General features: G+C 42.9%; 58 protein-coding genes and 1 pseudogene (2 of these 59 running past the window's edge). 35 read left to right on the top strand and 24 right to left on the bottom strand.

The features are described from left to right. From PYW33_RS10030 to PYW33_RS09990, 9 genes are all read left to right on the top strand, one after another. Window positions 1-497, top strand: the final stretch of a protein-coding gene (locus PYW33_RS10030; RefSeq protein ID WP_004646487.1) for a S1C family serine protease. It extends 685 nt beyond the left edge of the window; only the last 497 of its 1,182 coding nucleotides appear in the window; its start codon lies off the left edge, out of view; its stop codon occupies window positions 495-497. A gap of 137 nt (window positions 498-634) precedes the next feature. After that, window positions 635-892 carry a hypothetical protein gene (locus PYW33_RS10025; RefSeq protein ID WP_004646488.1) on the top strand — a complete coding sequence of 86 codons (258 nt, stop codon included), beginning with the start codon at window positions 635-637 and terminating at the stop codon, window positions 890-892. A gap of 80 nt (window positions 893-972) precedes the next feature. Next, a complete protein-coding gene (rutD, locus tag PYW33_RS10020) occupies window positions 973-1,764 on the top strand; it encodes a pyrimidine utilization protein D (RefSeq protein ID WP_004646489.1) in 792 nt (263 codons plus the stop codon). A gap of 336 nt (window positions 1,765-2,100) precedes the next feature. Further along, the gene (rutA, locus tag PYW33_RS10015; RefSeq protein WP_004646490.1) at window positions 2,101-3,207 is read left to right on the top strand and encodes a pyrimidine utilization protein A; all 1,107 of its coding nucleotides are present in this window, start codon (window positions 2,101-2,103) and stop codon (window positions 3,205-3,207) included. Next, complete coding sequence (gene rutB / locus PYW33_RS10010; RefSeq protein ID WP_004646492.1) at window positions 3,204-3,965, top strand: pyrimidine utilization protein B; 762 nt, start codon at window positions 3,204-3,206, stop codon at window positions 3,963-3,965. Before rutA ends, rutB begins: the two co-directional genes overlap by 4 nt. A 33-nt stretch (window positions 3,966-3,998) precedes the next feature. Continuing rightward, a complete protein-coding gene (gene rutC / locus PYW33_RS10005) occupies window positions 3,999-4,379 on the top strand; it encodes a pyrimidine utilization protein C (RefSeq protein WP_004646493.1) in 381 nt (126 codons plus the stop codon). Between the two features lie 145 nt (window positions 4,380-4,524). Next, window positions 4,525-5,040, top strand: a complete 516-nt coding sequence (gene rutF, locus PYW33_RS10000; RefSeq protein WP_370940775.1) for an NADH-dependent FMN reductase RutF — start codon at window positions 4,525-4,527, stop codon at window positions 5,038-5,040. Between the two features lie 33 nt (window positions 5,041-5,073). After that, window positions 5,074-6,429: a pyrimidine utilization transport protein G gene (rutG, locus tag PYW33_RS09995; protein ID WP_004646496.1), complete on the top strand. Its 1,356-nt coding sequence runs from the start codon at window positions 5,074-5,076 to the stop codon at window positions 6,427-6,429. Window positions 6,430-6,480: 51 nt separating this feature from the next. After that, window positions 6,481-7,320 (top strand): NAD(P)-dependent oxidoreductase, encoded by an 840-nt coding sequence (locus PYW33_RS09990; protein WP_004646497.1) that lies wholly within the window; start codon window positions 6,481-6,483, stop codon window positions 7,318-7,320. 195 nt (window positions 7,321-7,515) lie between these two features. On the opposite strand, the gene PYW33_RS09985 is transcribed toward PYW33_RS09990, so the two are convergent. The 3 genes from PYW33_RS09985 to lipA form a co-directional block, all read right to left on the bottom strand. Further along, on the bottom strand, window positions 7,516-7,902 hold the full coding sequence (locus PYW33_RS09985; protein WP_004646498.1) for a carboxymuconolactone decarboxylase family protein: 387 nt from the start codon (window positions 7,900-7,902) through the stop codon (window positions 7,516-7,518). A 167-nt stretch (window positions 7,903-8,069) separates the two neighbouring features. Further along, window positions 8,070-10,574, bottom strand: a complete 2,505-nt coding sequence (locus PYW33_RS09980; protein ID WP_004646499.1) for an acyl-CoA dehydrogenase — start codon at window positions 10,572-10,574, stop codon at window positions 8,070-8,072. A gap of 356 nt (window positions 10,575-10,930) precedes the next feature. Further along, window positions 10,931-11,944 (bottom strand): lipoyl synthase, encoded by a 1,014-nt coding sequence (lipA, locus tag PYW33_RS09975; protein WP_004646500.1) that lies wholly within the window; start codon window positions 11,942-11,944, stop codon window positions 10,931-10,933. A 213-nt stretch (window positions 11,945-12,157) separates the two neighbouring features. On the opposite strand from lipA, the gene sthA reads away from it, so the two are divergent. Then, window positions 12,158-13,573 carry a Si-specific NAD(P)(+) transhydrogenase gene (gene sthA / locus PYW33_RS09970; protein ID WP_004646501.1) on the top strand — a complete coding sequence of 472 codons (1,416 nt, stop codon included), beginning with the start codon at window positions 12,158-12,160 and terminating at the stop codon, window positions 13,571-13,573. Window positions 13,574-13,669: 96 nt separating this feature from the next. Here sthA and PYW33_RS09965 read toward each other — a convergent pair whose 3' ends face one another. The 5 genes from PYW33_RS09965 to PYW33_RS09945 form a co-directional block, all read right to left on the bottom strand. Next, on the bottom strand, window positions 13,670-13,999 hold the full coding sequence (locus PYW33_RS09965; protein ID WP_004279668.1) for a four-helix bundle copper-binding protein: 330 nt from the start codon (window positions 13,997-13,999) through the stop codon (window positions 13,670-13,672). Between the two features lie 279 nt (window positions 14,000-14,278). Continuing rightward, complete coding sequence (locus PYW33_RS09960) at window positions 14,279-15,244, bottom strand: TauD/TfdA dioxygenase family protein (RefSeq protein WP_004646502.1); 966 nt, start codon at window positions 15,242-15,244, stop codon at window positions 14,279-14,281. A 178-nt stretch (window positions 15,245-15,422) separates the two neighbouring features. Continuing rightward, window positions 15,423-15,557: a hypothetical protein gene (locus tag PYW33_RS09955; protein WP_004646503.1), complete on the bottom strand. Its 135-nt coding sequence runs from the start codon at window positions 15,555-15,557 to the stop codon at window positions 15,423-15,425. Continuing rightward, window positions 15,550-16,764 carry an MFS transporter gene (locus PYW33_RS09950; RefSeq protein WP_004646505.1) on the bottom strand — a complete coding sequence of 405 codons (1,215 nt, stop codon included), beginning with the start codon at window positions 16,762-16,764 and terminating at the stop codon, window positions 15,550-15,552. The genes PYW33_RS09955 and PYW33_RS09950 overlap by 8 nt, the downstream gene beginning before the upstream one ends. Window positions 16,765-16,920: 156 nt before the next feature. Next, window positions 16,921-18,018 carry an OmpW/AlkL family protein gene (locus PYW33_RS09945; RefSeq protein WP_004646506.1) on the bottom strand — a complete coding sequence of 366 codons (1,098 nt, stop codon included), beginning with the start codon at window positions 18,016-18,018 and terminating at the stop codon, window positions 16,921-16,923. 449 nt (window positions 18,019-18,467) lie between these two features. On the opposite strand from PYW33_RS09945, the gene PYW33_RS09940 reads away from it, so the two are divergent. Then, window positions 18,468-18,647, top strand: coding sequence for a hypothetical protein (locus tag PYW33_RS09940; RefSeq protein ID WP_004646507.1), 180 nt, complete (start codon window positions 18,468-18,470; stop codon window positions 18,645-18,647). A 287-nt stretch (window positions 18,648-18,934) separates the two neighbouring features. On the opposite strand, the gene PYW33_RS09935 is transcribed toward PYW33_RS09940, so the two are convergent. Further along, window positions 18,935-19,723, bottom strand: a complete 789-nt coding sequence (locus PYW33_RS09935) for an A1S_2505 family phage non-structural protein (RefSeq protein WP_004646509.1) — start codon at window positions 19,721-19,723, stop codon at window positions 18,935-18,937. Window positions 19,724-20,085: 362 nt separating this feature from the next. On the opposite strand from PYW33_RS09935, the gene uvrB reads away from it, so the two are divergent. The 8 genes from uvrB to PYW33_RS09895 all read left to right on the top strand — a co-directional run bounded on the left by uvrB (window position 20,086) and on the right by PYW33_RS09895 (window position 28,484). Continuing rightward, complete coding sequence (uvrB, locus tag PYW33_RS09930) at window positions 20,086-22,107, top strand: excinuclease ABC subunit UvrB (RefSeq protein WP_004646510.1); 2,022 nt, start codon at window positions 20,086-20,088, stop codon at window positions 22,105-22,107. A gap of 144 nt (window positions 22,108-22,251) precedes the next feature. Next, window positions 22,252-22,839: a lipocalin family protein gene (locus PYW33_RS09925; protein ID WP_004279677.1), complete on the top strand. Its 588-nt coding sequence runs from the start codon at window positions 22,252-22,254 to the stop codon at window positions 22,837-22,839. A gap of 162 nt (window positions 22,840-23,001) precedes the next feature. After that, complete coding sequence (gene rarD, locus PYW33_RS09920; protein ID WP_004646511.1) at window positions 23,002-23,940, top strand: EamA family transporter RarD; 939 nt, start codon at window positions 23,002-23,004, stop codon at window positions 23,938-23,940. Between the two features lie 109 nt (window positions 23,941-24,049). Continuing rightward, window positions 24,050-24,613 carry a hypothetical protein gene (locus PYW33_RS09915; protein ID WP_004646512.1) on the top strand — a complete coding sequence of 188 codons (564 nt, stop codon included), beginning with the start codon at window positions 24,050-24,052 and terminating at the stop codon, window positions 24,611-24,613. After that, window positions 24,520-25,779, top strand: a complete 1,260-nt coding sequence (locus PYW33_RS09910; RefSeq protein WP_228127477.1) for a hypothetical protein — start codon at window positions 24,520-24,522, stop codon at window positions 25,777-25,779. The genes PYW33_RS09915 and PYW33_RS09910 overlap by 94 nt, the downstream gene beginning before the upstream one ends. 276 nt (window positions 25,780-26,055) lie before the next feature. Beyond that, window positions 26,056-27,513: a glyceraldehyde-3-phosphate dehydrogenase gene (locus tag PYW33_RS09905; RefSeq protein ID WP_004279679.1), complete on the top strand. Its 1,458-nt coding sequence runs from the start codon at window positions 26,056-26,058 to the stop codon at window positions 27,511-27,513. Between the two features lie 182 nt (window positions 27,514-27,695). Continuing rightward, window positions 27,696-28,070, top strand: coding sequence for a winged helix-turn-helix transcriptional regulator (locus PYW33_RS09900; protein ID WP_004646514.1), 375 nt, complete (start codon window positions 27,696-27,698; stop codon window positions 28,068-28,070). 30 nt (window positions 28,071-28,100) lie between these two features. Beyond that, window positions 28,101-28,484: a hypothetical protein gene (locus PYW33_RS09895; RefSeq protein WP_004646515.1), complete on the top strand. Its 384-nt coding sequence runs from the start codon at window positions 28,101-28,103 to the stop codon at window positions 28,482-28,484. A 3-nt stretch (window positions 28,485-28,487) separates the two neighbouring features. Here PYW33_RS09895 and PYW33_RS09890 read toward each other — a convergent pair. Beyond that, a pseudogene (locus PYW33_RS09890) lies at window positions 28,488-29,253 on the bottom strand (IS5-like element ISAba31 family transposase). On the opposite strand from PYW33_RS09890, the gene PYW33_RS09885 reads away from it, so the two are divergent. From PYW33_RS09885 to proB, 3 genes are all read left to right on the top strand, one after another. Further along, window positions 29,240-29,536, top strand: coding sequence for a hypothetical protein (locus tag PYW33_RS09885; RefSeq protein ID WP_004646518.1), 297 nt, complete (start codon window positions 29,240-29,242; stop codon window positions 29,534-29,536). The pseudogene PYW33_RS09890 and the gene PYW33_RS09885 overlap by 14 nt on opposite strands. A 167-nt stretch (window positions 29,537-29,703) precedes the next feature. After that, window positions 29,704-30,921 carry an Obg family GTPase CgtA gene (cgtA, locus tag PYW33_RS09880; RefSeq protein WP_004646519.1) on the top strand — a complete coding sequence of 406 codons (1,218 nt, stop codon included), beginning with the start codon at window positions 29,704-29,706 and terminating at the stop codon, window positions 30,919-30,921. Window positions 30,922-30,948: 27 nt separating this feature from the next. Next, entirely contained in the window at window positions 30,949-32,082 is a 1,134-nt protein-coding gene (gene proB / locus PYW33_RS09875) for a glutamate 5-kinase (RefSeq protein ID WP_004279682.1), read from the top strand. A gap of 75 nt (window positions 32,083-32,157) precedes the next feature. Here proB and PYW33_RS09870 read toward each other — a convergent pair whose 3' ends face one another. Both PYW33_RS09870 and PYW33_RS09865 read right to left on the bottom strand, forming a co-directional pair. After that, window positions 32,158-32,754, bottom strand: coding sequence for a phosphatase PAP2 family protein (locus PYW33_RS09870; protein ID WP_004646520.1), 597 nt, complete (start codon window positions 32,752-32,754; stop codon window positions 32,158-32,160). 164 nt (window positions 32,755-32,918) lie between these two features. Then, the gene (locus PYW33_RS09865; RefSeq protein WP_004646521.1) at window positions 32,919-33,623 is read right to left on the bottom strand and encodes an SIMPL domain-containing protein; all 705 of its coding nucleotides are present in this window, start codon (window positions 33,621-33,623) and stop codon (window positions 32,919-32,921) included. A 475-nt stretch (window positions 33,624-34,098) separates the two neighbouring features. Between PYW33_RS09865 and PYW33_RS09860 the strand changes: the two genes are divergently transcribed. From PYW33_RS09860 to PYW33_RS09820, 9 genes are all read left to right on the top strand, one after another. After that, entirely contained in the window at window positions 34,099-35,472 is a 1,374-nt protein-coding gene (locus PYW33_RS09860) for a diaminobutyrate--2-oxoglutarate transaminase (RefSeq protein WP_004646522.1), read from the top strand. 3 nt (window positions 35,473-35,475) lie between these two features. Then, on the top strand, window positions 35,476-37,008 hold the full coding sequence (locus tag PYW33_RS09855) for a pyridoxal phosphate-dependent decarboxylase family protein (RefSeq protein WP_004646523.1): 1,533 nt from the start codon (window positions 35,476-35,478) through the stop codon (window positions 37,006-37,008). Window positions 37,009-37,442: 434 nt separating this feature from the next. Beyond that, complete coding sequence (locus tag PYW33_RS09850) at window positions 37,443-38,474, top strand: substrate-binding domain-containing protein (protein WP_004646524.1); 1,032 nt, start codon at window positions 37,443-37,445, stop codon at window positions 38,472-38,474. Between the two features lie 104 nt (window positions 38,475-38,578). Continuing rightward, entirely contained in the window at window positions 38,579-39,958 is a 1,380-nt protein-coding gene (pstC, locus tag PYW33_RS09845) for a phosphate ABC transporter permease subunit PstC (RefSeq protein ID WP_004646525.1), read from the top strand. Further along, window positions 39,958-41,349: a phosphate ABC transporter permease PstA gene (pstA, locus tag PYW33_RS09840; protein ID WP_004646526.1), complete on the top strand. Its 1,392-nt coding sequence runs from the start codon at window positions 39,958-39,960 to the stop codon at window positions 41,347-41,349. The genes pstC and pstA overlap by 1 nt, the downstream gene beginning before the upstream one ends. A gap of 13 nt (window positions 41,350-41,362) precedes the next feature. Further along, window positions 41,363-42,277, top strand: coding sequence for a phosphate ABC transporter ATP-binding protein PstB (gene pstB / locus PYW33_RS09835; RefSeq protein WP_004279716.1), 915 nt, complete (start codon window positions 41,363-41,365; stop codon window positions 42,275-42,277). A gap of 151 nt (window positions 42,278-42,428) precedes the next feature. Next, on the top strand, window positions 42,429-43,391 hold the full coding sequence (gene sohB / locus PYW33_RS09830) for a protease SohB (protein WP_004646527.1): 963 nt from the start codon (window positions 42,429-42,431) through the stop codon (window positions 43,389-43,391). A gap of 109 nt (window positions 43,392-43,500) precedes the next feature. Further along, entirely contained in the window at window positions 43,501-43,932 is a 432-nt protein-coding gene (locus PYW33_RS09825; protein WP_004279718.1) for a hypothetical protein, read from the top strand. A gap of 57 nt (window positions 43,933-43,989) precedes the next feature. Beyond that, the gene (locus tag PYW33_RS09820; RefSeq protein WP_004646529.1) at window positions 43,990-44,229 is read left to right on the top strand and encodes a hypothetical protein; all 240 of its coding nucleotides are present in this window, start codon (window positions 43,990-43,992) and stop codon (window positions 44,227-44,229) included. 73 nt (window positions 44,230-44,302) lie between these two features. Here the strand turns inward: PYW33_RS09820 and PYW33_RS09815 are convergent, their stop codons facing one another. The 10 genes from PYW33_RS09815 to PYW33_RS09770 form a co-directional block, all read right to left on the bottom strand. Beyond that, on the bottom strand, window positions 44,303-44,944 hold the full coding sequence (locus tag PYW33_RS09815) for a DUF2238 domain-containing protein (protein ID WP_004646530.1): 642 nt from the start codon (window positions 44,942-44,944) through the stop codon (window positions 44,303-44,305). Window positions 44,945-45,033: 89 nt separating this feature from the next. Beyond that, a complete protein-coding gene (gene purB / locus PYW33_RS09810) occupies window positions 45,034-46,422 on the bottom strand; it encodes an adenylosuccinate lyase (RefSeq protein WP_004646531.1) in 1,389 nt (462 codons plus the stop codon). 54 nt (window positions 46,423-46,476) lie between these two features. Further along, a complete protein-coding gene (hflD, locus tag PYW33_RS09805) occupies window positions 46,477-47,208 on the bottom strand; it encodes a high frequency lysogenization protein HflD (protein ID WP_004646532.1) in 732 nt (243 codons plus the stop codon). 7 nt (window positions 47,209-47,215) lie between these two features. Beyond that, a complete protein-coding gene (gene mnmA / locus PYW33_RS09800; RefSeq protein ID WP_004646533.1) occupies window positions 47,216-48,355 on the bottom strand; it encodes a tRNA 2-thiouridine(34) synthase MnmA in 1,140 nt (379 codons plus the stop codon). A 4-nt stretch (window positions 48,356-48,359) separates the two neighbouring features. Beyond that, complete coding sequence (locus PYW33_RS09795; protein WP_004646534.1) at window positions 48,360-48,845, bottom strand: NUDIX hydrolase; 486 nt, start codon at window positions 48,843-48,845, stop codon at window positions 48,360-48,362. A 41-nt stretch (window positions 48,846-48,886) separates the two neighbouring features. Continuing rightward, window positions 48,887-49,459 carry a hypothetical protein gene (locus tag PYW33_RS09790; protein ID WP_004646535.1) on the bottom strand — a complete coding sequence of 191 codons (573 nt, stop codon included), beginning with the start codon at window positions 49,457-49,459 and terminating at the stop codon, window positions 48,887-48,889. 68 nt (window positions 49,460-49,527) lie between these two features. Beyond that, on the bottom strand, window positions 49,528-50,058 hold the full coding sequence (locus tag PYW33_RS09785) for a gamma carbonic anhydrase family protein (protein WP_004646536.1): 531 nt from the start codon (window positions 50,056-50,058) through the stop codon (window positions 49,528-49,530). A gap of 111 nt (window positions 50,059-50,169) precedes the next feature. Next, window positions 50,170-51,318, bottom strand: coding sequence for a D-alanyl-D-alanine carboxypeptidase PBP5/6 (dacC, locus tag PYW33_RS09780; protein WP_004646537.1), 1,149 nt, complete (start codon window positions 51,316-51,318; stop codon window positions 50,170-50,172). A gap of 128 nt (window positions 51,319-51,446) precedes the next feature. Beyond that, a complete protein-coding gene (locus PYW33_RS09775) occupies window positions 51,447-51,827 on the bottom strand; it encodes an MCR_0457 family protein (RefSeq protein ID WP_004646539.1) in 381 nt (126 codons plus the stop codon). A gap of 161 nt (window positions 51,828-51,988) precedes the next feature. Further along, window positions 51,989-52,360 carry an MCR_0457 family protein gene (locus PYW33_RS09770; protein WP_004279733.1) on the bottom strand — a complete coding sequence of 124 codons (372 nt, stop codon included), beginning with the start codon at window positions 52,358-52,360 and terminating at the stop codon, window positions 51,989-51,991. Window positions 52,361-52,471: 111 nt separating this feature from the next. Here PYW33_RS09770 and surE point away from each other — a divergent pair, with 111 nt between their 5' ends. The 3 genes from surE (at window position 52,472) to PYW33_RS09755 (ending at window position 55,206) form a co-directional block, all read left to right on the top strand. Next, window positions 52,472-53,260, top strand: coding sequence for a 5'/3'-nucleotidase SurE (gene surE / locus PYW33_RS09765; protein ID WP_004279734.1), 789 nt, complete (start codon window positions 52,472-52,474; stop codon window positions 53,258-53,260). Window positions 53,261-53,354: 94 nt separating this feature from the next. Beyond that, window positions 53,355-54,185 carry a peptidoglycan DD-metalloendopeptidase family protein gene (locus tag PYW33_RS09760; RefSeq protein ID WP_004646540.1) on the top strand — a complete coding sequence of 277 codons (831 nt, stop codon included), beginning with the start codon at window positions 53,355-53,357 and terminating at the stop codon, window positions 54,183-54,185. 91 nt (window positions 54,186-54,276) lie between these two features. Further along, window positions 54,277-55,206 (top strand): LysR family transcriptional regulator, encoded by a 930-nt coding sequence (locus tag PYW33_RS09755; RefSeq protein ID WP_004279736.1) that lies wholly within the window; start codon window positions 54,277-54,279, stop codon window positions 55,204-55,206. Window positions 55,207-55,265: 59 nt separating this feature from the next. Here PYW33_RS09755 and PYW33_RS09750 read toward each other — a convergent pair whose 3' ends face one another. Continuing rightward, the gene (locus PYW33_RS09750) at window positions 55,266-56,477 is read right to left on the bottom strand and encodes an aspartate aminotransferase family protein (RefSeq protein ID WP_004646541.1); all 1,212 of its coding nucleotides are present in this window, start codon (window positions 56,475-56,477) and stop codon (window positions 55,266-55,268) included. A 160-nt stretch (window positions 56,478-56,637) separates the two neighbouring features. Between PYW33_RS09750 and grxD the strand changes: the two genes are divergently transcribed. Next, window positions 56,638-56,979: a Grx4 family monothiol glutaredoxin gene (gene grxD, locus PYW33_RS09745; RefSeq protein ID WP_004279738.1), complete on the top strand. Its 342-nt coding sequence runs from the start codon at window positions 56,638-56,640 to the stop codon at window positions 56,977-56,979. A gap of 88 nt (window positions 56,980-57,067) precedes the next feature. On the opposite strand, the gene PYW33_RS09740 is transcribed toward grxD, so the two are convergent. Continuing rightward, window positions 57,068-57,671 carry the end of a Lon protease family protein gene (locus PYW33_RS09740; RefSeq protein ID WP_023278679.1) on the bottom strand. Its footprint extends 2,024 nt past the window's final position, so 604 of the gene's 2,628 nt are visible here — the last part of the coding sequence; the start codon falls outside the window, past its right edge; its stop codon occupies window positions 57,068-57,070.

The following is a 57,671-nucleotide window of genomic DNA, read 5'->3' as shown; positions in this document are numbered from 1 at the left end:
TTAACCCAGGTAACTCGGGTGGTGCGCTGATTGATGTCGCCGGTAATTTAATTGGTGTGAATACTGCAATCTTCTCGCAGTCTGGTGGTTCGCTGGGGATTGGTTTTGCCATTCCGGCCAAAATCTGTCAGCAGGTGATGAATGCCATTTTGAAAGATGGCCGTGTGGTTCGTGGCTGGTTAGGGATCAGCTTATTACCTGCAGAGCGTGATGATGTCCTGCAACCCAAAGAAAAAGGTGTGACGGTCGCAGAAGTGCTACCGGATGGACCTGCTGCCAAGGCTGGAATCCAGCGTGGCGATAAGATTATGAAAGTAAATGAGGAAGAGATTAGTTCTGCCTCACATCTGATTAATTTTGTGGCCTTGCAAAAGCCAAACAGTACCATTCAGATTGAAATTGAGCGGGCAGGAAAAACCATGATCCTAGAGGTTGTGGTGACTGAACGTAAGGCACAAGACAGTGCTTCACAATATATTCCTCTGCCAGGCCAATAAGTTTGATTAAAAAAAATCCCTCATGATGAGGGATTTTTTTTATACTTTCTTTCAGCATGTTCTGATACAAAAGTGAAATATTAAGCGTTTTATAAATCATTTAGCTTAGTGAAATAACATTAAAAGAGAAAATAAAAATGAATTTTATGACGGCAGATCAGGCCAAAATTTTATCTAATGTTGCTAACCTGAATATTGAAATGTATAAGCCACGTCTGGCGCAACTGATTGAAGATAATGCCCGGCAAGGCAATACAGCGGTACTGACAGTTTTTCCCAAACATCTGCCTTTGGAAGAAATTCGGGGTCTTTCGGCAGAGCTGACTGAGCTCGGTTATAACGTGCGTTTTGAGGTACAGGAATTTTATTATAGCTTTAATGTCTACTGGCTATAATTTTATCAATTGTTCAAAAATACTTCTATTCAGGCATATATCTTGCTGCGTTCATCTCATAGTTAAAATATGAGAGTGATATGTCTTTATCTATTCATCTTGCAGCACAGGCAGATGCACCTTATATGGTGCTTTCGTCCGGATTGGGCGGACATGCCAGTTTCTGGAATCCTCAAATTAGAGTTTTACAGCAGCATTTTCATGTAGTCACTTATGATCAGGAAGGCTGTCATTCAGATTCTGAGCTATTGCCCACGTCTTATTCGATCGACCATATGGCCGGCCAGATTCTGGATTTATTGATCAATGATGGCATTCGAGAGTTTCATTTCATCGGGCATGCATTGGGCGGACATATCGGCATGCAATTAGCGACCTATCAGGCTGAAAGAAAGTTTAAGCTACTCAGTCTGACCATGTTAAATGCTTGGGGAGAGCTGGATGCTCATACTCAGAAGTGTTTCGAAGCCCGGACTTCGTTATTGCTCAATAGCGGGGCAGAGGCATATGTGAGAGCACAGGCTTTATTTCTTTATCCGCCGCAGTGGATTTCAACCCATATTGATCAGTTAACCGAAGCAGAAAATAAGCAGCTCCTTGACTTTCCACCGATCCAAAATGTTCTGGCACGCCTACAAGCCGTGCAGGCTTTTAAACTGAACACAGAGCATCAGCAAGCATTAAAAGATGTTCCTATACATCTAATTGCCAATCAGGATGATTTTCTGGTGCCTTATCAACGGTCACAGCAATTACAGCAATGCCTGCCGCATAGTCATCTCAGTTTACTCGCTACAGGTGCACATGCTTCCACCGTGACCGAGACAGATCAGGTGAATCAACTGATCCTTTCCTTCCTGATTTCCCCTTAGTTTGAAGATTTTTTTAAAGCCAGACCTCGTGTCTGGTTTTTTATTTTTTCTAATCAATCATTTTTGTAGCATCAGCATGGTTTTTACTTCGAATTGATGCATGAACTGCAAATGCAAAAATTGCTACGAGTGCACTTGAATGAAACAATATGTTCAAAATTGACTCATAGGTAAAAATGGTTATTTTACTAAAAATTCAAAAAATAAAATATTAAGTAATTGATAATTGTAAATTAAATATAGTTGGCACACGCTTTGCAATGTTTATCTTGTAAATAAAATTCCCGAAGTGGAATCAGAATTTTGAATAAGTGTTAAAAATAATGAGGTGTGAAAATGAAAATAGGTGTCTTCTGTCCAATCGGAAATAATGGCTGGTTACTCTCTGAAAATGCACCGCAGTACATGCCGACTTTTGAGTTAAACAAACAAATCGTACAGCGTGCTGAGCACTATGGTTTCGATTTCGCACTTTCTATGATCAAGCTGCGTGGCTTTGGTGGCAAGACTGAATTTTGGGAACATAACCTGGAAACGTTTACCCTGATGGCAGGTCTTGCGGCTGTCACCAGCAAAATTAAAATTTTCGCAACTGCCGCAACTCTGGTGATGCCACCTGCAATTGTCGCGCGCATGGCATCAACCATTGATTCGATTTCAAATGGCCGTTTTGGTCTGAATGTCGTAACTGGCTGGCAGCCACCTGAATATACCCAAATGGGTATGTGGCCAGGTAATGACTATTTTGGCAAACGCTATGAATATCTGTCTGAATATGTACAAATTCTGCGTGAACTTTGGGCGACTGGTAAATCAGACTTTAAAGGCGAACATTTCCAGATGGAAGATTGCCGTGTTAGCCCACGTCCACAAGCCGACATGAAGATTATCTGTGCAGGTCAATCTGATGCAGGTTTAGAGTTTTCTGCACAATATGCTGACTATAACTTCGTGTTTGGTAAAGGCCTGAATACTCCAACAGCTTATGCAGAAATTAATGACCGCCTCAAAGAAAAAACAGATGTGACTGGCCGTGATGTACAGACTTATGTGCTGTTTATGGTGATTGCTGCAGAAACTGATGAAGAAGCGCAAGCCAAATGGCAGCACTATAACGATGGTGCTGATATGGAAGCGATTAACTGGCTGATGAATCAAGGCGGTAAAGATACCACTTCCGGTGCAGACACCAATATCCGTCAAATGGCTTCTAGCGTATCTCCAGTGAATATCAATATGGGTACGCTGGTGGGTTCTTATGAAAATGTGGCACGAATGTTGGATGAAATTGGTGAGATCAAAGGTACGGAAGGCGTACTACTAACTTTTGATGATTTTATTCAAGGGGTTGAAGACTTTGGTCAAAAAATCCAGCCGCTAATGAAATGCCGTGATCATATTGTCATTGAAGATGAAGCGCCAGTTTTGGAGAAAAGCGCATGAGTGAATCAGTCGTAACAGCCGGTTTTACGGAAAAACTCGGCACAGGAAAAACGCTTAAAGCGGAACCCGAAGCGATTTGTCTTGCACCAGAACAGACAGCCTTGATTGTGATTGATATGCAAAATGCCTATACCTCTCAGGGTGGCTATCTGGATCTGGCGGGCTTTGATGTCTCGAAAACCAAGCCCGTGGTTGAAAATATTAAAAAGGCCGTTGATGCCGCACATGCAGCCGGTATTCAGGTGATTTATTTCAAAAATGGCTGGGATGCAGAATATAAGGAAGCGGGTGGTAAGGACTCTCCAAATTTCCATAAATCCAATGCCTTAAAGACCATGCGTAAACGTCCTGAATTACAGGGGCAATTGTTAGCAAAAGGTGGTTGGGATTTTGAGCTGATTGATGAGTTAAAACCACTGCCACAAGACCTGGTGATCGAAAAGCCACGTTATAGCGGTTTCTTTAATACCGCGCTGGACAGCATGTTGCGTGTAAGAGGAATTCGCAATCTGGTCTTTGTGGGGATTGCCACCAACGTGTGTGTGGAGTCGACACTACGTGATGGCTTCTTCTTAGAATATTTTGGTATCGCACTTGCTGATGCCTGCCATCAGGCCGGTCCAGTCGAAGCGCATGAAGCCAGTCTGTATAACATCAAGACTTTCTTTGGCTGGGTATCAGATACCAAAAATTTTGTAGAGACCTTTCAAAAAGAAAGTGAGTCACTAAAAGAAACTAAATTAGCTGTAAGCGCATAAAGAATTAAAGAACAGAATTAAGGAAAAAATAGTATGCCTAAAGAAATCATTATTCCAGCAGGAACATCGAAACCATTAGCACCGTATGTACCGGCAACCAAGGCAGACAATATCGTGTATGTATCCGGTACATTAGCTTTTGATGAAAATAATAATGTGGTGCATGTCGGTGATGCCGCAGCACAGACCCGTCATATTCTGGAAACTATCAAGCGTGTGATTGAGGAAGCAGGCGGCAGTATGGATGACGTGACCTTTAACCATGTCTTTGTCAAAGACTGGGCAGATTATGCTGCGATTAATGCAGTTTATGCAGAGTATTTCCCGGGAGATAAGCCGGCACGGTATTGCGTACAGACAGGTTTAGTCAAACCTGATGCGCTGGTCGAAATTGCTTCGATTGCCCATGTATAAGTCGATCTACCTGATTCAATCTCATTACTAGATGCCCCAGGTCTGAAACTGAATATTGACTTGGGGGCGGGAGAACAGCATGAATGCCAAACTATCTAAAATCATCACAGAAACAGTTGCAGAAAATAACGCATTAAATAAGGTTTTGGCGACTAACGCATCAGATGACATCTTTACCCAAGTTGATCAGCAGATTTTCCGTCAAGGCATGTCCAATCTCGGGGCTGCAGTCAATGTCATTACCACGCAAGGTGAGGCAGGACAGGCAGGATTTACTGCCTCAGCCGTATGTAGCGTGACGGATGCACCACCAACGTTGCTGGTGTGTCTGAACCGTTCTGCTTCAGTTTATGAAACCTTTAAAAAGAATCAGGTGTTGTGTGTGAATACCCTGGCATCACATCAACAACATCTTTCCAATCTGTTTGGTGGAAAAACACCAATGGCAGAGCGTTTCAGTCAGGGGAACTGGAAAACTTTGGTGACCCAGTCACCTGTACTTGAGGATGCCTTAGTCAGTTTTGACTGCGAGGTGGTCCAATGTTTATCCGTAGGCAGTCATGACGTGCTGTTCTGTGAGGTGAAAGCGATGTGCCAGAGTCAAGGCAATGCGCTGATGTACTTCAACCGTTCTTACTGTGAGCCACACAAAATGTGCTAATTCAATTCAATCCTAATCAAGGAGGGGAAGCCGATGCAAGAAAAAGAAACGTGGTTTCCAAAATTTAAGCCTTACCAAGGCAATCTCGATACCACACCCGTGCAAACAGATGAATATCTGCCTGCTGGGAAAAGTATTATTCTCGGGTTACAGCATGTGTTTGCGATGTTTGGGGCAACCGTGCTGGCGCCACTTTTAATGGGGTTTGATCCCAATCTCACGATTTTTATTACCGGGATTGGCACCATTTTATTTTTCCTGATCACTGGCGGTCGATTGCCAAGTTATCTGGGGTCTAGTTTTGCCTTTATTGGCGCCGTGGTGGCGGTCACAGGCTACTCCGGAGCAGGGGCGAATCCCAATATCGGGCTGGCGCTTGGCGGTACCATTGCTTGCGGTATTGTCTATGCCTTGATTGGTCTGCTGGTCATGAAAACCGGTACCAACTGGATTGAAAAACTGATGCCGCCAGTAGTGACAGGCGTGATTGTGATGATCATTGGTTTGAACCTGGCGCCAGTCGCAATTAAGAGTGTTTCAGCGAACCAGTTTGATTCCTGGATGGCATTAATCACCATTATCTGTATCAGTGTGATTGCTGTGTTTACCCGAGGAATGGTACGCCGTCTGTTGCTGTTATTGGGCTTATTGTCTTCCTATCTGATTTACTTCCTTTTCACAAACGTCATGGGCTTCGGATCTGCGATTGATTTTACCAAAGTCAGTGAAGCAGCATGGTTTGGTTTGCCGAATTTCCAGAGTCCGGTCTTTGAAATGAATGCCATGCTGATGATTGCACCAGTGGCCATTATTCTGGTTGCAGAAAATCTTGGGCACTTTAAAGCGGTATCCGCAATGACTGGTAAAAATCTGTCGCCGTATATGGGACGCGGTTTCTTTGCAGATGGGGTTTGTACTTCATTATCCGCTTCTGTCGGCGGTACCGGGATGACCACTTATGCTGAAAATATCGGTGTGATGGCAGTGACCAAAGTGTACGCCACCACCGTATTTATTTTTGCCGGGATCTTCGCTATTTTGCTGGGACTTTCACCTAAATTTGGTGCGGTGATCAGTACCATTCCAGTAGCTTTATTGGGTGGTGCATCGATTGTGGTCTTCGGGTTGATTACCGTGGCTGGTGCCAAAATCTGGGTGGATAACCATGTTGATTTTACCAAGAACAGTACCCTGATTATTGGTGCGGTGTGTCTGATTATGGGGACAGGTAATTATAGCTTGCAGATTGGTGGTTTCGATTTGGGTGGTATCGGTACTGCGACTTTGGCTGCGATTTTGTTGAACCTGTTCCTAAATCGTGGTGAAGATAAAGAATTGCCTGAACCTGCATCGACCGCAACAGAAGTTGAGGTTAAGCCAGTCGCTTAATATAAGGAGTATTTTTTGAGTCATACAGTTGCATTTTTAGGACTTGGGGCAATGGGCTGGCATATGGCCTCCCATTTGCCAAAACTCGGACATCCGGTTTGGGTCTGGAACCGGACTGAACAGAAAGCGCTAGATCATGCTCAATCTTTCAGGACTCAGGCAGTGGGTATTGAACAGGCGGTTCAGGCAGATTTTATTTTTTCTTGCTTGCCGACCAGTCAGGATGTAGAGAAGCTAATTGCTGCACATCCACCTAAACCGGGTGCAATCTGGATTGACTGTACCAGCGGTGTACCAGAATCGGCCCAAAAACTGGCAAATCGATTGGAGCAACAGGGAAGCTATTACCTGGATGCTCCGGTATCTGGTCAGACTGTTGGGGCAGAAAAAGGCACTTTAACCGTGATGGTGGGAGGAAGTGAATCTGCCTTTACGCAAGCCAAACCGGTCATTGCTGCTTTTGCTGGGTTGATTGAATATGTGGGAGAAAGTGGTTCCGGTTTTGCAGTGAAAGCCATTAACAATACTTTGATGGCTACGCATTTATGGGCGCTGGCTGAAGGCTTAACTGTACTGAAAGGGCAGGGAGTTGACTTAAGCAGTGCGTTGAACTGTATTAATCATTCCAGTGGTAAAAGTAGCATGTCGGAAAATATCATGGCGCAGCGTGTACTGAGCCGTGAGTTTCATAAAACCTTTGCGCTGGATTTATTGCAGAAAGATATTGGTATTGCTTTAGAACTGGCGCAACAGCAGCAACTGGATTTATCAGTGATGTCTTTGGTGCAACAACAGTTTCAGCAGATTGCCAGACCTCAGGCCAGCCAGCTGGATTTTTCCGCTGCGGTACAAGGATTGGAACAACGTACGCAAATTGAATTAAGGGGATAAAGTTTTTATTAAAACCTGTTATTAAGAGAAATAATTAATTTTCAATTAAGTTCATCGCAATAGATTTCTTTATCTAAAATATAAAAATCCGGGGATTTAAAATTCCCGGACTTTTATTTCAATTGCTTTAAATAGCCTAAGCAATTTTAAAACTATCTATCACTTTAATTACCAATCTGCATTCATCTCTTAATTCTACTGATTCGTTTCATATTCCTGAATCACTTCAAGTGCAGCACGAAAGGCTTCCTGGGTTGCTGGTGCGCCGCAGTAAGGCAGGCTATGCAGCAGCACTTCCTGAATTTCCTCAACCGTTGCGCCGTTATTTAAGGCACCTCGCACATGGCCTTTTAGTTCAGTAGGACTTTTTTGAGCTGTAAGGAAGGCAATGGTAATTAAAGAGCGGTATTTACGCGGTAACACACCTTCACGTTGCCAGGTCGAACCCCAGGCATGTTCATTAATCCAGTCCTGTAATGGCTGGGTAAATGGAACGGTATTTTCCTGAGCACGCTTCACAAAGCTTTCACCCATCACTTCAGTACGGACTTTCAAGCCATTTTCATAATCTTGTTGTGACATTGTCTACCCTCAATTTTCTTATAGGGCTAGCTTAGTACTTTCCATCCAAAATACCATCGTGCAATAGTCGTAAAAAAGTGGCTGAAAAGCCACTTGTGAAGCTTCCAGAGTAAAGTAATAAAATGACTTCACTCTGGAATTTATGACACCTTAACTTCAAGTTTTATTTAAGGAGATACTGAGTGTGAAGGATCAGTTTGCACTGAAGTATCCGTTCCTTTGGCATCTTCCTTGATGAGATACGGATTCTCAAGCTCCAATACTTCCTGCAAATGCAGATCAAATACATCGGTCAACATGCTGTCATAACGGCGCGCATTATAGTGCAGCAGTTTTTCTGCTTCCTGATCATTAATAAAGCCTTGTAGCTGTGCATCTGCCACATGCTCTGCAAAGCTTAAACCCTTGAACTGGTCTTTATTTTCTGCTTTTTTAAAGCGATCCCACAGCTGTTCAATGTCCAGCAACATGGTGAAAGTAGATTCCATACGGCCGGTGACATCATGTTCATGAGTATTGTAATAGACATGTTTTTTCAAGACCTGGCGGAAAGCATTGTCTTCCATCATACTGTTCGCTACCTGCTGTTTCAGCTGGTCTGATGGTTTCTGTACCGGACGGCCAAATGGGAAGCATAACAGTTTGACCATGCCTGCTGCTGCACCTGATGGAAAGTTGGCAAACAGGTCAAAAAAAGCTTCTTGCGCTGTATATAGAGATTTTTCTAATGCAAGCTGTGCATGTAAACGCTCATCTTCAGTCTTTTTGCTATGCTCAAAAAATTTGAGAATTGAGGAAGCAATAAACAGATGTGCATGAATATCGGCCAGACGACCCGAAAGCATTTCCTTACGTTTGATATCCCCTGCGAGTAATCCTAGACACATATCCGCAGTTAAAGCAAAGTTGGCACTCAGCCGGTTAATGATCTTGTAATAAGGACGGGTAAAGTCAACAGCACTTTGCGGCGCAGCATTGGAGCCACCTGTAAAGGCATAGGCAAAGGAGCGAGCAGTCCGGTTAAAGGTGTAACCCAAATGCTTAAACAGCAAGTTATCAAAAGGATTTAGAGCCGCTGCCGGATCTTCTGCTTGTAAGAGCTGTAATTCTTCATAAAGATAAGGATGGCAACGCATTGAACCCTGACCGAAAATCATCAGGGAACGACTAAGAATATTGGCGCCTTCAACCGTAATGGAGACTGGAATTGCCTGATAATAAGGCGCCAGAAAGTTACGCGGACCCATCTGAATGGCGCGGCCACCGACCACATCCATACCGTGATTGACCACTTTACGCATGCCTTCTGTCGCATAATATTTGGCAATCGCTGTCATTACGGCAGGCTTGCCGCCCTGATTCAAACCACAGGTGACCAGATAACGGAAAGCCTCCAGCATATAGGTATCACTGGCGATTTCACTGGTGGCTTCCTGAACACCCTCAAACTTACCAACTGAAATTTTGAACTGCTGACGGATGCGAGAGAAAGCGCCGACATTTAAATAAGTCATTTCTGAAGTAGAAGTAGACAGCGCTGGTAGGGAAATGCCACGACCGACTGCCAAACATTCCATCAGCATGCGCCATCCTTTACCGGCATTTTTTACGCCACCAATAATCCAGTCCAGTGGAATAAAGACATCTTTACCTTCCACTGTTCCATTCATGAATGGCGGTCCCGGGTTATGCCGTGGTCCCACTATTACGCCTTCATGACTGGCAGGAAGCAGGGCACAGGTAATGCCATATTCAGTCTGTTCACCCAAAAGATGATCCGGATCATACATTTTAAAGGCCAGACCCACCACTGTCGCAATTGGTGCCAAAGTAATCCAGCGTTTGGAAAAATTCATTCTCAGACCGAGTACTTCCTGACCTTCAAACTGGCCATAGCAGACTACACCGGTATCAGGAATCGCACCAGCATCGGAACCGGCCTCCGGACTGGTCAAACCGAAACAGGGAATTTCTTCGCCTCGCGCCAGACCCGGCAGATAACGGTCTTTCTGTTCTTCGGTACCATAATGCAGTAACAGCTCGCCTGGTCCGAGTGAGTTCGGTACCATACAACTCACGGCTGTGGTCAGAGATCGCGAAGCAATCTTGCTCATCACCCGACTTTGGGCAAAGGAGCTAAAGGCACGACCGCCGTATTCTTTGGGAATAATCAGGCCTAAGAAACCATGTTCCTTAATATATTGCCAGACATGATCAGGCAGCGCTTTCTGCTCATGGATTTCCCATTCATCCAGCATGCTGCACAAGGTCTCAACCTCATTGTCCAGAAAAGCTTGTTCTTCTAGCGATAATTTGGGATAGGGATAACTGTTAAAGGTTTCCCATTTCGGTGCACCCATAAACAGTTCTTTTTCCCACCAGCTGGTTCCGGAGTCCAGTGCTTCACGTTCTGTCGGGCTGATACTCGGCATGGCATTGGCCAGTGCTTTATAGGCCGGTTTAGAAATGAACGACATACGTAAAGGGTCGATCATCACCACAAGGCTAATCAGGATCAGCGGAATGCCGAGAATAAGTGACCATGGGCTAATAAAGGCACAGACTACTGACATGACAATTAGTGCAATTGCACCCGCGCTACGAGAGAGCTGAAAATAGAAAACCGCCCATAAACTAAGTAATAGCAGTAGTACAGCAAATATAAATAGCATTGTTATAGTTCTCCAGATTTATACAACGCTGCCTGTGCCGAGATCTCATAGAATTTTTGTCACAGTTCATTCATTTTTTTTGTCGCTTGAGGATCGGACAGGTTCAGCATTGCACGTGTGAGAATGATCGTTTTCAAGTCTTGCAACGATATTTTTAAATCTTTCATCTATTTATGAGATTGTTTGAAAAATGCTCAGTCTTCAAGTGAGAACGCGCAAAGAAATGTGAAGATAAGTAATGACTTAATCTTATCTAAAATAAAAAATGGGGGTTTAACACTCAGTAAAAATTTAAATTGAAGAAATAAAAAAACCCTCTACAAGAGAGGGCTTTTATTTCATTGGTTTAAACAGGATTAAGCTTCAATGGCCTGAACTGCAATTTTTTTGGCAGGATCCACTTTACGACGCACTGCTGGTACAGGTTCGCCGTAGTATTGGCGGTCGGCAAAGTAGCTTGAACGAACCATTGGTGCTGCCCAGATATTACGGAAGCCCAGTTTTTGACCATGTTCGGTATAACGCCCGAATTCTTCAGGTGTTACGAAGCGGTCAATCGCTGCATGTTCTTTTGAAGGCTGCAAATACTGACCAATGGTTACATAGTCCACGCCATGCGCATGTAAATCATCAAGCAGGGCAAGTACTTCTTCTTCAGTTTCACCAATACCCACCATCAGACCACATTTGGTTGGTACGTCCGGGCAGTATTCTTTAAACATTTTCAGCAGGTTTAAAGAGTGTTGATAGTCAGAACCTGGACGCATGGCTTTATATAAACGCGGTACAGTTTCGATATTGTGGTTAAACACATCTGGCGGACATTCAGTCATGATACGCAGCGCGATATCCATACGGCCACGGAAGTCCGGCACCAGAATTTCGAGTAAGGTATTTGGGCTTAGAGCACGTGCTTCTTTAATACAATCGACAAAATGCTGTGCACCGCCATCCAGTAAATCATCACGGTCTACCGAAGTGATTACCGCATATTTCAAACCCAGGTTGGCAATGGTCTCAGCCATATGACGCGGTTCATCTGCATCCAGTGCATTTGGACGGCCATGAGCCACATCACAGAATGGACAGCGACGGGTACAGATATCACCCATAATCATAAAGGTCGCAGTACCGCCACCAAAACATTCAGGCAGGTTTGGACAGGCGGCTTCTTCGCACACCGTATGTAATTTTTGCTGACGTAATGTAGTTTTAATACGTTGAACTTCTTCAGGTGCCGCCATTTTCACCCGGATCCAGTCCGGCTTGCGTGGCGTTTCAACCGTAGGAACAACTTTTACAGGAATGCGGGCAACTTTTTCCGCACCGCGAAGTTTGACGCCCTGTTCAGGTTTACGGTTTTCAGACATATTCAACTTTTCCACTGTTTTTGAAGGGGGAGATACTCAAAGATAGCGCAGTTATTATAACGGACTTCGTTCTAAATAGGGCAAAAAGGGGTATTCATTTAAAAAATGTTCTTATCAAGCAATATATGTGAGTTAAATACACCAAATCAACAGGATTTACGTCATAATAAGAGTGTAGATTAAAGTGAATTTTTTAATTTTGAGGAGCGTTGAATGCCACGTAAAAAAGAGGTCGTTAGTGGGACTTTCGTTAAATATGATGCGGTAGTTCTAGGTTCGGGCCCTGCGGGCGAAGGCGCGGCAATGAAACTTGCCAAATCTGGTAAGCGTGTTGCAATCGTTGAGATGCGTGAACAGCTGGGTGGTAACTGTACCCATGTCGGTACGATTCCAAGTAAAGCATTGCGTCAAACAGTATCCAGTATTATCCGTTATCAACGTGATCCACTGTTTCAAAAAGTTGGGGACTGGAAGCAGTTCACTATGAAGCAAGTGTTGCGTCATGCACATAAAGTTATTCAACAACAAGTAGATACACATTCACGTTTCTACGACCGCAATAAAATTGATATTTATCATGGTCGTGCCTACATTCAGGATCAAAATACCATTTTTGTATTTAACCCAGATGGCATTAAAGAAACGCTGATGTTTAAGCAACTGGTCATTGCCAGCGGCTCGCGTCCATATCGTCCAGACATTCTTGATTTTAATCATCCACGTGTATTTGATTCAGACAAAATTCTGGATCTGGACTATTCCATCCAGAAAATCATCATTTATGGCGCAGGTGTAATCGGTTGTGAATATGCCTCGATCTTTATTGGTTTGGGACATAAAGTTGACCTGATCAACACCCAACACAAACTTTTAAGCTATCTGGATGATGAAATCTCTGATGCGCTGTCTTATCACTTGCGTGAACAGGGTGTGCTGATTCGTCATAATGAACAGATCGACTTTTTAGAAACATTTGACGACCATGTGGTGATGCACACGCAAAGCGGCAAGAAAATTAAAGCCGACGCGATTTTGTGGTGTAATGGCCGTTCAGGCAATACCGATGGTCTAGGCCTTGAAAATGTCGGCCTGAAACCGAACAGCCGTGGTCAATTGACTGTGAATGATCAATATCAGACTGAAGTAGAAAATATCTACGCTGCCGGTGATGTAATCGGTTGGCCTTCACTAGCCTCTGCTGCCTATGACCAAGGTCGTTGCGCGGGTGCCAATATGAGCGGCGAGAAAGACGTTGCGCCGGTGACTGATATTCCAACCGGGATTTACACCATTCCTGAGATTTCTTCGATTGGTAAGACTGAACAGCAGCTGACTGAAGAAAAGATTCCGTATGAAGTCGGTCAGGCATCATTCCGTCATTTGGCACGTGCACAGATTACCGGAGATACTATGGGCGAATTAAAGATTCTGTTCCATCGTGAAACACTGGAAGTTTTGGGTGTACATTGCTTCGGTAATAATGCCTCTGAAATTATCCATATTGGTCAGGCAGTCATGAACAGCCCGAACAATACCATCAAGTACTTCGTAGAAACCACGTTTAACTATCCGACTATGGCTGAAGCGTATCGTGTAGCCACACTGAATGGTATGAACCGTTTATTCTAAGTGAGATATTTGACTTAGACAGAAAAACCGCAAGTCTTCACTTGCGGTTTTTTTATTGGAAGTGATTAAGTCAGTCAAGTTGATCAAATCGAATTTTTAAGCCGCCATTTTTCGGCATTCTTCAGCACAGCGGCGGCATGCTTCGGCACATTGCTGACAATGTTCATCTTCATGATGACCACATTCTTCTACACAGTAGTCACAGGCTTTCGCACAAAGTTCACATATTTCATGCATGAATGGAGATTGCTTTTGTTCCATACGGGCACACAACTGACAGATATCTGCACAGTCCAGACAGCGCTGGATACACTCCCGCATCATCTCCAGATCTTCTTCTTTAAGACAGGCACTGGCACAGTTGGCACAGGCCAGGGAACAGTTCATACAGGTTTGAACACAATCTGAAAATTGAAGCTGATTCATTGTCGTTTCCTCTTTCCATAGGTTTGTTGCTGATTTTCTAATAAGCTAAGCAGAAAAAGGAAAATACACTAGGTAGATTAGGTGAGGAAAAGTAAACAGCTACTTTGTTTTGTTAGAGATCTACTGGATCATGAGCGATAGTTGGAATTAATTTTTTTATTTGAAAATAAAAAACCATTGAGGCGGTCAAAGTCTCAATGGTGGAAGATCGACATGATGAATCGTAATTTTTGAAGGGTTAAACTAGCTCTACCTTTCTCGTTATTCTCGTTTTTATTATTAAAACGGACGGCTACCCGCCAGACTGATGCGTTTCAATAAACGGCGCTGATCTGCCGGGAATGGACGGCGTGAGTGTAAGGTCACCTGATTATCCCAGAACACGATATCGCCAATTTCCCAGTGATGTTCATAAGCGAATTCAGGTTTCGAAATATGCTCACGTAATTTGGCGATCAGTTGACTGCCAGCCTGATCATCATAATTGACCAGCTCGACTTCGGTATGGGTGTTTAGCCAAAGCGCTTTACGGCCGGATTCAGGATGAGTGCGCACCAGTGGATGTGGATAAGCATGGCTTAAAATCGGTTGATCTTTAAAACGATACAATGGGCTTGAACCATAACCTTGATCATCAGTTTGATCTCTGGTTTTTTGACGGCGCACGAAAGGGTTGTAAGTAATCAGTTGTAGCTGATCGATCTCTACCTTGGTTGCTTCATCGAGTGCATCATAGGCTTTAATGGTGTTGATCCAGCTGGTCTGTCCGCCGTCCTGAGGCAGTTCAATTGCATACAGAAGGGAGCCAAAAGAGGGTAATGGTGTCCATTGATGATCGGCATGTGGAGTTAGTTCACCATGCCCAGTGTAATCTCCCTGACCGACGGCATTGGACACCGGCACGACATCGGGTGGAATGCCGCTATCCGACTGCGCAGCCAGTACCGGTGTATCTGCACCTGGGCGGAAAATGGAACCGAAATAAGTTGAAAACGCCAAGTATTGTAAATCATCCAGACTTTGCTGCTTAAAGATCAAAATCAGATGCTCGGCCAGCGCCTGTTTTAACTTTAAAATGGTTTTGGATGATTGGACTTTACGGGCATCCAAGCCATAGACCACTGCACCTAAGGCCTGACCGGTTTGCGGTACAATCTTGATTTCATCCGGATGTTGAAATTGATCTTGCTGATGCCAGCGTGGAGCATCATGAATCGCTTGTGAAAGTTGGGTTAAGCTGGTCATTATCAAGTCTCAGAATTTTCTTATTGATCAAAATCTAAGAAAATTCCAGACTGAAATAAAATCAAAAGAAATGATAAGTTTATGAATAATCTGTTATTTTTACTATTCAGTTGATTTTGAAACATTTAACTTATTGTGCGATGGATTGCGCATTTTCTGCTGAGGATATTTCGACAGTTTAGTGTGCGCAGAAAGCCTGATTAAAATATTCAAACAGCTGAGGGGTTTGTAACCACAGGCCAATCGACAAAGCCAGTAAAAGCAGGATTGCCACCACAATCGAGAGTTTGAGTTTCAGTAGAGAATCAGTCATGGACGATTTGCTCCTCATTGACCCAGAAATGCACCAGTACGCCAAAAATGCTGAGGACAATTGATAGCATCCACACCGCATTATAATTGCCGCTCAAATCATGGTTGACTCCACCGAGCCAGCCACCGAAAAACGAGCCAACCTGATGGGTAAAGAACACAATGCCACTGAGCATGGTCAGATATTTCACCCCGAACATATTCGCCACAATACCATTGGTCAGCGGAACGGTTGATAACCAGAGTAGTCCCATAATGACACCAAAGGTATAGACTGTCCATGTGCTGAGAGGCAGCATGAGAAAAGCAATAATCGCAATTCCACGCAGGGCATATAATCCCATTAACAGATGCGGTTTGGAATATTTGCCACCAAGCCAGCCGGCCGTATAGGTGCCTACCACATTAAACAAACCCACTAAGGCTAAGAAAATTGTACCAGTTGTGGCATTAAAGCCATGATCAATCAGATAGCCCGGCAGGTGGATGCCAATAAAAACGACCTGAAAACCACAAACAAAAAAGCCCATGGCCAGAAACCAAAAGGGTTTATGATTTTTCACTACCAGCAGAATCTGTTTAAAGCTGAGTGAGACTTTATTGGAGGTAGAGGCTGCGTTGGGATTAACATACATCGGTGCTTTCAGCATCCAGGCCAATGGCACAATCAGTGCAATTAAAATGGCACTGACCACCAGCGCCGCTGACCAGCCGACATTCTGTAATAGTAGCAGGGTCGAAGGCAGCATAATAAACTGACCAAAAGAACCTGCGGCACTGGCAATACCCATCGCCAAACTGCGCTTTTCTGGTGGGGCAGCACGCCCGACCGCAGACAATAACACCGGAAATGAAGTAGCTGACAGGGCTAGACCTAAAATTAAACCGACACTCAGATTTAACAGTAAGCCGGTCGAGCTAACTGCCATCAACAGTAGACCAATTGAATATAAGGCTCCGCCTACAGCTACCACAATCTTGCTGCCATATTTATCGGCAAATGCCCCGGTAATCGGCTGAACTGCACCCCAGATCAGGTTTTGCATGGCAATGGCCAGGCTAAAAACATTATGACCCCAGCCAAATTCTTCGCTCATCGGCACCAGATACAAGCCAAATGCATGACGTACACCCAATGACAGTGCCAGAATGATGGCAGAGCCAATCAGCATAAAAATAAGAGCTTTGGAAAATTGACTGTCAGCCATACGTCATTCATGCCTATAAAGTTGATATGTATAGTATTCGATTCAAGCAATAGAGGCGATTAAATAAATATTGATCAAAAGATAAATTTTTTTTATTAATATATTAAGCCTAAAAAAACGGCCGAAGCCGTTTTAATTAAAAATCGGATATTGAGCTTAGAAACGCATCCCAATCCCGGCATAGGCCAGAATCGGATTGACTTCGATATCGGCTTTAGAGCGAATCAGTTCACCTAGATTTGCATCTGTCACTGTAATTGTCGTGTCATTTTTTAGATGTGCATAAGAGACTGAACCTACAGCAAACCAGGTGTCATTAAAGTCATAGCTAAAGCCGACCGTGGCCACGGGCGCGAAAGCATCGGATGCTTCAAGTTTGACTTTTGGATCGGCCCCTTCATTTGGCGTACCATCTAGAGAAGCACCTGCTTTGTTTCGTTTAATGTTGGCAATCATATGTCCGGCAGCAATCAGGTCCTGCTCGGTACGTGAGTTAATTTCCAGTTCATTGAAATAGGCATACATCACACCTAAGCCGACATAAGGCCGGAATTTATTGATCCCTGTTTTACCAAAGTGATACTGGAATTCAAAGGCAGGTGTCCAGGCGCGGGCAGAGGCGGCCGGCCCATAAGCTTCCAGATCAGTAATGAGAATATCATTTTTTAATTCAATGCCGGGTAAATCAATTCCACCTGGAATTTGTGGAATCAAATCAAGACTTGGAGTCGCAAGCGCAGAGAAAGGAGCATAAATTTTACCACTGCCTTGCAAGTCTACTTTAGGTGGAATGCCGGCTTTCATTTCAAAAGAAATATTATCGGTAAAATAGTAATTGGTCATGATGCCTAAAGTGGTGACATCATCCGCTTCCAGGCCAGTACCAGGATTATTCCAGCTTTCCAGTCCATAAATTTCAGCTCGCCCACTGAGCGCTGCAGGCAGTGTTTCTGTACCAAGTCGATCCAGAATATTAACAAAAACAGAGGAAAGGTTTGGATCCATGTCTGGATCAAGATTATTTTTCACAGAGTCAATTGAGATATCACCTACTTGTGATGTTTCACCTTCTTTGACAGCAGTATTCACTTTAAAGGGCTGGGCCTTGCCTTGCGGCATCACATGCAATGCACCGACCGATACCGAAAAGCGCTTAAAGCCATCTCCATCTTGCAAGCTAAAATAAGGGGAATCTGCATGCGCGACCATAGGTAAAGTGGCTAGGCCTGCCATACATGCCAGCAATGTTTTCATTGATTTGGAACTCCATGTCCAGTTTGTTTATTCGTTTTTCTAGTTAACTAATTATGTGAATTGCCTTAAAAAATTCAGTTATAGAACAACAGGTCAAAAGTTAAGCGATGGTTAATATTGGTAACCGATGTATATTTTTTGTTTATCTCTCTTGAGTTTTAAGAAATGAGTAGTATGTAAAAATCATTACTTTACCCTACTAGCTGAAGTATAAAAGTGAAGAAAATTTACTCTTGAGAGCGTTAAAATTTCAATCCTATGAATTTTTATCATGGAAGATATAGAGAAGAGTTTAGGTAAATTTTAGGCTGCATTGATTCAAGCATTTACCATCACGGGATCATTTTTTATTTTTCAAAAACAAAAGCATATGAATTTATCCAAGATCCTGCTACCCAGTCGACTGAGTTTTTTTGTACAATAGCTGCATATATTATTGAGTGAATCACATGAGCACCCAAACTCCTCCCAAAAAAAAGCCCCTGGTTAATTTACCTTTCCCGATCAAACAGGCAGAGCAAAATGCTGCAGAAGAAGTTCTGGAAGATTTAAGACCAAGACCACAGCGTTATGCTGACCGTACCTGGATGCCACCACGTGGCACTCGCCGTTCAATGGGCAAACGCTAATTGATCAGACTCAAAAAGCTATGATAAATCATGGCTTTTTTTATGGAATTTTTTTAGGGAGTTAGTGATCAATATTTGATTTAATTTTCGAACAAAAAGAAATTAAAACTCAGATTTATCCAAATTTTTTTCAATTTTATTCTTAATAAAGCAAACGAAATATTTAAGCTCTCTAAATGCCGACCAAAATAAAATCCACACCTGGTTGATTTCATATTCGACATTTTAGCCGTCCATAAAAAAAGCCAATTCAAACATTGGCTTTTTTGAAAGATATTTTGATAGCACTAACGAATGCTTTTACGCGCTTTATTTTCCGGTTTCGGTGGCGCAATTTCTCGCTCACCTTGCCAGACATCAATAAAATCTTTCTCGTTAATATTATAAAGTTCTAGGAGTGCTAAAATCACGCCTCCAAACAACATGGCACCTTCTGAATGGCTCTGAAAATCGACCAGCTTGGTATTCAGGTTGTGCAGGATATCTTCAATTTCAAAGACACGTTCCCGCCCATTGCTGTCGGTCGGATAGATCTGGGTATTTAAAATAATTCTCGCCAAGCTTTTTTCATTTTCGGTCAAAGGCAGTTCTTCAATCAACTCATCACTGGCCGGAGTTAAAATGACCGAATCACGGAATATGGTGTGTAAAAAATTTGCGCTTAATTTTGGCAGCGGCTTTTCGACAAAAGGACGGAAAGATTGCGGGAAAATGACATTGCGTGAGATGCCTTTAAACATCGGTGCAATTTCCTCGACCTTATAACCTGCGATCCCACAGCCCAAGGAAGTAATAAAATATTTATTTTTAGGATGATTTTTGGTGTAAATCTTAAAGTCATCAATATAGTGCTGGATTTGTGAGAGCGGCATTTGTTGCAAATGCTCGTTCATGGTGGGAATGGCATAGCTCTGACCCGCCCAGCCACGACCCACGCCCATGACTGCACCAAAATGCTCAAGTGCCGTTCTGGCTGCTCCACCACCGTGTTGTCCAGCCAAGTTGCTGCCAAAAACAAAAACCGTATTTTCCGGAAGGGATTTAACAATACTTTCATCGTGATAGTGGTAAGTCATAATTGTCGATTCTAGGCCATCCTGATCTTCATGTTGCCTTTGAAATGAAAAGGGGTCAAGGCAAAATTGTGCCGGACTAGCCAAACAGATAGAGTATTTCACCCATAAGCCAAAACAGGATACCGAGTACGCCCAAATAAAGCTGCTGGCTGAAAATGATTAGTTTGTTCTGTATTTATTCCCTTTGTAACTGTATATTTTATTAATGATTTTTCAAAGCAGATAGCGATTAAAGCGCTAACAAATAATGAATAGTAATATTGTTTTATTTTACCAAACAGAAACCTAAGCAGGGATTGAGTAATTCCAATTTACCCTCATAATAAATCAAATCTATATCCGCAGCGAAGTCAGCGAAAGCTATGAGTGATAAAAAGCCCTTTGAATTAGTGACCAGTTATCAACCAGCAGGCGATCAGCCACAGGCCATTGCAAAGCTGGTCAAAGGCATTGAACAGGGTTTTCATGATCAGCTTTTACTGGGGGTAACAGGCTCTGGTAAGACCTATACCATGGCCAATGTCATTGCCCAGACCCAGCGTCCGACCATAGTCATGGCACATAACAAAACCTTGGCTGCGCAGCTTTACGGCGAATTTAAAGCGTTTTTCCCGAATAACGCCGTTGAGTATTTTGTCAGTTATTATGATTATTATCAGCCAGAAGCCTATGTTCCATCTTCAGATACTTTTATCGAGAAAGATGCTGCAATTAATGACCATATTGACCAGATGCGCCTTTCCGCGACCCGTTCACTCTTAGAGCGACGTGATGCGATTATTGTCGCATCGGTGTCTGCCATTTATGGTTTGGGTGATCCGAATGCCTATATGAGCATGTTGCTGCATGTGGTGGAAGGCGATCGCATTGGCCGTGATGATATTATTCGCCGTCTGGTCGAGATGCAGTATTCGCGTAACGAACTGGAATTTCTGCGTGGTACTTATCGTATTCGCGGCGAAATTATTGATATTTTCCCGGCAGAATCGGATCAGGATGCGATCCGGATTGAACTGTTTGATGATGAAGTTGACTCCATTCGCTGGTTTGATCCGCTGACCGGGAAAATGGTTCGTAAAGTGCCTCGCGTCACTATTTATCCTAAAAGCCATTATGTTACGCCGAAAGACAATTTATCCCGTGCGATTGAAACCATCCGAGACGAACTCAAAGAGCGACTGGTGTTCTTCCGTGAAAATGACAAGCTGCTGGAAGCCCAGCGCATCGAGCAGCGCACACGCTATGATCTGGAAATGATGCAACAACTGGGTTATACCAACGGCATTGAAAACTATTCACGGCATTTGTCGGGCCGTCCTGCGGGTGAAGCACCACCAACCTTGTTCGATTATATTCCGGATGATGCCTTGCTGATTATTGATGAGTCACATGTGACGGTGCCGCAGATTGGCGCCATGTATAAGGGCGACCGTTCGCGTAAAGAAAATCTGGTGAATTACGGGTTCCGTTTGCCAAGCGCGCTGGATAACCGGCCGATGAAATTTGAGGAATGGGAACGGATTGTGCCGACGACTGTTTATGTCAGCGCAACGCCCGCACGTTACGAGCTGGAAAAATCCCAACAGATTGTCGAGCAGGTGGTACGTCCAACTGGTCTGATTGATCCAGAAATTGAAATCCGTCCAGTTCTGACGCAAGTCGATGATGTGCTTTCAGAAATTAATTTGCGTAAAGATATTAATGAGCGGGTGCTGGTTACAACCTTGACCAAGCGTATGGCTGAAGATTTAACCTCTTATTTGAAAGAATACGGGATTAAGGTCGCTTATTTACACTCGGATATCGATACTGTTGAACGTGTCAAAATCATTCATGAACTGCGTACTGGGGTGCATGATGTACTGGTTGGGATTAACCTGCTACGTGAAGGGCTGGATATGCCGGAAGTGTCACTGGTCGCCATTCTGGATGCGGATAAAGAAGGTTTCCTGCGTTCCGAGCGCTCTCTCATTCAGACCATTGGCCGCGCTGCACGTAACCTGAAAGGTAAGGCGATTCTGTATGCAGACCGAATCACTGATTCGATGCAGAAAGCCATTGATGAGACAGACCGTCGTCGTGCCAAGCAGATTCAGTTTAATGAAGAACATGGCATTACCCCGCGCAGTGCAGTGCGTCAGGTGATCAAGGAAATTGATACCGGTGAAGTATTGGATGATGATTTAATTGAATTGAAAGCCTCGGATCAGGCACGTGCGATCAGTGCAGATGAGCGGCATATCATGGCAGATCCAAAAATGTTTGCGAAACACATTAACAAGCTTGAAAAGGAAATGCTGAAAGCTTCCAAAGAGCTTCAGTTTGAGCAGGCTGCGCGTATGCGTGATGAAATTGTGCGTTTAAAAGCCCAGATGTTTGATTGATTGTTGTTGCATTAAATCTTATTTAAATGACGTAAAATCAATCACAAAGAAAACATAATGTAACAAATTTAGGAATTGGATAAAGCTATTGTATGAACAGAAATTTTTAAATAAATATTTTGTGAACATGCAATAGGTATCTTTATGACAACTCAAAAATTTTCACGTACTGGATTAAAGCTGGCAAAAATTGCGGTGGGTAGTGCGGTTCTTCTTGGTTTGGGCGCCGCTACCATGGCTTATGCGAAAGACGAGCCATTACCGACCATTGAGAAAGTTGAACTGGACCGTTATCTGGGAACATGGTACGAAGTAGCACGCAAACCTTTGTATTTTCAAAACAAGTGTGATCGCGATGTCACAGCGACCTATACTTTAAATGAAAATGGCAATATCGTGGTGGATAACCGCTGCATTAAAAAAGATGGTGGACAAACCCAGTCATTGGGCGAGGCATTTGTGCAAAATCCACCGCAGAATACCAAGTTAAAAGTCAGTTTCTTACCAGACTTTATTCGTTGGATTCCGGTCGCTCGTGGCGATTATTGGGTCTTAAAACTGGATGAAAATTATCAAACTGTTCTGGTCGGTGAGCCAAAACGTAAATATATGTGGATACTCTCACGTGATCCTCAATTGGATAAAAATGTGGTAAATGAATATTTACAATATGCACAGTCTGTCGGTTATGACCTGAGTGATGTAATTCATACTAAACAAACTCAAAGATAAAAAGATCGTCTTAATGGGAACCATGCTATGGCATGGTTTTTTATTTTATGAGTCGAAAGACAATCTAAAATCGAGAGATAACTACATTTTAAATAGATGAAGCATCAAGCTTTCTATTGTACTAATCGTTATAATGCCGGCGAATGAAAGTAGAGTTTAACTATGTATAAAGGCATCGCGTTATCTGTCTTGGCCTCTGTGGTTTTTGGAGTGCTGTATGTATTTACGCCTTTTTTACAGCCTTTAGATAGTGAACAGACTTTTGCTTGGCGTATGCTGGCGACTTTACCATTCCTCACAGCCTTTATGTGGTGGTCGGGTGATCTGAAACATATTAGCAATATCTTTAAGCGGGTGTTGCAACAGCCTTCATTCTTGATCTGGTTGCTGATCAGTTCACTGTTGTGTACCACGCAATTGTGGTTATTTCTATGGGGACCTATCAATGGCCGTGGCCTCGAAGTCTCGCTCGGTTATTTTCTGCTACCTCTGGTGATGGTGCTGGTCGGCTGTGTGCTTTATAAAGAAAAATTGTCATCTTTCCAGATGGTCGCCGTTGCTCTGGCAATGTTGGGGGTAGGGCATGAAATCTGGCGGATCGGTTCAATCGCATGGGAAACGGTCTATGTCGCTTTAGCTTATCCACTTTATTTCTTTATGCGGCGTAAATTCGCGACCGATCATCTTGGTGGATTCTGGTGGGATCTATTTCTGATTTTGCCTGTGGCATTTTATTTGGGCTTTATCTATAGCGATTCTATGTCGCTTATGTTGAGTCATTCTCATTTGATCCTGGCAGTTCTTGGATTAGGCTTTTTAAGTGCGCTCGGTTTGGGTAGCTATATTTTGGCCAGCCGATATTTGCCCTTTGTCATCTTTGGGCTGTTGAGCTATCTAGAGCCGGTACTGCTCGCTTTTGCCTCGATGGCGCTGGGTGAGCGCGTGGAATCAGGTGAGTGGTTGACCTACATCCCAATCTGGCTAGCTGTTTTACTGCTGGTTGTGGAAGGAATATTGCATTTAAAACAGCAGCAGCTGAAAAAAAATGAGCTGGTAAATAAAGCCGCACAGCTAGAAAAAATCAGAAAAAATAATGAATAATGTGGTTTGCATAAGCATTATATTCGTCAGACAATATTGACCTGATTATTTTCAAAATCGTCTACCATTTTGTTTAAAAGAATGTTTTCTATATTTTAAGGGGATAAACATGTCACAGATTGCGATTCCATATCAGTTACGTGCACGTTTATCACAACTGGAACCAAGTCTGGATTTAAATTGGGAGCGAGAGCTTCGTACTATTCTGGCAGAAGTTTCGCCAGAATTAAAAGAAAGTATTGATTTTCAAATTTTAAAGCCCAAGAAAATTCTTTGGGATCAAGAAGTGGATCAATACCGTTATCAGGCTCAACATTCGGTAGAACGCCTTAGCCAAAAATTTCTCAATGACCGGATGCGTTACTATGCCAGTACCTTTGGCCTGTCACTGAAAAGTTTGCAGGGTTTGAATGATAGCTTGCAAATCGCGGACTACTTAGAAAACGTACTTGAACAAATCGATAAAATTGACGTCAATGAAAATTTTCAGATGCAGCGTGAAAAGCTGGAACTGCGTCGTACATTTTTATTAAATGCTGCTGAAATTTTCGCGGCCTCCGCTTACAGCCGGTTGAAGGGGTGCGTCAGCTTACCGAACAGCACATTAAATACTTTATTATTGAAGTTTTTATCAAGCAGCAATTGTTGGGTTATTGGTATAAGCCGCTATTAAAAAAACAGACTGCAGAAATGACGCATCCACTTTTCCGTTATTTCCTGATTAAAGAGCAGCAGATTCGTCATTTTGATATTGTCCGTACCTCGCAATTTCTATTTATCGTTGCGCCGGTGATGGATGTGCAGCAAAACCCGTATTCTATTCGTCGTTTCCTGATTGAAGAAAAAGGTGTACTTGAAGATCAGGTTTATCTGAATATCCTGATTCTGGAGCTGCAGGATGACATGGATGAAGCGGTGGTAGAAACCCTGAAATCGCAAATGCAGCGAATGGTGACTTTACAGAGTCAGATTCATTTGGATGTAATCGACATTGTAAATACACTGGAACAGGTGTCTGAACAGAAGTTATTACCTTTACTGGTTGAGCCCATTCAAGTCGTAGAGAAAAATGCCGATGTGGTGGCACAACGTCACCTGAAGCAGTTTGAAGAAATTATGACGCGTGAATTGCTTTTGCCGATGCGGGATGCCATTCGTGATCATTTGTCGCATCTTGAAGAGTTTGATTATCTGTATCTGCATGTCCATAAAATATTTACAGAAATTCTGGCCTATTACCGCGATTTCAAGTCCCAGCCGGGTTTCATGTTTAATCAGTACATCCAGAATTTTGAATATAAACTGCTGGCTTTTATCCGTTTACTGGAAAAGCGTAAAGCGGAAACCTTTATTCCTACCCACCGTAATGAATGGCAAGTCATGCATCAGCGTTCACAGCAGGCTGTTCTGGATATTCAAAATACGATTTCTGAAAATGTACAGCAATACCGGGATCTGAAAAAATATATTAATACACTGCAGCGGCAAAAAGTGGATGAAGAGAAAAAATCCGTATTTAAAAAGTTATGGCGTAAAAATAATTTCGATGAGGCAATTGATACCGCGCTCAACCAATTACAGCAGTTAAAGCGCAGTATGTTTCTGGAAATTATTCAGGTGCCAAGAACACATGAAAACTGTAGTGTATTTCTGGAATTTGAAAGTTTGCAGCATTTGCAGCAGGTTGATCGCCACTATGCTTTTCCCTCTGGGGATAATGGCCTGACCCGTTTACCTTTGCTTATTCACTTGCCCGAAACCTATGATGATTTCGATGTAGAAAACTTCAATGCCTCCATGAGTCTGGACATGAATTTTTCAGCAGGGAGTAGAATCTAGCCTGAACAGGGCGGGACGCTAAATTTTGAAATTTAGATTTGTTTGAATAAACAACATTTAACAAATTTGTGTCAGGTACTGAAAAATAGTGGTCTTTAGCATTTTCGGATGCAAAATCATTCAGCTAATTACAACTATTTTTGAAATTTATAGTGAATATACGTTAAAAACCACCCGTCTCAACGAGCTTTTGATTCAAACTTGCGGCCAATTCCATTACAATTGTCGGGTTTAGAAATTTATGCTTAGATTTACAATTAATTAGAGGACGTATCTGTGAGCAAAGACACTATTGTTGCCCTCCATGCAGAACACCAAGGTCGCTGGAAAAACCGTGAAGAACTTGCGGAACGTATGATTGCCCTTGTTGGCCAGTTATATCGTGAAAAAAATATTGTAGCTACAGTTTATGGTCGCTCTTTAATTAACCGCTCTGTGATTCAGATTTTGAAAGCACACCGCCGTACTCGCGTACTGGACGTTGAACTTTCTGTAGTTGATACTTTCCCAATTCTTGAAGCATTGGTGAAAGTAGAAAACATCGGTTCTGCTGAAGTTGATCTGGGTAAACTTGCTGTTGAATTTAAAGAAAAAGGCGGCGACATCGATGCATTTGTTGCAGACGCTGTTAAATCGATCGAAGGCAATGCTGCTGCTGTAGAACATAAAGATGTGGTTCTTTATGGTTTCGGTCGTATCGGTCGTATCCTGGCACGTTTGATGATTGGTCAATCAGGTCTGGGTCGTGGTCTTAGCCTGAAAGCAATCGTTGTTCGTAAATCATCTGATGGTGATTTGGAAAAACGTGCTTCTTTACTTCGTCGTGACTCTATTCACGGTCCATTTGCAGGCACAATTTCTGTAGATGAAGAAAACGAAGCAATCATTGCCAACGGTAACTTCATCAAAGTGATTTATGCTTCTAATCCTTCTGAAGTAGATTACACTGCATACGGTATCAACAATGCACTTGTGATCGACAACACGGGTAAATGGCGTGATGCTGAAGGCCTTGCTCAACACCTTAAATGCCCGGGCGCTGCTCGTGTGATTTTGACTGCACCTGGTAAAGGTGACATGAAGAACGTAGTTTACGGTGTAAACCAAGCGGATATCCTTGATGAAGATACGATCATCTCTGCTGCAAGCTGTACGACTAACGCGATTACACCTACACTGAAAGTATTGCATGACAAATACACAGTGTTGAATGGTCATGTTGAAACAGTTCACTCGTTCACGAACGACCAGAACTTGATCGATAACTACCATAAAGCAGACCGTCGTGGTCGTGCTGCAACATTGAACATGGTCATTACTGAAACTGGTGCAGCGAAAGCAGTAGCGAAAGCGCTTCCAGCTCTTCAAGGTAAATTGACAGGTAACTCTGTACGTGTACCTACACCAAACGTATCTCTTGCGATTCTTAACCTGACTTTAGGTCAAGACGTTGATCGTGATGAAGTGAATGAATACATTCGTCAGATTTCAATCGGTTCTAGCCTGCAAGGTCAAATCGGTTATACCAACTCGACTGAAGTGGTATCTTCTGACTTTATCGGTTCACGCACTGCAGGTGTATTCGACGCGCAAGCAACGATCACTTCAGGCAACCGTTTAACTGCTTATGTTTGGTATGATAACGAAGTGGGTTATAGCTGCCAGGTATTGCGTATTGCTGAACAAATGGGCGGTGTAAGCTATCCAAAAGTTCCTGCTGAAACTAATGCATAATTAGTATTTAGCAAAAAAAGAGTCTCATTTGAGGCTCTTTTTTTATGATTTTTATTTACAGCGGATTGTTCCCAATCTAGTAAGAATCAAGAAATCTACTTGCTGGTGAAATATTAATCTGATAACTTACAAAGAGTAAGTATATTAAAATGAGTAAGTAATAAAAATATTGTGAGAATAGTATGACAAATTATGCAATCAGCCCGTTACTGGGGCAGGTTTTATCAACTGAATGTCCATCACGTGAAATATTGGAACACCTTGCCAATAAATGGTCGGTCTTGGTTTTGCGTTGCCTGAGTGAAGGGGTGCATCGTTTCAGTGAACTGAAACAGAGGATTGAAGGGGTAAGTGAAAAAATGTTGTCCCAGACTTTAAAAATGCTGGAGCAGGATGGTTTTATTTTGAGAACGGTTTATCCGGTGGTGCCGCCAAAAGTGGAATATCAATTGACGATTACCGGTTCACAAGCGGCTGAAAAAATCATGTATTTAATTGGCTGGATTGAGAAAAGTCTGCCAGATATTGTAGAGAATAAAGCGCGCGTAGCAAAATAGGGTGAATTGCTTTTGGGGCGGAGCAATGACATGAAAAAGTCAGAAAATCTGGTTGCTACTCTATTAGCAGTGTACGCAATTATTTTAGTTTTATGCATAGCAATATATGCAATCTTTAAACTTTTAGAAGTTGATATTACTTTAGCAACCAATCTCTTGCTTTGGTCAGCAGCGATCTTTGCACCTGTTGCAGTATTGATGACATATAACAGTTGGCGAGAGCAGAAAGGGAGTGAGGTTGTAGCGATCTTAGCTAAAGATATAACCACTAACATATTAGAATTAAGAACACTTAATAATGAAATATTTAGCGGTTTTTGTGTAAGCAATATCAGCTTCGAAAAGAGTCAGAAAAATATTAATGAATTTCATGATTTAAGAATACAAATTAAGAAATCTACTAGGGTCTGTTGACATTTACTGTTCATAATTAACCCTATAAAGGTAGCCATAAAAATATACAGGCTAAAGCAACAGAACTTTGATAATTTCTTTTGAGCTTGTCATATCGAGTAGCTATTCCTCTAAATTGCTTTAATCTACAAAATATATTTTCAACTAAATGCCTGATTTTATATAAATACCAGTCCATATGGTCATTGTTCGATTGGCTATTTGTTTTCTTTGGTATATTCGCTTTAGTCCCTGTTTTCCTGATCTGTTCACGCAGTGGTTCTGAATCATAGCCTTTATCTGCACATACCACTTTTGTCTCTTTTAAATCTAATGTTGATATTAAATCAGGTGCAACTTTAACATCATGTGTGGTTCCATCGGTAATCATGAAATCAATAGGATTGCCATGTGCATCAACAATCAAATGTATTTTTGAGGAGTTTCCTCCTACACTTTTAGAAATAGATTGATTCGCTATGCCGGCAGAATGTTGATGAGCACGTACATGAGAGCCATCAATAAAAATCCACTCCATATCGGGGCATGAGGCTAGTAATTTGAATAATCTAAGTAACTTACCGCTGCTTGACCAACGATTAAAACGTTTGAAAATAGAGTTTGAATGACCAAAACAGCAAGGAATATCTCGCCACGGACAGCCTGTTCTAATTCTATAGAGAATAGCTTCAATAAAATTGCGTAAATTTGAGTTGTGGTGAATGGATAAATTACGCAGAATAACTTTCAACTTTTGCCAGTGTTGATCTGTCAGCATGGTACGAGGCATAGCGAATAGTAAAATTGGGTTTGGCGATTTGATTTTACTACTTCGCTATTTTTTTAAGCTAAAAGTGTCAACACACCCTATTCTTTTAAATGAATATTTGAAAAATGAGAATTTGTATAAAATCACTAAAAGTTTTAATCAGCAGACGCAAGAACGTAATGTTGAATATTGGAATATTTTAAAAAATAATTCTGATGAATATGCTAGAGAAACGATTAGAACATCTCAGATAGAATTTGATCCTATACTAGAGCAACTTATTAATTACACCTTATATAAATAAGTAAAAAATTATATGATTTTTAATTTTTAAAACAAAGCAATCAGGCTTGTTGAATCAAATTCAGAGCAAGGTGAACGATCTTCATTGATTGTGTCATAAATATAGTCGAGAAATTCTTTAAAATATGGCAGAATATGGGGTTTTAAAGTTTTTAGAGGATTGGCAATATGCGCTTTGTTGATGAAGCAGTCATTACCGTAGAGGCTGGCGACGGTGGCAATGGCGTAGCCAGTTTTCGCCGTGAAAAATTCGTGCCATTTGGTGGTCCAGATGGTGGTGATGGTGGTCGTGGCGGCAGCATTTATATTCAGGCTGACGACGACACCAGTACGCTAGTTGATTATCGTTATACACGTAAATATCGTGCAGAACGAGCAAAAAATGGCCGTGGGGCGAACTGTGCTGGTCGTGGCGGTGAAGATACCGTATTAAAAGTTCCGGTAGGAACAACAATTGTAGATGTAGAGTCTGGTGACATTATTGGCGACTTGATCGAAGACGGTCAACGCGTGAAAGTTGCAGCAGGCGGTGATGGTGGTTTAGGTAATACCCACTTTAAATCATCGACCAACCGTTCACCACGTAAATGTACGCATGGTCAAAAAGGTGAATTCCGTGAAATCCGTCTAGAGCTTAAAGTTCTGGCAGATGTCGGCTTGCTGGGTATGCCAAATGCGGGTAAATCAACCTTCATTCGTGCAGTCTCGGCAGCAAAACCAAAAGTTGCAGATTATCCATTTACCACCATGGTGCCAAACCTGGGTGTGGTCGATGCCGATAGTCACCGTTCATTCGTGATGGCGGATATTCCGGGCCTGATCGAAGGCGCATCTGAAGGTGCAGGTCTTGGGATTCGCTTCCTGAAGCACTTGGCGCGTACCCGTATCTTGTTACACATCGTTGACGTACAGCCGATTGATGGCTCAGATCCGGCACATAATGCTAAAGCAATTATGAAAGAGTTAGAAAATTTCTCCCCAACGCTTTCAAAACTGCCGATCGTATTGGTGCTGAACAAAGTCGATCAGTTGGCTGAAGAAACACGTGAAGAATGGTGCACCCATATTCTTGAAGAATTGCAGTGGGAAGGCCCAGTTTTTGAGACTTCTGGCTTAACGGCTGAAGGCACCAAAGACGTGGTTTACTACCTGATGGATCAGATCGAAGAGCAACGTGAACGCGAAGCTGAAGATCAAGAATATGCAGCAGAAATGAAAGCATTCCGTGATCAGCTTGAAGCTGAAACACGTGAACAAACCATCGCTGCAAAAGAAGCGTATCGTGAGATGCGTCGTCAGCAACGTCTTGCCGGTATTCTGGGTGATGACGAAGATGATGAAGATGGCGATGATGATAGTGATGTGGAAGTGTACTACGTACGCTAATCTCTGAGAGAAGAGTCTGAGGACAAGATGATAGAAGTGGTAGATGGGCAACGTCAGCTCAAGGGTTGTAAACGAATCGTTGTTAAAATCGGATCATCTTTACTCACAGCAAACGGACAAGGTTTAGATTTAGATGCTATCTCGCATTGGGCGGGACAAATCGCAGATCTACACAATGCAGGACACGAGATTATTCTGGTGTCTTCCGGTGCTGTGGCTGAAGGTATGGTTCGAATGAAACTTGAGAATCGACCCACCGATCTACCCAGTCTTCAGGCTTGTGCTGCCATCGGTCAGATGGGCCTGATTCATACCTGGTCAAGCGTACTTGAGAAGCATCAGATTCGAACTGCGCAAGTATTGTTAACCCATGATGATCTGGCAGATCGTCGTCGCTACCTCAACTCATGTGATGCCTTGCAGAACCTGATTGATTGGCGCGTGATTCCGGTGATCAATGAAAATGACACGGTTTCGACTGACGAAATTCGCTTTGGTGACAACGACACGCTTGCGGCCATGGTGGCAGGTCAGGTTCATGCAGACCTTCTGATTATCTTAACGGATCAGGAAGGGATGTTTGACTCAGACCCACGGTCTAATCCAGATGCCAAACTGTTCCATACCGTACGTGCGATGGATGAAAGTCTGTTTGATATGGCCGGTGGAGGCGGTAAATTTGGTCGTGGTGGCATGCTGACCAAAGTTCGTGCTGCACGTCTGGCTGCAAAGTCGGGCTGTCCGACCTTAATTGCAAGTGGTGATAGTGATGGTGTTCTATCACGTCTAATGTCTGGCGAATTGTTAGGCACCTTATTTGTCACTGACAAAGACCGGATGACAGCGCATCAGCAATGGTTGGCGGCTCACTTGCAAACCGCAGGTCGTTTGGTGATTGATGATGGTGCAGTAAAAGCCATTAAAGACAATCATCGTAGCTTGTTGCCTGTAGGCGTCAAAGCTGTTGAAGGTCACTTCGAACGTGGTGATGTGGTGGAATGTGTTGATACACAAGGTCACCGGATTGCTGTAGGGCGTGTCAATTTCAGTTCGCGTTCAGCAGATATCGTTCGTGGTCTGGCATCAGATAAAGTGCATCAGGTGTTAGGTGAAGCGCGTTCGCTGGAAATGATTCATCGCAATCATATGGCGATTTATTGAGTTATTCAGATTCAAGTTTAGAGATTCAAAAAGTCCCGCTTTCGAGCGGGATTTTTTATGACATTTTAATTATATTTATTTAATCCAGCCCATTCGAATTAAAGGCGAAAATAACCAATAATGAATACCCAAAATAAAGTTCATGATTTGATTCTCATATTTCCACCACAATGGTAATCCAGCTAAATTTACTGTTATTGCCATCAGAAACGCACCCAGCATATCAATCGGAAAATGCACACCGACATAAACACGCGACCACGCTACCAGCCAAGCTGTCCAGATTAGAATTCTTCCCAAGTCTCGCTGCGGTGAAAAATAATAGGCGAAGGCAATCCCACTAAAAATACTCATATGGTTGCTGGGAAAAGAACCAGTCGGTGCATGTTCAATCAGGGTGCGACCAACATCCATCACAAACGGGCGTGGGGTATTGAGTACCGCAGACAATACTTCACTCATCAATAATGTAATAGCTGTAAAGATGAAGGCTTTAATAATCCCTGTTTTTACTTGGTAACTACCACGGAACCAGGCAATAGCAAAAATCAGCAAAAAAAGATAAACCAGGTCATGCGCAATCAGGGAGGCATAGTTGATTATCCAGATCGAGGCTTGATCAGGTACATTGAGAACATGAAACAGGGAAAGGTTTAGTTGATCAAGAGACATGAGCAGAGAAGACTGGAATAAATGTCCGTTACTCTAAACCGGTCAAACCTCAATTCCTACCTGAGTTTGTATGAATTTGTAGCCTCGCTTTTTAAAGAATATTCACATGATAAAAAACCACTCAAAAGAGTGGTTCTTAAAAGTCCGAATAATATAATGAAGTCTTATTTAAACTGAATAGCCCCATTCGCGCTGACCGTCATTTGCGATTCACCCGCCGCAACTTCCTGCTCAGGAACCGCCATATCAGCCGATGCAGATTTCATCATGGCCATACGCGGTACTGGCTGTGGTGAATAATTGTTAGTATTCAGGTTTAAGTTCACCAGTTGATAACTCGGTTTGTTCCAGGTCTGGGTGAGTGCCTGTGCGCGTTGCTGGAAGTTTTTGGTGGCTTCAATCATCAGCTCGCTTTCAACTTTTTTACGCTTTTCATCTGATACTTTAAAGTTAATCGACTGGGTCTGGAAGTGCTGTTGTAATTCGGCAATCAGTTGAGACGTTGCTTTAAAATCTTTCGATTCCAGACGAATCTGGGCACGACCACGCCATTCTTTCAATTTACGGTTGTCATTGTCATAAATAGGATAAGTGCTTTGTGCGCCCGTCTCGATTTTCACAGTAGGATATTTGCGTGCTGTGGCGATCGCCTGATTCATCAGCTGGTTAATTTGAGTGGCTAGTTCAGCCGGCTGTTTGTTGGATTTTTCAATATAAAGCACAGCATGCATTTCATCATTTGAGATTTCACGGCTAGCCTCTGCTGAAAGATTAACAACATTATAATTCAGAGATTCAGCAGGAGCTGCAAATGCGCCTGTGGCGAGGGTGCTGGCAAGGATCAAACTGGTAAGTGCTAAGAGACGCATGAAATTGTCCTGTTTTTCTTAAAATTGGCCATCTAAGCCGTTGTTAAAATATTAAATCTCAATTGTGATCTTTTTACGAAATATTTGTCGTAAGAGTGTTAAATTCTCTTTAATTTTATCTCATTATTTAATTTATATTTATTTTTAATAATTAAATACTTAATGAATAATTTTAAGATTGATTACCGGAATGTCGCCTGCGCTACAAAAAAGCATAAAAGAACACGCTTTTCTTTCTGCTGTCACACTGTAAGATGATGATTTAGGGGATGGATTAGCATGATGTTTTTTTTCGATAAAGATTAGGACAAAATGTGACTGAAAGTTGTTTATTTTCCTGAAAAATTCGGTATCATCCGCCTCCTAGTTATTCGAATACAAAACTGCTAGCTAGAACCTTTATAAAGCGCCGAGTCAAAGGACCAAACGTCACCAGACTTATTTCTTTCACCCATATCAGAGATGGTAATTCGATATGAGCGTTACTTCTGTAAACCCTGCCACCAATTCCACAAACGAATACTACTTGACTCGCCAAAGTCAGATGGAATCGAATGTGCGTAGTTATCCACGTAAATTACCGTTAGCGATAGCGAAAGCACAAGGTTGCTGGGTTACCGATGTTGAAGGTACTGAGTACCTTGATTGTTTAGCTGGGGCAGGGACGTTGGCTTTAGGCCATAATCATCCTGCAGTCATTCAAAGTATCCAAGATACGATTGCAAGCGGTTTACCATTGCATACGTTGGATCTTACTACTCCTTTAAAAGATGCTTTTACTGAAGCACTTCTTTCTTATCTTCCAGGTGGCCAAGAAGAATACTGCTTGCAGTTCTGTGGTCCATCGGGTGCAGATGCAACCGAAGCCGCGATTAAACTGGCAAAAACCTTTACTGGTCGTAGCTCAGTGATCAGCTTTTCTGGCGGCTACCACGGTATGACCCACGGTGCATTGGCAATGACAGGTAACCTATCTGCGAAAAATGCAGTGAACGGTTTGATGCCGGGTGTACAGTTCATGCCGTATCCGCATGAATACCGTTGCCCATTGGGTCTTGGTGGTGAAGCCGGTGTTGATGCTTTAACTTATTTCTTTGAAAACTTCATTGAAGATGTCGAAAGTGGTGTGACCAAACCTGCAGCTGTAATTCTTGAAGCGATTCAAGGTGAAGGCGGTGTGGTAACGGCGCCAGTAAAATGGTTGCAAAAAATCCGTGAAGTGACTGAAAAACACAACATCGTATTGATTCTTGATGAAGTTCAGGCTGGTTTTGCACGTTCAGGCAAAATGTTTGCATTCGAACACGCAGGTATCGAACCTGATGTTGTAGTGATGTCTAAAGCCGTAGGTGGTAGCTTACCGCTTGCCGTACTTGGTATTAAACGTAAGTTTGATGCTTGGCAGCCAGCAGGTCATACCGGTACTTTCCGTGGTAACCAATTGGCGATGGGTACAGGTCTTGCAACGATCAATACCATTAAAGAACAGAACCTGGCTCAAAATGCACAAGAGCGTGGTGATTTCCTGCAAGCTGAACTTAAAAAACTGGCTACTGAATTCCCGTGTATCGGTAACGTGCGTGGCCGTGGTCTGATGATCGGCGTTGAAATCGTAGATGAGCGCAAAGATGCGGATCATATGGGTTCTTTACCTGCTGATGGTCAGTTGGCTGCAGCGATCCAAACCGCTTGTTTCAACAATAAATTATTGCTTGAGAAAGGTGGTCGTAACGGTACAGTGATTCGTTTACTTTGCCCGTTGATCATTACTCAAGACGAATGTGTTGAAGTGATTGCTCGTTTCAAAAAATCGGTTGCTGAAGCACTAGTTGCAGTTCGAGGCGCATAATTCATGGTAGATTTCGCAGAACATCGTAAAGCGTTACTCTGCAATGATGCTGCATCCATTGCTGACTATCAGGCTGGCATGGACCAAGCGACCAAAGCGGTTGCGGCATGGTTGCAAAACGACAAAATGTACACTGGCGGCAGCATTAACGAGCTACGCAGTGCGATTGCATTTAATCCTTCAAAAGAAGGTTTGGGTGTAGAAAAATCTCTTGAGCGTATGGTTGAGCTATTCCTCAACAAGAGCTTAAAAGTACATCATCCACATTCACTTGCGCATCTTCACTGTCCAACGATGGTGACTAGCCAGATCGCGGAAGTGCTGATTAACGCAACTAACCAGTCAATGGACTCATGGGATCAAAGCCCGGCCGGTTCATTGATGGAAGTTCAGTTAATTGACTGGTTACGTCAAAAAGTGGGCTATGGTGCAGGTCAGGCCGGTGTATTCACTTCTGGTGGGACACAGTCTAACTTGATGGGCGTATTGCTGGCGCGTGATGCTTGCATTGCGAAAAACTGGAAAGACGAAAACGGTAATCCGTGGTCGGTTCAGCGCGATGGTATTCCTGCGGATGCGATGCATAATGTCAAAGTCATCTGTTCTGAAAATGCACATTTCTCTGTGCAAAAGAACATGGCGATGATGGGCATGGGCTTCCAGTCAGTGGTCACTGTTCCTGTGAATGAAAATGCACAGATGGACGTAGACGCGCTGGAAAAAACCATGACGCACCTTCAGTCTGAAGGCAAGATAGTGGCATGTGTGGTAGCGACTGCGGGTACAACGGATGCTGGCGCGATTGATCCATTGAAAGCAATTCGTGAAATCACCAATAAATATGGCGCGTGGATGCACATCGATGCGGCATGGGGTGGTGCACTGATTCTATCCAATGACTATCGTTCTATGCTGGACGGGATTGAGCTGTCGGATTCGATCACGCTTGATTTCCATAAGCATTATTTCCAAACCATTTCTTGTGGCGCGTTCCTGCTGAAAGATGAAGCGAATTACCGTTTCATGCATTATGAAGCAGAGTATCTGAACTCCGCTTATGATGAAGAGCATGGCGTTCCTAACCTGGTATCGAAGTCACTACAAACGACGCGTCGTTTTGATGCATTGAAATTGTGGATGACTGTAGAAGCATTAGGTGAAGAGCTTTATGGTTCGATGATCGATCATGGTGTAGGCTTAACACGTGATGTGGCAGACTACATTAAAGCAACTGACGGTTTAGAGCTTCTGCTTGAGCCTCAATTTGCCTCTGTACTGTTCCGTGTGGTTCCAGCGGGTTATCCGGTTGAATTACTCGATACGCTTAACCAAAACGTAGCAGACGAACTGTTTGCACGTGGTGAAGCGAACATTGGTGTAACGAAAGTTGGTCAGGTTCAGTCTCTGAAAATGACCACTTTAAGCCCAGTTGCAACACTTGATAACGTGAAGAACTTGCTGGCGCTAGTGCTTGCAGAAGCGGATCGTATCAAAGATTCAATCGCTGACGGTACTTATACGCCACCCATTGCATAAGTGATGGTGGTGTGAAAAAAGGAGATCGAAATGATCTCCTTTTTTGTGCGCTTAAAAATAAAAAAAGGTCCTTTCCCAGATCGAAATTCCTCACAAAAACACGGAAGGTCTGAATCCCGTTTGGCCTGTTATTTATTTGTCATAGGCTTATGTAAAACTGGGGAGCAGGATTTATCCTGAGTTCAGGTTTATAAAAATTGTTACATGTCATTGGTCTAAAATTTTTTATTGAAGTGAATGACATAAAGAACTTAATCATTGAAATCCATACAAATTTAATCAAGAAAAAGCCGCTAGATTAAAAATCACTAAATCGTAATAAAGCTGTAACTTATCTGTCATATTCTAAAATCAAAATGCAGGTATCGAAAGAAGTACAAAACTGAATAAAAAGTGGTGTACTCCAAATTTGCATAAATGAGAGAGATACTAGAATGCGCTTTACAAATATAGCTTTAGCATTAGCAGTAACCGGGGCAACTGCTGTAACGACTGCACACGCAGCACGTGACACCATCCAAATTGCAGGTTCTTCAACTGTACTTCCATATGCCAGTATCGTGGCAGAAGAATTCGGTAATACTTTTCCACAGTTTAAAACACCAGTTGTCGGTTCTGGCGGTTCTTCAGGTGGTTTAAAACAGTTCTGTAATGGCGTGGGTGATAATACGATTGATATCGCAAACTCTTCGCGTCAAATTAAATCTACAGAGTTGGCAGAATGTAAAAAGAATGGCGTTAACCAAGTCCTAGAAATCAAAATTGGTTATGACGGTATTGTATTTGCATCGAATGCTAACAAAGCGGCTTATAAATTGCGTCCACAACATGTCTTCGCTGCACTTGCTGCACAACTTCCATCAAATGGAAAAATGGTCGCTAACCCGTACACGCGTTGGAACCAAATTGACAAAGCACTTCCGAATGAACCTATCACCCTGGTAATTCCTGCGTCGAATCATGGTACGCGCGAAGTCTTCCAGGAGAAAATGGTGGATGCAGGTTGTGAAACGTATGCTGCAATTAAGTCTCTAGACAAAGATGCTAAGAAAAAAGCTTGTACAACATTCCGTAAAGATGGCCGTGTGGTTGAGATTGCCGGTGACTATACCGAAACATTAGCACGTTTAAAAACTTCTCCAAGTGCGGTAGGTGTGTTTGGCCTAGGTTTCTATGACCAGAACCGTGACCGTCTACGTGTTGCTACGGTGAACAATGTAGCGCCTTCTGAAAAGACCATCTTGAATGGTGCTTATCCGGTATCACGCCCATTGTTCTTCTACGTAAAAGGCGAGCACTTGAAATCGATCAAAGGCTTACCGCAGTTCACAGAATACTTCCTGAACAAGAAAGTATCTGGCAAAGGCTCTAAGCTGGAAAAAGCAGGTCTGATTTCAATGTCTGATAAAGAACGTACAGCAGTCCTGGCAAATTTCAAGGCTGGTAAAGCGGTTGTTGTGAAGTAATAAATGATTTTGAAAACGCTGGTGGTAGGGTCAACCTACCATCGGCTTTTTGCGATAAACAAGTTTTTTCAAACCATGAAAATTGAAAAAACAGTGGAGAATACATGAATCTGCTACTTATAGGTGTGTTATTGGCCATCATGGCCATAGCCTATCAAATCGGATTAAGTAAAAGCCGTAGCTTAGCAGGTAAGGGAAGCAATTCTGCAAACTTACACTCGCGTCCCGGATATTATGGTGCCCTGGTTGCACTATGGTGTGGTATCCCTGCGTTTTTAATTTTGATTGTTTGGAATATGGTGGAACCCACTTTTCTGGAGCAGGTGGTACTCAACCATTTGCCAGAAAATGTTTCGGCCAGTCTGGATCCGGCAAGTTTGAGCGTTGTGATTGATCGCGTTCAGGCACTTGCCTCAGGTTTCGGGGTCAGTGATACACCGGCAGCCTATGAAGTTGCAGCTGCGGAACAGTTGGCGAAATTCTCGACCATTGGTACCTTTGCCAAATTGGCAGTCGTGATTTCGGCGGCGCTGGCTGGTCTGGTCTGGGCCAAGAAACATATTAGCCAAGAATTCCGTGCGCGTAACCAAGTCGAAAAAATGATTAATATCGGCCTGGCATTGTGTTCAGGTGTGGCGATTCTGACCACTCTCGGGATTGTGATGTCGATGTTTGGCGAGGCGATGCATTTCTTCAGCTTCGTTAGCCCACTGGATTTCTTCTTTGGTACCCAATGGAACCCAGGGTTTAGCACCTCTGGCAGTGCTGAAGGCAGTTATGGTTTATTGCCACTGCTCTGGGGCACGCTCATGGTCAGCGGGATCGCGCTTCTGGTCGCGGTTCCAGTAGGCCTGATGATTGCGATCTATCTGGCAGAATACGCTTCACCGCGATTCCGCTCTTGGGCAAAACCTACAATTGAAGTGTTGGCGGGTATTCCTACGATTGTCTATGGTGTCTTTGCCTTGATGATCATCGGTCCATTCCTTAAAAGCATGGGTGCCCTGGTCGGACTCGAAATTAATGCGACCAGTGCGCTGACTGCCGGTCTGGTGATGGGCATCATGATTATCCCGTTCGTGTCTTCTTTGTCAGACGACATCATCACTCAGGTGCCGCGTGCCTTACGTGATGGTTCTTTGGGATTGGGTGCGACTAAATCTGAAACGATCCGTCAGGTGGTTTTACCGGCAGCCTTGCCGGGTATTATCGGTGCATTCCTGTTGGCAGCGTCACGTGCAATTGGTGAAACCATGATCGTGGTTCTTGCAGCCGGGAACAGCCCGCAGTTGCATGCCAATCCGCTTGAAGCCGTATCTACGGTCACGATTACCATCGTGAATCAGTTAACTGGCGATACTGATTTTGCTAGTCCGCAAGCATTGGTGGCTTTTGCACTAGGATTGACGCTATTCGTCATTACCTTAGGTTTGAACATTGTTGCACTGATCATCGTGCGTAAATATCGTGAGCAATACGACTAATGAGTACTTCAAATACAACGCCTGTGGATCAGCGTATTGATCCATCCATCGCCGCCGAGCTGCGTAAAAAGCGTAAGAAGACCATTCAAAGCTCTTTGGCACGACGTCATCGTAAAGAAAAAACCTTCCGTTTATTTGGTTTCTCTGCGGTACTGGCAGGTCTGTTCTTTGTGGTATTGCTGTTCGGGAGTATTTTATCCAAAGGTTTGCCTGCATTCTGGCAAAGCAGCATGAGTTTGCCGATTCATTTCGATCCAGCCATTGTGGATATTGGTCCAAAACCGAAGCCAGCAGCAGGAGAATCTCCAGCACAGTTTGAAGATCGCTTTATCGCGTGGCAGACCGAAGTCGGAATGGTGGATTGGGATGCGTTGATTATCAACGGCATGATCGCCAAAGACAGCAAGCTGGAAAGCCAGCGTGATGAACTGGGTTCTTTATATACCAGTTCTGAGGCGTACCGCTTGCGAGACATGGTCATGAATGATCCAAGTCTGGTCGGTCAAAGCAAGGAAGTGAAAATTCTGGCGGATGCCAATGTCGATGTCTGGCTAGCGGGAAATATTGACCGTGATCTTCCAGATGAACAGCAGCAGCTCAGTCCTGAAGTACGCCAAGTGGCGGACGAGATGAAAGCCTCTGGTGTGATTGAAAACAGTTTCAATACCAATATTTTCACCAGTCCTGACTCGCGCAGCTCACCAGCAACTTCTGGCTTGGCAGGTGCCTTCATGGGCTCGCTGTTCATGATGATGATTGTGATCTTTATCTCGATTCCAATCGGGGTGGCCTCCGCGATCTACCTGGAAGAATTTGCTCCGAAAAACTGGATTACCGATGTGGTCGAAGTCAATATCAACAACCTGGCAGCCGTACCATCGATTGTCTTCGGTCTATTGGGTGCAGCGATCTTCATTGGCTGGATGCATTTGCCACTGTCAGCCCCATTGGTGGGTGGTCTGGTACTGAGTCTGATGACCTTACCAACGGTGATCATCACCACACGCGCATCACTTAAAGCGGTTCCACCTTCGATTCGTCAGGCAGCTTTGGGCCTCGGTGCTTCCCGCATCCAGACAGTATTTCATCACGTCTTGCCTTTGGCTTTGCCGGGTATTTTGACGGGCGCAATCATTGGGGTCGCACAGGCTTTGGGTGAAACTGCACCATTGTTATTAATCGGGATGAGTGCTTTTGTTGCTAGCGTTCCAGCCACACCATTTGATCAGTCAACGGCTTTACCGGTGCAGATTTTCTTATGGCAAGGCAATGAATTACGTAACTTCTTTGAAGGGCGTACCGCAGCAGCAATTATTGTACTTCTGGCCATGATGATCAGCTTGAACAGTCTGGCCATCTGGTTACGTAAGAAATTTGAAGTCCGTTGGTAATAGGGGCAGAATCATGAACACAACTGTTATTCAAAATTCCTTAAAAAAGGATCAAATCGTGAATCCACAACAGACACAATTCACCTCGGATGAGGCGACTCAAAAGCCGGCAACTCCGTTTGTTTCCCAGTTCGATACGCAAAGCAGCAGCAAAAAAGATGCGAAGTCGACGAATGTGAAACTTAGTACTTCTGATGTGCATGTGTACTATGGTGAAGCGGAAGCGATTAAAGGCATTGACCTGAACATTTATGAAAATGAAGTGATTGCTTTTATTGGGCCATCAGGCTGTGGTAAATCGACCTTTCTGCGTACCTTAAACCGCATGAACGATACCATTGATAGCTGCCGTGTGACCGGTAAAGTCATGCTGGACAATCAGGATATCTATGATCCAAACCTAGATGTGGTCTTGCTACGTGCACAGGTTGGTATGGTGTTCCAGAAGCCGAACCCATTTCCAAAATCAATCTTCGATAATGTCTCCTATGGCCCAAAACTGCATGGTTTGGCGCGTGACAAGTACGATCTTGAAGAAATTGTCGAAGGCAGCTTGCGCAAAGCCGGTCTGTGGGAAGAAGTGAAAGATCGTTTGAACCAGCCGGGAACAGGTTTGTCAGGTGGTCAGCAGCAACGTCTGTGTATCGCGCGTACGATTGCAGTCAGTCCAGAAGTCATTTTGATGGATGAACCGTGTTCGGCACTTGATCCCATTGCAACCGCCAAAGTGGAAGAGCTGATTTCTGAGCTATCTACGCAATATACCATCGCGATCGTAACGCACTCTATGCAACAGGCAGCACGTGTATCGGATCGTACTGCGTATTTCCATTTGGGGGATCTGATTGAAGTCAACTCGACCGAAAAAGTCTTTACCCAGCCAGATCATCAGTTGACTGAAGCCTATATTACCGGGCGTTTCGGTTAATCCCATATCTAGAATAAGAGCCGCAAGGCTCTTTTTTTATAGGTGAAATAGATGGTGATAATCGTAATAATTCTCGAAATAAAGTTGAAAAAAACCGAAATTGACCTAATCTAAAGGAATAAATCCGAATTAAATAGAGAATAGATTTTTTATGTTATTTCATACTCCGAAACTGTCCGCTGAAATCCGTATTAGTCATCTCAATGCGCGTATCAATGAACAACGAAAAAAAATAGCGCAAACTACTGGCTCTAAACTGGAACTTTTACAGTTATCACAACAACTGTCAAAAGAAGCGCGTGCGCGTAAGAAAACCAATCAAAAAATCTATGTACTCGATTTTAAAGGCGATATGGCGGCTTCTGCGGTAGAAGGCTTGCGTGAAGAAATTACCTTGATTCTGGCCACAGCCAAAGCCGGTCGTGACCGTGTGGTAGTGCGTCTGGAAAGTCCGGGCGGCATGGTTCATGGTTATGGACTTGCAGCAGCTCAACTGGTACGTTTACGCGAGGCAGGTTTTCATCTGACCATCTGTGTCGATAAAGTGGCGGCCAGTGGCGGTTATATGATGGCGTGTATCGCCAATGAAATTATTTCTGCACCATTCGCGATTGTCGGTTCAATTGGTGTGGTTGCTCAAGTCCCCAACTTTAACCGCCTGCTGAAAGACAATAAAATCGACTTTGAACTCTATACCGCAGGACAGTACAAACGTACCGTGACTATGTTTGGTGAAAATACCGAAGAGGGTAAGGCCAAGTTTGAAGAAGAATTACAGCAAACACATGCTTTATTCAAACATTTCGTTGAAAAGTATCGCCCACAGCTGAATATTGAAAAAGTGGCCACTGGTGAGCATTGGTATGGTCGGGATGCGCTAGATCTAAATCTGGTGGATAAACTGCAAACCTCAGATGAATACCTGCTCAACTTGTTGCCCCAACATGATATCTATTCCATCCAGACCCGCAAGAAACCAACTTTGGGTGAAAAGCTGGGCCTGCAAGCAGCGCAAATTGCTGATTCACTGGTACCCACTGTCATGAATAAAGTCATGGAAAGCTTAAGCAAAGCCAATGCAAACTTGGTACAAATGCGTGATCCAAAACTTTAATTCAGTTGATCTTGAATGAATTTTAAAGCTCACTTCGGTGAGCTTTTTTATTTTTTGAAATCATATTGTTATGATATAAGTGGAGTACTCTGATTGAGTCTAGGCTCATATGCTCACGTTTATTTTGTTGCTTGGTTTTTTTAGTATCGTATTTATTCCGATGTTATGTATGCTTTATTCTGAAGCAAAATTAACTCAGGATAATTCTAAGAAGGTTTTGTTTTGGCTGAGTTTTCTACCCGGCGTTTGTATCTTTCTGCTGTATAGCTTTCTAAAGCCCAATGATCCACCTGTTATTCCATCGAAGGAATGTGGTGTTGTGCAGTTTTATCAGATGCATAAAGTTCGAGGTGGTAATGAATTTGAACGTGTGAGTATTCGCTTTGATGGCGCTCAATATAGTCGGCATTTATTTTTCGATAAGCATCTGGATAAAATTCCTCAAGGCCAAAAGGCCTGTTTTGAATATCTAGATAAGTTCAAATATCCACATTTGTCAGAATCTAAGTTTGTTCAATGGATTGAACCGAATGAAATGTAAACCATCATTGAAACTAATCAGATAATATAAAGCATATTTCATTGTTAGAGCAGAAACATGGCTATAGCTGAAGCATTTCTTGCGACGCAAAATTGTTATTTTAATTATGAATTTGAAGAACTTTATTTAGAGGATGATTTTCCTGAGGAGTTATCTGTGTCACTGCGTGGCATGATGTTCCGTCATGAGATTCAATATCCTGATGCAACCTATTTCATTTATTACAGTGAGATGTTGACGGGGAATGAACTGCAAAAAATGAAAGATGATTGGATGCGATATTGCCCACATTCATAATTGAAAAATATGAATGTAATTAAATGCGTGATCCAAAACTTTAATTCAGCTATTAGATTGTGATTTTAAAAGCTCACTTCGATGAGCTTTTTTGATTTTTCGGTATCAATTGCAGCCCGCCTGTTATCGCCGCGCCAATCGTAGCAAGCAAGATGTCTTTGTGTGCATCCCACATATCACCTTGTTGTCCATTATAGTTTTCCGCTTCCTCAGGAGATAAACCAATGGCAATCAGCCATTCCAGCCATTCATAGAGCATGCTGCTGGCCACCACAAACTGAATCACCAGTAGGAAAATGACCACGGGTTTTTGCTGCGGCAACCAGACCTGAAACAGGCGATGGAAAACTGGATAAAGTAATAATCCGTAGGCCAGATGGACAAATCGGTCGAACATATTGCGTGACCAGTGCATGGCTTCATTCAGATTAAAGCCAAAAATCTGTTCGATCCACTGGTTATAGGGCACATAAGAATACAGATAGTGCGCAGCAATCACATGAACAATCAGAAAAAGAATATATAAATTAAAATTTAAAAAATTCAGCCCGATTTTATACAGGCAGATGAGCAGCATGATGATCATGAAAACTGTGCCTGCTTGATGCAAGAGATAAGCTTCCAGTTCTAAAGGACGAATACTGGCAAGCAAACTCGCCAGAATTAAAATGCCCAGGCTCGCGTAATGTTTGGCAGAAAGTCGATGTTCAATCATGTCGTTATTATGAAATATCTTTTTTAAAATAAAATACATTATAAATAAAAAGGCGAAGCCTGAGCTTCGCCTTTTCGTCTTATTGCAAATTAGATTTTTGCAATCAGCTCAGCTACCTGTTTAGCTTGATCAGCAGCATTACCTGTATATGATGCAGGTGTCATTTCCGCTAAACGCGCACGGTCAGCAGCAGGAACAGCTTCTAACTCGTTACCGTTTACGAAATCTACCATCATGTCGCGAGTCATGGCTTGACCACGAGTCAGGGCTTTTAGTTTTTCGTATGGTTTTTCAACGTTGTAACGACGCATTACAGTTTGAATTGGTTCAGCCAATACTTCTTGGGCATTATCCAAATCTTCATTGATACGCGCAGCATTCAATTCCAGTTTACCAATACCTTTAGAGCAAGCTTCAAAAGCAATTAAGCTTTGCGCAAAACCAACACCCATGTTACGAAGCACCGTAGAGTCAGTCAGGTCACGCTGCCAGCGAGAAATAGGCAGTTTTTCGCCAAGGTGTGCAAGTACAGCATTGGCAATACCCAAGTTACCTTCAGAGTTTTCAAAGTCAATTGGGTTAACTTTGTGTGGCATGGTTGAAGAACCAACTTCGCCTTCTTTTAGTTTTTGCTTGAAGAAACCAAGAGAGATATAGCCCCAAATGTCACGGTTAAAATCGATCAGAATAGTGTTGAAACGACGTAGCGCATCAAACAGTTCAGCCATATAGTCATGTGGCTCGATTTGAGTGGTGTACGGGTTGAAGTCTAGACCCAAAGACTCTACAAATGCTTGTGAGTGCGCAGGCCAGTTGATGTCTGGGTAAGCAGAGTAGTGCGCATTGTAGTTACCTACTGCACCATTGATTTTGCCCAGTAGCTCAACATTTTTGAACTGTTTGATTTGGCGTGCGAGGCGGTAAGCCACGTTCGCCATTTCTTTACCCAAAGTTGTCGGGCTTGCAGTTTGACCATGAGTACGAGACAACATTGGCTGGTCTGCATGCTTTTCAGAAAGCGCAACGATTGAATCGATGATTTGCTGCATAGATGCAACCAGTACATCACGACCGCTTTTCAGCATCAAGGCATGTGACAGGTTGTTAATATCTTCAGACGTACATGCAAAGTGAATGAATTCACCGGCATTTTTAAGTTCTTCGATACCAGCGATTTTTTCTTTCAGGAAATACTCAACCGCTTTAACGTCGTGGTTAGTGGTGCGTTCGATCTCTTTGATGCGATTGGCATCATCTTCAGAAAAATCGCTCACAATCGCATCAAGCGCTGCATTAGTTTCGCCTGAAAACGCCGGTACTTCAGTAATTTCCGGGTGGTTTGCAAGCGCTTGTAACCAACGCACTTCAACAGTCACACGAGCATGGATTAAACCAAACTCAGAAAGAAAAGGACGTAGAGCATCACATTTGCTCGCGTAACGTCCATCTAATGGAGAAAGTGCAGTTAAAGCGTTCATATCGATTCCTTAGATTTTGGAATTAAACGTAAAACGAAACACGTGCAGCATCAGTTAAACCACCTGAAACTGTAAACGCGCTAGATTCTGAATATCTTGTAGCAACTTGCGCTTGCCAAATACCATGCCCCAAGAGCTGCCACCGAGCTGACGCCACAAGTGCGCCATTTGCAAACCGGTAAATAAGGACGCACGAATACGGTTGGTGTGTCCGGCATCTTTAAAGGCTTCAGCATTACCACGTACCATAATGCGCGGATTAATCTGTCCGGCCGTATCGACATAGGTTTGAGCGAGATTGGCAATGATGCTGGGGTGCAGGTAATTATTATCAAAGAAAGAAAGCTGTCTGAGAATTTTCTGTTGGGACTGTTCAATAATTTCAACAAATTTGGGATTGCTATAGACCTTCTTTTCTAACTGAAGAAGTGCCATTGCATAGCTCATGGGAAGTTTGGTGCTGGAAAATTTTGGAATTCTGGATTTTGGAGAAGTATTGAAGGGTTGAATAATGCTGCTTTCTAATGTTTTTAAACCTAAGGAAATATCAGCCAGTTGATTAAAAAAGTCTAGGGTCTGGGCATTTTGATTACTGCCGGGACGGATATTAAGACTGGCTCTAATCAACTGTTCAAAATAAAAGTTACCACTTTCACCAATGCTTTGCTGACCTGTCAATGCTGTCATATGGGTCAGCTGGGTGGCCTGAAACACACCCGCTAATGCCAAAGCACGATTTTGACGAGTATTCAACGTTGTGGCTGGTTGAAATGGTAACTCCGTCATGCCGAATTCATCCTTTTATAAAATCAGGTTTAGGTGCATTGGTATGATGAATCACACCACCCCCTAAACAAACTTCACCTGAATAGAACACCACGCTTTGACCCGGGGTCACTGCACGTTGAGGTTCATCAAACTCAACACGAACACCATTCGGTGATTCTGAATCTTGATACACAGTACATGCTTGATCAGTCTGACGGTAACGGGTTTTGGCCGTACAGCGGAAGCCTGTTTCAGGAATATCCTGCTCACCTGCGACCCAGTCAATCGCTTCACTCCAAAGTGTAGTACTTTGCATGAGTGGGTGTTCATGGCCTTGACCGACCACCAGACGATTGCCTTCGATATCTTTATGCAATACGAACCAGGCACCTTCAGCAACGCCCTTCATACCGCCAATACCAATACCACCGCGTTGACCGAGCGTATAGTACATTAAGCCGTGATGATCACCAACCTCTTTACCGTCTTCCAGCACGATTTTTCCGGGTTGAGCGGGTAAATATTGCTTCAAGAAGTCATTAAAACGACGTTCACCAATGAAACAGATCCCGGTCGAGTCTTTTTTCTTGGCAGTAACCAGATCTAATTCTTCTGCAATTTTACGGACTTGTGGCTTTTCAATTTCACCAACAGGGAACAGGGTCTTATTAATTTCACGACCATGGACAGCATGCAGGAAATAAGTCTGGTCTTTGTTATTGTCCACACCACGCAATAAAGGTGCATATTCTTCACCACGTGAGTTGGTCATGGTTTCACCACGACGGCAGTAATGGCCTGTGGCAATAAAGTCTGCACCCAAGTTAATCGCGTGATCTAAGAAGGCACGGAATTTAATTTCTTTATTACATAAAATGTCTGGGTTTGGCGTACGGCCAGCCGCATATTCCGCCAGGAAATGCTCGAATACGCGATCCCAATATTCCATGGCAAAGTTTGCGGTATGCAGTTTAATCCCGATTTTGTCGCAAACGGCTTGTGCATCGGCAAGGTCATCCATCGCCGTGCAATATTCTGTGCCGTCATCTTCTTCCCAGTTTTTCATGAAAAGACCTTCAACCTGATAACCTTGTTGAAGTAAAAGGGCAGCAGAAACAGATGAATCTACACCACCTGACATACCGACGATGACACGTTGTTGCATAGGATTAGGCATCCAAATTTGAAATTAAGGGAGAATTTTGGTGCTCGTAAATGAGCGATAAAGGATATTTTTGACCTGAAAGCGCATCTTGCACGGCTTTAATCACCAATGGACTACGCGCGCGAGCAGATTCAATCAGTTCATCAAGCGTCATCCAGACTGCGCCGATAATATCTGTATCTAAAGTGGCATTTGGGTCATAGTCAATGGATTTGGCCAAGAAACAGAAACGGTAATAAGTACGATCCGGGAACATCGGTGGAGTATAGGTATATATACCTAATAAGTGTTTTACTTCCACCCTATGACCTGTTTCTTCCATGGTTTCACGAATTGCGGCTTCAATAATGGTTTCACCGCATTCAACATGACCTGCTGGCTGATTAAATACCGTGTGTGTCACACCTTCTGTATGTTCTTCTACAAACAGGAATTTTCCGTCTTTTTCAACGACAGTTGCGACAGTGACATGAGCAGTCCAAGCGGTCATAAAGCAGCACCATGGAAAAGGATGCACTATTGTATAAAATTTTAGGGTGTGTGGCTATGATGAAATTTTCCGAAAACTATAGTTTTAAACTTTCCTTCAAATTCATTGTTATGATTATATAGAAAGTCAATTTGACTTTCAGGAATTGGATGTTGGCATATTTCTAGACATGAGTAATATTTGATTGTATTCAGGGAAAGTTCACGTCTTTTTTGTCTAATTTCAACTTTATTTTCATCATAATGTGAAATAAGTGTTTCGAAGTTTTTTACGGGTACTTCTTGTATTTGTAAATATAAGTTATTTAAATGTACTTCAAAATAATTTATATTTTCCTTGAGTATGACGGCAGCCTCTAAAGCATTTCTGAGATCATTTTTATCGAGTTGAATGTTATATTGTACCTTCCAAGAAATAAAACCAATGATGGCAACTATAGGTGTTATTACATAAGCAGTGGTTGTAATAATTGTGTTAATTCCAGTCATACTGAAGCTACAAGATAAAGATTGTCCTTGACACACTGCTATGTACTGAAAAAATCCACATATGAATAAAATTATTATGTAGGTGAGTAGATAAAATCCCACATATTTTTCAATTTCTTTAAACATAAATATTCATATAGAGATAGATTTAATTTATTGTATCTAACGATCAAAAAATTTGGCAATTAAAACAGTTATTTATAATTCTCAGAAACTTTTACATAATTATGTGCAGAATACGGCAAGAACGCCATTTCTTTTTCAGTGAGCGGACGTGCTTTTTTTGCCGGGCTACCAACATAGAGCCAGCCACTTTCCAAAACTTTACCCGGTGGAACTAGCGTACCTGCACCAATCATCACATCATTCGGAATGATGACATCATCCAGAATAATGCTGTTAATCCCAATTAGTACACGATTACCAATCGTACAACCATGCAATGTCACATGATGGCCAATCGTGACATCTTCACCAATGATCAAAGGCGAACCATTCGGTTTATCGGCTTTTTTATGACTGACATGCAACATGGCATGATCCTGAACATTCGAATTTTTACCAATCCGGATTGAATTAACATCACCACGAATCACGGCAAAAGGCCAGACAGAAACATTTTCAGCCAAGACCACATCGCCGACCACGATTCCCATCGGATCGATATAACACGATTTATCAATTTCTGGAGTCGTGTCTAAATAAGAACGAATGTTTTGGCTCATGGTGATCTGCTCATTAAAAGTTTAAGGATCATGTGCATAGTATAAAATAAAAAGCACCCATCTGAATGAGTGCTTTGGTCTTAGTCCGGGACTAAAACAGTTTATTTAAACTTAGAACAAGTTTGAGAAGAACTGTTTAATGTGGTCGAGCATACGTGCGAAGAAACCAGCTTCTTCAACCGCGTTTAAAGCCACCAATGGTTTTTCTGAAATTACTTTACCATCCAGAGTCGCTACGTATTTACCTACGACCTGACCAGGCTGTAAAGGTGCAGTCAGTTTAGGTTGAACTACCAGCTGGGTTTTAATCGCATTAGCCTGACCTTTTGGCATGGTCACGTTAAAGTTTTCAGCAAGACCGATCTGAACTTCATCTTCCTTACCAAACCAGACTTTGGCTTTGGCAAGTACCTGTTTAGCAGGTTGAACATTTTTGGTTTCGAAGTTTGCATAACCCCAAGCCAGCAATTCACGTGTTTGTGTCGCACGTTCCTGCATGGTTGGTGCACCAAAAATCACTGAAATCAGACGCGTAGGACCGCGTTTTGATGAGGTGGTCAGACAATAACCAGCTTCATCAGTGTGGCCAGTTTTTAAACCATCTACACTCGGATCAGTATATAGCAGGGCATTACGGTTACCTTGCTTGATGCCATTAAAGGTAAATTCTTTTTCCGCATAAATCGGATAATACTTAGAACTGTCTTTAATGATGTGTTGTGCCAGCGTTGCCATATCTTTGGCAGTTGAATAATGACCTTCAGCTGGCATACCGGTTGAATTGATAAAGCTGGTATTGGTCATGCCAATACGTTTAGCTTCCTGGTTCATCATATGTGCAAAGGTACCCTCGTTCCCTGCAATATGTTCAGCCATGGCTTTCGATGCATCATTCCCTGATTGAATAATAATCCCGCGAAGCATTTCAAGTGCAGTTGCCGTACCATTTAAAGGTACATACATACATGATTCCGCGCTACTGCCGCGACACCATGCTGACTCGTTCATGCGCACTTGTTCATCTTCAGTGAGTTCACCGCTCAATAGTTTTTGTTCGATGATGTAGCTGGTCATCATCTTGGTCATTGAAGCAGGGGCTAATTTTTCATTTTCATTTTTTGAAGCGAGAAGTTGCCCTGTCTCGTAGTCCATTAGCACATAGGATTTATTATTCAATTCTGGTGGTGCAGATAGGACAGTTGCTGCAAAGCTAAAACTAGGAACTAATAATAATGCAGCAAGGGCAGTTTTTTGGGTCATTTCTAGTGGGTTCCTATATCTTGATGTAAGCACGAAGAGCCTAGCATTTTAGGACAAAGCTAGGCTGACTTCTATGGGAAACCCGGTCTTATTTCAAAAGTATTGTAAGTTATCGGCAGAAAAGCAGCTTAATTGTTATAGGTGGTTAATTCATTACAAATCACCTGATTTTTTTTCTTGCCGGCTTTCTTGGCATCCGATTGTGCTTCGGACAGAATATTGCGGAAATCGTTCTGTTTAGCCATCTGGTTTAAGCTTTCAACCGGATTACGCTGGCCCGGCATATACTCAGTCACCAGCTTGGTATAACCCTGATTAAACTGTGACTTGTCTTTGACCATGCTTGGACAGATTTCTGAAAGAACATAAATGGCTGCCAGTTCCTGTTTGGTCACTTGCTGAGTTGGGGTAACATTAATGTTTTCATCGGCTGCAAATGCAGAAGTTCCCAAAAGAGTGGCGGCAGAAATTGCGCAGAATGTTAAAGCTTGGAATATTGGATTTTTCATTGAAAACTCAAAAAGAAGATTTAGAACAATAATTTGCCTAGCTTAAACTTATTTTTGAAATTGAAAAGTGGGAAAATGTAGCGAAGCTGTAGAATTATGAATAAATCTGTAAGAGAAAATAAGACGATGTTTACACCGTCTTATTTGAAAATTTAGCTGGCTTAGCCTTGGTAGTTTAGCATTTCTTCACAGACAGTTTTCTGCTCGTCTGAGCTGGTTTGCTTTGCACCCTGACGTGCTTCTTCAAGTAAAGATTTATATTCACTGTCTGCCTGTAGCTTTTGATAGCTCATGCCTTTATCTGAGTAGTCTGCAAGATAAGACTGGATCAATTGTTCAACGGTGCTGTTAAATTTTGGATTTTGACCAATGATTGCCGGGCAAACTTCAGCCATAACCTGTGCTGATGCAATATCTTCTTTTACAATGGTATTGTTTTCTTCAACAGTCAGATCGTTTGCCATAACTGAAGGGGAAATAAATGCTGCCAAGCTTAAAGTGAGAGCGCTAAATAAAGAGAATTTTTTAATCATCTTGAGCCACATATTATAAAGATGGATGTCGAGCAATAAATATATATAATTCCTGCACTAATACAATGAAATGTCCTAGTCAGTCATTTTTTAGCGTAACGAGATTTTTTAGTGAATATTTTAGTTTCAAATGATGATGGGGTGTTTGCACCCGGTATTCAGGCTTTGGCGCAAGCGCTAAAGCCTTTGGGGCGAGTGGTGATTGTGGCACCGGAAAGTGAACGCAGTGGCTTTTCTAGTGCCTTAACTTTGGACCGCCCTTTACGCCCAATCCAGATTTCTCCTGATGTCTGGGCGGTTAATGGGACGCCGGCAGATTGCGTTTACTTGGCTATGAACGGGCTATTTGATTTTGAATTTGACCTGGTGGTTAGCGGGATAAATAGCGGCGCAAATCTGGGAGATGATATCTTGTATTCCGGTACAGTCGGGGCGGCCTTTGAAGGTCGTTTAACTAAACATCCTGCGATTGCCGTATCACTGAGTGGGCCGAATGTACGTGGCTATCAGCAGCCTCAGGATTATCAGTTGGCCGCCGAATGGGTGCATGATTTTATTGCTCGTGGTTTGCCTGTTCTGCCTGAGCGACATATTTTTAATATCAATATTCCAGATGTAACTGAATTGCAGGGTGAAAAAGTGACATATCAAAGTCGCCGCCGTCAGTCTAAACCGGTGACGAGTCATATAGATCCGCGTGGTCGTCAGGTATTCTGGATTGGACTCTCAGGAGAAGCAGTCGCAGACCCTAAGCCAGGATTTAACGAAATTGATTCGGACTTCTCTGCGGTCGCCAATGGCTATGTCAGTATTACCCCGATTCAGATGGATGCTACCAATTATGAGAGTCTGCGGAATTTACAAACACAATTGGCAGAAAATGCGTCCTTAGTGTTATAACTTTGTGAAAAACTCGCGATTGCAAGTATATTGCCGTAAAACTTTGCTAATCTTAACGGAATTTTGCAACCGTATAGCATTAGAGAGGAAGATAATGTTCTTGGTGTTACCGAAATGTGTCGTAGCTTCGCCTACAACCCTGATTAAAACCCTCGTTTTATCGACCGTTGTTATTTCTACAGGAGTAATTACCGGTTGTGCCACCAAACCCCAGGTGAATAATGCAACGCGTTATGCAACAGCTCCTGATTTCTATACGGTGCGTTCAGGAGATACATTGAGTGGGATTGCAGCACGTTATGGACTGAACTATATCAGTGTCGCAGAGATGAATGATATCAGTGCGCCGTACCGGATTTATGTCGGACAATCGATCCGCCTGAAAACCCATACTACGCGCCGTAGCACCAGCACCCAAGCAGTGACTCAGGCAGCGCCAATCCAGCGTCAAACAATTGCAGTGCCTACACCGGCACCGGTGACACCAGCAACGACAGTACAAACCACACCACGCGTCAGTACATCTGCACCTGTAACGCCAGTATCTACTGCAGCAGGTCTACGTTGGGTAAAACCATCGAATGGCGCGATTCTTCAGCAATACAATTTAGCTTCTAATATCAAGGGCACCCGCTATAGTGGCAATGTCGGTGATCCGGTATTTGCAGCAGCAGACGGGCAGGTGGTGTATGCCGCTGATGGCCTGAAAGAATATGGCAATCTGGTGTTGGTAAAGCATATCAATGGCTATATCACCGCTTATGCACATAACAGTAAATTGAATGTGAAAAGTGGCCAAAATGTAACGGCTGGTCAAAAAATTGCAGAAATGGGATCAACTGGTACAAACCGTACCATGCTTGAGTTTCAGGTGCGCTTAGACGGCAAACCTATTAATCCTACTGCAGTTTTACCAAACAATTAAATAAATAATGCAAAGTGTAAATTTCGCCGTATAATACAATAAGTTGCTTTTATCAAATGATGAAGCACCTCATAAGTTTAGAGGGAAATTTATGTTAGATCAACTTCGAGCAATGGGTGTCTTTGCTTGCGTTGTGGAGAAGAACTCGTTTAGCGGTGCTGCCCGTGAATTAGGGATTACGACCAGCGCCGTCAGTCAACAAATTCGCTCGTTAGAACACGATATGGAAGTCGTACTTCTAAATCGTTCGACGAGAAAATTAAGTCTGACCGAAGCGGGACAAGCTTTTTTCCATAGCTGTCAAGAAATGTTATCTGCTGCTGAGCGCGGTAAAGTCCGGATCAATGAGTTACGTGATGATCTCGTGGGTGAGCTGCGTATCGTTTCTTTGCCAGAATTATGCGCGAATCATGTGATTCCTGCACTTTCTCATTGGATAGCTGCACATCGCGGCTTGGCAGTACATTTAGAAACAAACAATCATGAGGTTGATTTGTTGGATGGGCGGGTTGATATCGCCCTAAGATTTGAACAGAAAAATGATGAGCATAATCTTCAGGTTGTGCCATTGATGCAGATTGAGCAAATTCTGGTGGCGACACCGAGTTATATTAATCAAAGCACCATTATTTCGAAACCTGATGATCTTAAAAATCATGAGGTCTTGCCTTTAACGCATCTTAAAAACCATCAGTATTATCATTTCCAACATGTGAATACTGCAGAAAAAGCCGAGTTTGAACTGAAATCCCGTTTCAGTACCAATAACGGTTTGGTTGCAAAATCGATGTGCTTGCAGGGTAATGGGATTGCCAAGGTTTTATATCTTGATGCTAAAAAGGATTTGCTTAACGGTACTTTAGTTGAAGTTCTGCCTGAATGGAGACTGCCATCGATTACACTGTATGCGGTTATTCCGAAACGTGAACAACAACCGACAAAAATTCTTCGTTGTCTTGATACCCTGAAACAATATTTTAGCCAGATCTCTGGCGGACGTATGTTACAAAACGCATCATAGAGTACAGAATAATAAAAAAGCCGCTTTAGAGCGGCTTTTTTAATTTTTAGGCTAGGGCTTTATGCCAAATAAGCTTTGATCATTTTTACCAGACGTTCGATCAACTGGTCTGCCTGCTCCTGGGTAATATTCAGGGTAGGCAACAGACGAACGACATTGCCTGCAGTGACATTGATAATCATCTTGTATTCATTGCGTGCAATCGCAACCAGATCACCACATTCTTTTGGTAATTCAATCCCGATCATCAGACCGAAACCACGTACGATGACATTTTGATCTGCCAGTTTGTTGCGTAGCTGGTCAACGATATAAGCACCTTTTTCAGCCGCATTCGCGACGATATTTTCTTTTCGCATAATATCGAGAATGGTATAGACCACACGCGAACCCAGTGCTGTACCGCTATAGGTAGAACCGTGATTTCCAGCAGTTAATACACCGACGCCACGACCTTGGGTCATGACTGCACCAATCGGGAAGCCATTTCCTAAGCCTTTGGCTGTGGTCAGTACATCCGGAATAATATTGGTGTGCTGATAAGCAAAGTATTTACCGGTACGGCCATTACCAGTTTGCACTTCGTCCAGCATCATCAGCCAGTTATGCTGGTTGCAGATTTGGCGAATTTCTTCTAAATAGCTGAAACCTTGAGGTGCGGTATTGACACCGCCTTCACCCTGAATAGGCTCAACCAAAATCGCTACGATATCCGGGTGATTGATTGCCGCTTCTTCAATCGCTTCGATATCACCAAAAGGTACACGGACAAAACCTTCAACCAGTGGGCCAAAGCCTTCCTGCACTTTTTTATTGCCTGTAGCAGATAAGGTGGCCATGGTACGACCATGGAAAGACTGGTCGGCAACAATGATTTTAGGCGATGCAATGCCTTGCATATGACCAAATTTACGTGCAATTTTGATTGCACCTTCATTTGATTCTGCGCCACTGTTGGAGAAAAATACTTCTTCCATACCTGCAACTTCAGCCAGTTTCTGTGCGGCAGCGGTTTGCCAAGGCACTTCAAACAGGTTGCTGGTATGAATCAGGGTCGCTGCCTGTTCAGCAATCGCTTCGGCAATGACTGGATGCGCATGGCCCAAACCGCATACCGCAATTCCGGTTAATGCATCTAAATACTCTGTACCATCTTCGGTATAAAGATATGCACCTCGTCCTCGGACAAAGCTGATCGGTTGACGGCCAAAAACAGGCATCAAATGAGACGGTTGATCAGTTTGTACCGGTGCGAGGGTAATATTATTCATGACTAACTCTTAACTGTTAGGTGGAAAGAAAAACTTATATAAGCAAAAACCCGCTCAGATTTAAAGGGTAATTGTAAATAAAATTGGAATTATTGCTTTAGACATACTGTTTTGCCTGGATTTGGGTATAATGCGAGACAGATGAGTTGAGGATTTATCAATGACTGAACAAGCACGCGATACCGAAGCGTTAATTCGTGACCAAATTGCAAAACACGCAGTACTTCTTTACATGAAAGGCACACCGCAATTTCCACAATGTGGTTTTTCTGCACGTGCAGTAGAAGCACTCAGTCAAATTGGTCGTCCGTTTGCTTATGTAAACATTCTGGAAAACCAGGACATTCGCGCGATGTTACCACAAATCGCCAACTGGCCGACATTTCCACAGCTTTGGATCAATGGTGAGTTGATCGGTGGTAGTGATATCATGCTCGACATGTTCCAAAAAGGTGAATTAAAGCCTTTAGTTGAACAGTACAGCCCGGCAGCTGATGCTTAATTTTGTATTAAATTAAGTTCAGATGTGAAAAAGCGCTTCATTGAGAAGCGCTTTTTTTATCTCTATTTTATCTGGAGCAAGGTCAGAGTTAATCCTCTGTCGCTGCATCCGGCTTTTCAACTGTCGAAGCATCAGCTTCAACTTCAGTTTGTGGCTCGACGATTTGCTTCTTGTCTTTTTTTTTCTTCTTCTTTTTCTTTTTCTTCGGCACTTCGACCAGTTCGGCACCATCTTCAATCGCTTGCCAATAATCCAGCTGTGCCATTACTGCGGCATAGATTGAATTTTTGCTATAGCGACCTTTTTTATCCAAGGTGCCGACAGGACGTGCCATCAGGATTTCCAGCGCCTGATCAATGGTATCAATCGCGTGAATATGGAACTGACCTTCTTCCACAGCAATGGTGACATCTTTACGCAGCATCAGATGTTGCATATTTTGACGTGGGATAATTACACCTTGTTTTCCTGTCAGACCTTGTAACTTGCAAGCATCAAAAAAACCTTCAATTTTGGCATTCACACCACCTACCGGTTGTACTTGTCCCAGCTGGTTCATGGAACCGGTAATGGCCCAGGACTGATCAATCGGTAACTGGCTGATAGCAGATAACAGGGCAGAAAGCTCCGCGACTGTGGCGCTGTCACCATCGACCTGACCATAACTTTGTTCGAACGCTAGCGCAGCAGAG

The organism is Acinetobacter lwoffii (genome assembly GCF_029024105.1).
Classification (GTDB): Bacteria; Pseudomonadota; Gammaproteobacteria; order Pseudomonadales; family Moraxellaceae; genus Acinetobacter; species Acinetobacter lwoffii.
This window is presented reverse-complemented; position numbering and strand designations above follow the sequence as displayed.

Coding starts and splice junctions, on each gene's coding strand:
- PYW33_RS09785 (WP_004646536.1), bottom strand. CDS start 50,058: ATGAGCCAAAACATTCGTTCTTATTTAGACACGACTCCAGAAATTGAT.
- rarD (WP_004646511.1), top strand. CDS start 23,002: ATGTATAAAGGCATCGCGTTATCTGTCTTGGCCTCTGTGGTTTTTGGA.
- rutA (WP_004646490.1), top strand. CDS start 2,101: ATGAAAATAGGTGTCTTCTGTCCAATCGGAAATAATGGCTGGTTACTC.
- PYW33_RS09860 (WP_004646522.1), top strand. CDS start 34,099: ATGAGCGTTACTTCTGTAAACCCTGCCACCAATTCCACAAACGAATAC.
- PYW33_RS09755 (WP_004279736.1), top strand. CDS start 54,277: ATGTTAGATCAACTTCGAGCAATGGGTGTCTTTGCTTGCGTTGTGGAG.
- PYW33_RS10025 (WP_004646488.1), top strand. CDS start 635: ATGAATTTTATGACGGCAGATCAGGCCAAAATTTTATCTAATGTTGCT.
- PYW33_RS09885 (WP_004646518.1), top strand. CDS start 29,240: ATGGTACGAGGCATAGCGAATAGTAAAATTGGGTTTGGCGATTTGATT.
- rutG (WP_004646496.1), top strand. CDS start 5,074: ATGCAAGAAAAAGAAACGTGGTTTCCAAAATTTAAGCCTTACCAAGGC.
- purB (WP_004646531.1), bottom strand. CDS start 46,422: ATGAACGCTTTAACTGCACTTTCTCCATTAGATGGACGTTACGCGAGC.
- PYW33_RS09945 (WP_004646506.1), bottom strand. CDS start 18,018: ATGAAAACATTGCTGGCATGTATGGCAGGCCTAGCCACTTTACCTATG.
- PYW33_RS09955 (WP_004646503.1), bottom strand. CDS start 15,557: ATGACTGATTCTCTACTGAAACTCAAACTCTCGATTGTGGTGGCAATC.
- mnmA (WP_004646533.1), bottom strand. CDS start 48,355: ATGCAACAACGTGTCATCGTCGGTATGTCAGGTGGTGTAGATTCATCT.
- rutC (WP_004646493.1), top strand. CDS start 3,999: ATGCCTAAAGAAATCATTATTCCAGCAGGAACATCGAAACCATTAGCA.
- PYW33_RS09825 (WP_004279718.1), top strand. CDS start 43,501: ATGCTCACGTTTATTTTGTTGCTTGGTTTTTTTAGTATCGTATTTATT.
- PYW33_RS09770 (WP_004279733.1), bottom strand. CDS start 52,360: ATGATTAAAAAATTCTCTTTATTTAGCGCTCTCACTTTAAGCTTGGCA.
- PYW33_RS09915 (WP_004646512.1), top strand. CDS start 24,050: ATGTCACAGATTGCGATTCCATATCAGTTACGTGCACGTTTATCACAA.
- pstC (WP_004646525.1), top strand. CDS start 38,579: ATGAATCTGCTACTTATAGGTGTGTTATTGGCCATCATGGCCATAGCC.
- proB (WP_004279682.1), top strand. CDS start 30,949: ATGATAGAAGTGGTAGATGGGCAACGTCAGCTCAAGGGTTGTAAACGA.
- PYW33_RS09965 (WP_004279668.1), bottom strand. CDS start 13,999: ATGAATCAGCTTCAATTTTCAGATTGTGTTCAAACCTGTATGAACTGT.
- sthA (WP_004646501.1), top strand. CDS start 12,158: ATGCCACGTAAAAAAGAGGTCGTTAGTGGGACTTTCGTTAAATATGAT.
- sohB (WP_004646527.1), top strand. CDS start 42,429: ATGTTATTTCATACTCCGAAACTGTCCGCTGAAATCCGTATTAGTCAT.
- rutD (WP_004646489.1), top strand. CDS start 973: ATGTCTTTATCTATTCATCTTGCAGCACAGGCAGATGCACCTTATATG.
- PYW33_RS09900 (WP_004646514.1), top strand. CDS start 27,696: ATGACAAATTATGCAATCAGCCCGTTACTGGGGCAGGTTTTATCAACT.
- PYW33_RS09850 (WP_004646524.1), top strand. CDS start 37,443: ATGCGCTTTACAAATATAGCTTTAGCATTAGCAGTAACCGGGGCAACT.
- PYW33_RS09815 (WP_004646530.1), bottom strand. CDS start 44,944: ATGATTGAACATCGACTTTCTGCCAAACATTACGCGAGCCTGGGCATT.
- PYW33_RS09870 (WP_004646520.1), bottom strand. CDS start 32,754: ATGTCTCTTGATCAACTAAACCTTTCCCTGTTTCATGTTCTCAATGTA.
- hflD (WP_004646532.1), bottom strand. CDS start 47,208: ATGACGGAGTTACCATTTCAACCAGCCACAACGTTGAATACTCGTCAA.
- PYW33_RS09760 (WP_004646540.1), top strand. CDS start 53,355: ATGTTCTTGGTGTTACCGAAATGTGTCGTAGCTTCGCCTACAACCCTG.
- PYW33_RS09775 (WP_004646539.1), bottom strand. CDS start 51,827: ATGAAAAATCCAATATTCCAAGCTTTAACATTCTGCGCAATTTCTGCC.
- PYW33_RS09935 (WP_004646509.1), bottom strand. CDS start 19,723: ATGACTTACCACTATCACGATGAAAGTATTGTTAAATCCCTTCCGGAA.
- lipA (WP_004646500.1), bottom strand. CDS start 11,944: ATGTCTGAAAACCGTAAACCTGAACAGGGCGTCAAACTTCGCGGTGCG.
- PYW33_RS09925 (WP_004279677.1), top strand. CDS start 22,252: ATGACAACTCAAAAATTTTCACGTACTGGATTAAAGCTGGCAAAAATT.
- rutB (WP_004646492.1), top strand. CDS start 3,204: ATGAGTGAATCAGTCGTAACAGCCGGTTTTACGGAAAAACTCGGCACA.
- PYW33_RS09820 (WP_004646529.1), top strand. CDS start 43,990: ATGGCTATAGCTGAAGCATTTCTTGCGACGCAAAATTGTTATTTTAAT.
- PYW33_RS09750 (WP_004646541.1), bottom strand. CDS start 56,477: ATGAATAATATTACCCTCGCACCGGTACAAACTGATCAACCGTCTCAT.
- PYW33_RS09940 (WP_004646507.1), top strand. CDS start 18,468: ATGAGCACCCAAACTCCTCCCAAAAAAAAGCCCCTGGTTAATTTACCT.
- PYW33_RS09795 (WP_004646534.1), bottom strand. CDS start 48,845: ATGACCGCTTGGACTGCTCATGTCACTGTCGCAACTGTCGTTGAAAAA.
- PYW33_RS09895 (WP_004646515.1), top strand. CDS start 28,101: ATGAAAAAGTCAGAAAATCTGGTTGCTACTCTATTAGCAGTGTACGCA.
- uvrB (WP_004646510.1), top strand. CDS start 20,086: ATGAGTGATAAAAAGCCCTTTGAATTAGTGACCAGTTATCAACCAGCA.
- PYW33_RS09960 (WP_004646502.1), bottom strand. CDS start 15,244: ATGACCAGCTTAACCCAACTTTCACAAGCGATTCATGATGCTCCACGC.
- PYW33_RS09985 (WP_004646498.1), bottom strand. CDS start 7,902: ATGTCACAACAAGATTATGAAAATGGCTTGAAAGTCCGTACTGAAGTG.
- PYW33_RS09790 (WP_004646535.1), bottom strand. CDS start 49,459: ATGTTTAAAGAAATTGAAAAATATGTGGGATTTTATCTACTCACCTAC.
- cgtA (WP_004646519.1), top strand. CDS start 29,704: ATGCGCTTTGTTGATGAAGCAGTCATTACCGTAGAGGCTGGCGACGGT.
- pstA (WP_004646526.1), top strand. CDS start 39,958: ATGAGTACTTCAAATACAACGCCTGTGGATCAGCGTATTGATCCATCC.
- pstB (WP_004279716.1), top strand. CDS start 41,363: ATGAACACAACTGTTATTCAAAATTCCTTAAAAAAGGATCAAATCGTG.
- PYW33_RS09865 (WP_004646521.1), bottom strand. CDS start 33,623: ATGCGTCTCTTAGCACTTACCAGTTTGATCCTTGCCAGCACCCTCGCC.
- PYW33_RS09855 (WP_004646523.1), top strand. CDS start 35,476: ATGGTAGATTTCGCAGAACATCGTAAAGCGTTACTCTGCAATGATGCT.
- PYW33_RS09950 (WP_004646505.1), bottom strand. CDS start 16,764: ATGGCTGACAGTCAATTTTCCAAAGCTCTTATTTTTATGCTGATTGGC.
- dacC (WP_004646537.1), bottom strand. CDS start 51,318: ATGACCCAAAAAACTGCCCTTGCTGCATTATTATTAGTTCCTAGTTTT.
- PYW33_RS09980 (WP_004646499.1), bottom strand. CDS start 10,574: ATGCTATTTATATTTGCTGTACTACTGCTATTACTTAGTTTATGGGCG.
- PYW33_RS09990 (WP_004646497.1), top strand. CDS start 6,481: ATGGGCTGGCATATGGCCTCCCATTTGCCAAAACTCGGACATCCGGTT.
- grxD (WP_004279738.1), top strand. CDS start 56,638: ATGACTGAACAAGCACGCGATACCGAAGCGTTAATTCGTGACCAAATT.